Source organism: Mycobacterium sp. (assembly GCF_035274705.1).
Taxonomy (GTDB): Bacteria; Actinomycetota; Actinomycetes; order Mycobacteriales; family Mycobacteriaceae; genus Mycobacterium.
The window spans coordinates 1-56,679 of the sequence record NZ_DATENY010000004.1 but is presented as its reverse complement, the minus strand read 5'-3'; the positions used below and the strand labels follow the sequence as shown (position 1 = coordinate 56,679).

At 65.5% G+C, this 56,679-nt stretch carries 55 protein-coding genes (1 of these 55 only partly in view); 31 read left to right on the top strand and 24 right to left on the bottom strand.

Features of this window, described 5'->3' with window-relative positions; all coding sequences use genetic code 11:
• From VJV41_RS00775 to VJV41_RS00760, 4 genes are all read left to right on the top strand, one after another.
• Window positions 1-200: the 3' end of an acyl-ACP desaturase gene (locus tag VJV41_RS00775; protein WP_325330081.1), read on the top strand. Its footprint begins 622 nt before the window's first position; the window shows 200 of its 822 coding nt (coding positions 623-822); the start codon falls outside the window, past its left edge; it ends in the stop codon at window positions 198-200.
• A gap of 196 nt (window positions 201-396) precedes the next feature.
• Window positions 397-1,710: a PhoH family protein gene (locus VJV41_RS00770; RefSeq protein WP_325330079.1), complete on the top strand. Its 1,314-nt coding sequence runs from the start codon at window positions 397-399 to the stop codon at window positions 1,708-1,710.
• Window positions 1,711-1,784: 74 nt separating this feature from the next.
• A complete protein-coding gene (locus tag VJV41_RS00765; protein ID WP_325330077.1) occupies window positions 1,785-2,666 on the top strand; it encodes a polysaccharide deacetylase family protein in 882 nt (293 codons plus the stop codon).
• Between the two features lie 26 nt (window positions 2,667-2,692).
• Window positions 2,693-3,913 carry a cation:proton antiporter gene (locus tag VJV41_RS00760; protein WP_325330075.1) on the top strand — a complete coding sequence of 407 codons (1,221 nt, stop codon included), beginning with the start codon at window positions 2,693-2,695 and terminating at the stop codon, window positions 3,911-3,913.
• Here the strand turns inward: VJV41_RS00760 and VJV41_RS00755 are convergent.
• The 5 genes from VJV41_RS00755 to glpX form a co-directional block, all read right to left on the bottom strand.
• The gene (locus tag VJV41_RS00755) at window positions 3,910-4,125 is read right to left on the bottom strand and encodes a hypothetical protein (protein WP_325330073.1); all 216 of its coding nucleotides are present in this window, start codon (window positions 4,123-4,125) and stop codon (window positions 3,910-3,912) included. The two genes, VJV41_RS00760 and VJV41_RS00755, sit on opposite strands and share 4 nt — an antisense overlap.
• Before the next feature lie 117 nt (window positions 4,126-4,242).
• Window positions 4,243-6,999 carry a helix-turn-helix transcriptional regulator gene (locus VJV41_RS00750; protein WP_325330071.1) on the bottom strand — a complete coding sequence of 919 codons (2,757 nt, stop codon included), beginning with the start codon at window positions 6,997-6,999 and terminating at the stop codon, window positions 4,243-4,245.
• 99 nt (window positions 7,000-7,098) lie between these two features.
• The gene (locus VJV41_RS00745; protein ID WP_325330069.1) at window positions 7,099-9,855 is read right to left on the bottom strand and encodes an ATP-binding protein; all 2,757 of its coding nucleotides are present in this window, start codon (window positions 9,853-9,855) and stop codon (window positions 7,099-7,101) included.
• A gap of 85 nt (window positions 9,856-9,940) precedes the next feature.
• On the bottom strand, window positions 9,941-11,359 hold the full coding sequence (locus tag VJV41_RS00740) for a class II fumarate hydratase (RefSeq protein ID WP_325330067.1): 1,419 nt from the start codon (window positions 11,357-11,359) through the stop codon (window positions 9,941-9,943).
• Window positions 11,360-11,385: 26 nt separating this feature from the next.
• Window positions 11,386-12,414 carry a class II fructose-bisphosphatase gene (gene glpX / locus VJV41_RS00735; protein WP_325330065.1) on the bottom strand — a complete coding sequence of 343 codons (1,029 nt, stop codon included), beginning with the start codon at window positions 12,412-12,414 and terminating at the stop codon, window positions 11,386-11,388.
• Between the two features lie 53 nt (window positions 12,415-12,467).
• Here glpX and VJV41_RS00730 point away from each other — a divergent pair, with 53 nt between their 5' ends.
• Both VJV41_RS00730 and VJV41_RS00725 read left to right on the top strand, forming a co-directional pair.
• Complete coding sequence (locus tag VJV41_RS00730; RefSeq protein ID WP_325330063.1) at window positions 12,468-13,142, top strand: DUF4245 domain-containing protein; 675 nt, start codon at window positions 12,468-12,470, stop codon at window positions 13,140-13,142.
• 8 nt (window positions 13,143-13,150) lie between these two features.
• Window positions 13,151-13,978: a dienelactone hydrolase family protein gene (locus tag VJV41_RS00725; protein WP_325330061.1), complete on the top strand. Its 828-nt coding sequence runs from the start codon at window positions 13,151-13,153 to the stop codon at window positions 13,976-13,978.
• Between the two features lie 17 nt (window positions 13,979-13,995).
• On the opposite strand, the gene VJV41_RS00720 is transcribed toward VJV41_RS00725, so the two are convergent.
• The 3 genes from VJV41_RS00720 to VJV41_RS00710 are packed head-to-tail and all read right to left on the bottom strand — an operon-like array spanning window position 13,996 to window position 16,819.
• Window positions 13,996-15,147, bottom strand: a complete 1,152-nt coding sequence (locus tag VJV41_RS00720; protein ID WP_325330059.1) for an AI-2E family transporter — start codon at window positions 15,145-15,147, stop codon at window positions 13,996-13,998.
• A 44-nt stretch (window positions 15,148-15,191) separates the two neighbouring features.
• Entirely contained in the window at window positions 15,192-16,022 is an 831-nt protein-coding gene (locus VJV41_RS00715; protein ID WP_325330116.1) for an SDR family NAD(P)-dependent oxidoreductase, read from the bottom strand.
• A 26-nt stretch (window positions 16,023-16,048) separates the two neighbouring features.
• Entirely contained in the window at window positions 16,049-16,819 is a 771-nt protein-coding gene (locus VJV41_RS00710) for an SDR family NAD(P)-dependent oxidoreductase (protein WP_325330057.1), read from the bottom strand.
• A gap of 89 nt (window positions 16,820-16,908) precedes the next feature.
• Here VJV41_RS00710 and VJV41_RS00705 point away from each other — a divergent pair, with 89 nt between their 5' ends.
• Entirely contained in the window at window positions 16,909-17,373 is a 465-nt protein-coding gene (locus tag VJV41_RS00705) for an SRPBCC family protein (RefSeq protein WP_325330055.1), read from the top strand.
• A gap of 77 nt (window positions 17,374-17,450) precedes the next feature.
• Here the strand turns inward: VJV41_RS00705 and VJV41_RS00700 are convergent, their stop codons facing one another.
• The 3 genes from VJV41_RS00700 to VJV41_RS00690 are packed head-to-tail and all read right to left on the bottom strand — an operon-like array spanning window position 17,451 to window position 20,768.
• On the bottom strand, window positions 17,451-18,347 hold the full coding sequence (locus VJV41_RS00700) for a formylglycine-generating enzyme family protein (RefSeq protein WP_414684845.1): 897 nt from the start codon (window positions 18,345-18,347) through the stop codon (window positions 17,451-17,453).
• Window positions 18,319-19,221 carry an HAD family hydrolase gene (locus VJV41_RS00695; protein ID WP_325330053.1) on the bottom strand — a complete coding sequence of 301 codons (903 nt, stop codon included), beginning with the start codon at window positions 19,219-19,221 and terminating at the stop codon, window positions 18,319-18,321. Before VJV41_RS00695 ends, VJV41_RS00700 begins: the two co-directional genes overlap by 29 nt.
• A gap of 2 nt (window positions 19,222-19,223) precedes the next feature.
• Entirely contained in the window at window positions 19,224-20,768 is a 1,545-nt protein-coding gene (locus tag VJV41_RS00690) for an arylsulfatase (protein ID WP_325330051.1), read from the bottom strand.
• Window positions 20,769-20,913: 145 nt separating this feature from the next.
• Here VJV41_RS00690 and VJV41_RS00685 point away from each other — a divergent pair, with 145 nt between their 5' ends.
• Both VJV41_RS00685 and VJV41_RS00680 read left to right on the top strand, forming a co-directional pair.
• Window positions 20,914-21,192 carry a DUF1876 domain-containing protein gene (locus VJV41_RS00685; RefSeq protein WP_325330049.1) on the top strand — a complete coding sequence of 93 codons (279 nt, stop codon included), beginning with the start codon at window positions 20,914-20,916 and terminating at the stop codon, window positions 21,190-21,192.
• A gap of 3 nt (window positions 21,193-21,195) precedes the next feature.
• Window positions 21,196-21,720, top strand: coding sequence for a 2'-5' RNA ligase family protein (locus VJV41_RS00680; protein WP_325330047.1), 525 nt, complete (start codon window positions 21,196-21,198; stop codon window positions 21,718-21,720).
• A 104-nt stretch (window positions 21,721-21,824) separates the two neighbouring features.
• Here the strand turns inward: VJV41_RS00680 and VJV41_RS00675 are convergent, their stop codons facing one another.
• From VJV41_RS00675 to VJV41_RS00660, 4 genes are read right to left on the bottom strand one after another with little or no spacing between them, the layout of a single operon-like run.
• Window positions 21,825-22,949: a 3-beta-hydroxysteroid dehydrogenase gene (locus tag VJV41_RS00675; RefSeq protein ID WP_325330045.1), complete on the bottom strand. Its 1,125-nt coding sequence runs from the start codon at window positions 22,947-22,949 to the stop codon at window positions 21,825-21,827.
• A gap of 51 nt (window positions 22,950-23,000) precedes the next feature.
• A complete protein-coding gene (locus VJV41_RS00670) occupies window positions 23,001-23,213 on the bottom strand; it encodes an exodeoxyribonuclease VII small subunit (RefSeq protein ID WP_325330043.1) in 213 nt (70 codons plus the stop codon).
• Window positions 23,210-24,433 carry an exodeoxyribonuclease VII large subunit gene (xseA, locus tag VJV41_RS00665; RefSeq protein WP_325330041.1) on the bottom strand — a complete coding sequence of 408 codons (1,224 nt, stop codon included), beginning with the start codon at window positions 24,431-24,433 and terminating at the stop codon, window positions 23,210-23,212. The genes VJV41_RS00670 and xseA overlap by 4 nt, the downstream gene beginning before the upstream one ends.
• Window positions 24,430-24,993: a lipid droplet-associated protein gene (locus VJV41_RS00660; RefSeq protein WP_325330039.1), complete on the bottom strand. Its 564-nt coding sequence runs from the start codon at window positions 24,991-24,993 to the stop codon at window positions 24,430-24,432. Before VJV41_RS00660 ends, xseA begins: the two co-directional genes overlap by 4 nt.
• Window positions 24,994-25,047: 54 nt before the next feature.
• Between VJV41_RS00660 and VJV41_RS00655 the strand changes: the two genes are divergently transcribed.
• Window positions 25,048-26,049 (top strand): 4-hydroxy-3-methylbut-2-enyl diphosphate reductase, encoded by a 1,002-nt coding sequence (locus tag VJV41_RS00655; protein WP_325330037.1) that lies wholly within the window; start codon window positions 25,048-25,050, stop codon window positions 26,047-26,049.
• Window positions 26,049-27,809, top strand: coding sequence for a penicillin-binding transpeptidase domain-containing protein (locus VJV41_RS00650; protein ID WP_325330035.1), 1,761 nt, complete (start codon window positions 26,049-26,051; stop codon window positions 27,807-27,809). The genes VJV41_RS00655 and VJV41_RS00650 overlap by 1 nt, the downstream gene beginning before the upstream one ends.
• Here VJV41_RS00650 and VJV41_RS00645 read toward each other — a convergent pair.
• A complete protein-coding gene (locus VJV41_RS00645) occupies window positions 27,806-28,846 on the bottom strand; it encodes a DUF6542 domain-containing protein (RefSeq protein WP_325330033.1) in 1,041 nt (346 codons plus the stop codon). The genes VJV41_RS00650 and VJV41_RS00645 overlap by 4 nt on opposite strands.
• Before the next feature lie 84 nt (window positions 28,847-28,930).
• On the opposite strand from VJV41_RS00645, the gene ychF reads away from it, so the two are divergent.
• The 4 genes from ychF (at window position 28,931) to VJV41_RS00625 (ending at window position 33,218) form a co-directional block, all read left to right on the top strand.
• Window positions 28,931-30,004: a redox-regulated ATPase YchF gene (gene ychF, locus VJV41_RS00640; protein WP_325330031.1), complete on the top strand. Its 1,074-nt coding sequence runs from the start codon at window positions 28,931-28,933 to the stop codon at window positions 30,002-30,004.
• Window positions 30,005-30,076: 72 nt separating this feature from the next.
• On the top strand, window positions 30,077-30,823 hold the full coding sequence (locus tag VJV41_RS00635; protein WP_325330029.1) for a class I SAM-dependent methyltransferase: 747 nt from the start codon (window positions 30,077-30,079) through the stop codon (window positions 30,821-30,823).
• 49 nt (window positions 30,824-30,872) lie between these two features.
• On the top strand, window positions 30,873-32,156 hold the full coding sequence (locus VJV41_RS00630; protein WP_325330112.1) for a serine hydrolase domain-containing protein: 1,284 nt from the start codon (window positions 30,873-30,875) through the stop codon (window positions 32,154-32,156).
• Between the two features lie 69 nt (window positions 32,157-32,225).
• The gene (locus tag VJV41_RS00625; RefSeq protein WP_325330027.1) at window positions 32,226-33,218 is read left to right on the top strand and encodes a DUF2993 domain-containing protein; all 993 of its coding nucleotides are present in this window, start codon (window positions 32,226-32,228) and stop codon (window positions 33,216-33,218) included.
• 14 nt (window positions 33,219-33,232) lie between these two features.
• Here VJV41_RS00625 and VJV41_RS00620 read toward each other — a convergent pair whose 3' ends face one another.
• From VJV41_RS00620 to VJV41_RS00610, 3 genes are all read right to left on the bottom strand, one after another.
• The gene (locus tag VJV41_RS00620) at window positions 33,233-33,433 is read right to left on the bottom strand and encodes a hypothetical protein (protein ID WP_325330025.1); all 201 of its coding nucleotides are present in this window, start codon (window positions 33,431-33,433) and stop codon (window positions 33,233-33,235) included.
• Between the two features lie 231 nt (window positions 33,434-33,664).
• On the bottom strand, window positions 33,665-34,225 hold the full coding sequence (locus tag VJV41_RS00615) for a DUF4232 domain-containing protein (RefSeq protein WP_325330023.1): 561 nt from the start codon (window positions 34,223-34,225) through the stop codon (window positions 33,665-33,667).
• 108 nt (window positions 34,226-34,333) lie between these two features.
• A complete protein-coding gene (locus VJV41_RS00610; RefSeq protein WP_325330110.1) occupies window positions 34,334-35,011 on the bottom strand; it encodes a guanylate cyclase in 678 nt (225 codons plus the stop codon).
• A 41-nt stretch (window positions 35,012-35,052) separates the two neighbouring features.
• Here VJV41_RS00610 and VJV41_RS00605 point away from each other — a divergent pair, with 41 nt between their 5' ends.
• On the top strand, window positions 35,053-35,217 hold the full coding sequence (locus VJV41_RS00605; protein ID WP_325330021.1) for a hypothetical protein: 165 nt from the start codon (window positions 35,053-35,055) through the stop codon (window positions 35,215-35,217).
• Here VJV41_RS00605 and VJV41_RS00600 read toward each other — a convergent pair.
• A complete protein-coding gene (locus VJV41_RS00600; RefSeq protein ID WP_325330108.1) occupies window positions 35,214-35,996 on the bottom strand; it encodes an adenylate/guanylate cyclase domain-containing protein in 783 nt (260 codons plus the stop codon). The two genes, VJV41_RS00605 and VJV41_RS00600, sit on opposite strands and share 4 nt — an antisense overlap.
• A 31-nt stretch (window positions 35,997-36,027) precedes the next feature.
• Here VJV41_RS00600 and VJV41_RS00595 point away from each other — a divergent pair, with 31 nt between their 5' ends.
• Window positions 36,028-36,981 carry a hypothetical protein gene (locus VJV41_RS00595; protein WP_325330106.1) on the top strand — a complete coding sequence of 318 codons (954 nt, stop codon included), beginning with the start codon at window positions 36,028-36,030 and terminating at the stop codon, window positions 36,979-36,981.
• An 84-nt stretch (window positions 36,982-37,065) separates the two neighbouring features.
• Here VJV41_RS00595 and VJV41_RS00590 read toward each other — a convergent pair whose 3' ends face one another.
• Together VJV41_RS00590 and VJV41_RS00585 are read right to left on the bottom strand one after the other, a co-directional pair.
• Window positions 37,066-39,975, bottom strand: a complete 2,910-nt coding sequence (locus VJV41_RS00590) for an aminotransferase (RefSeq protein ID WP_325330020.1) — start codon at window positions 39,973-39,975, stop codon at window positions 37,066-37,068.
• Entirely contained in the window at window positions 39,972-40,865 is an 894-nt protein-coding gene (locus VJV41_RS00585; RefSeq protein WP_325330019.1) for an alpha/beta hydrolase, read from the bottom strand. Before VJV41_RS00585 ends, VJV41_RS00590 begins: the two co-directional genes overlap by 4 nt.
• A gap of 141 nt (window positions 40,866-41,006) precedes the next feature.
• Between VJV41_RS00585 and VJV41_RS00580 the strand changes: the two genes are divergently transcribed.
• Window positions 41,007-41,561, top strand: coding sequence for a TetR/AcrR family transcriptional regulator (locus tag VJV41_RS00580; RefSeq protein WP_325330018.1), 555 nt, complete (start codon window positions 41,007-41,009; stop codon window positions 41,559-41,561).
• Between the two features lie 56 nt (window positions 41,562-41,617).
• A complete protein-coding gene (locus tag VJV41_RS00575) occupies window positions 41,618-42,091 on the top strand; it encodes a VOC family protein (RefSeq protein ID WP_325330017.1) in 474 nt (157 codons plus the stop codon).
• A gap of 3 nt (window positions 42,092-42,094) precedes the next feature.
• On the opposite strand, the gene VJV41_RS00570 is transcribed toward VJV41_RS00575, so the two are convergent.
• The gene (locus VJV41_RS00570) at window positions 42,095-42,730 is read right to left on the bottom strand and encodes a helix-turn-helix domain-containing protein (protein WP_325330016.1); all 636 of its coding nucleotides are present in this window, start codon (window positions 42,728-42,730) and stop codon (window positions 42,095-42,097) included.
• 418 nt (window positions 42,731-43,148) lie between these two features.
• On the opposite strand from VJV41_RS00570, the gene VJV41_RS00565 reads away from it, so the two are divergent.
• From VJV41_RS00565 to VJV41_RS00515, 11 genes are read left to right on the top strand one after another with little or no spacing between them, the layout of a single operon-like run.
• Window positions 43,149-43,916, top strand: coding sequence for an ABC transporter permease (locus VJV41_RS00565; RefSeq protein WP_325330015.1), 768 nt, complete (start codon window positions 43,149-43,151; stop codon window positions 43,914-43,916).
• Window positions 43,913-44,767 (top strand): ABC transporter permease, encoded by an 855-nt coding sequence (locus tag VJV41_RS00560; RefSeq protein ID WP_325330013.1) that lies wholly within the window; start codon window positions 43,913-43,915, stop codon window positions 44,765-44,767. Before VJV41_RS00565 ends, VJV41_RS00560 begins: the two co-directional genes overlap by 4 nt.
• A 3-nt stretch (window positions 44,768-44,770) precedes the next feature.
• A complete protein-coding gene (locus VJV41_RS00555; RefSeq protein WP_325330012.1) occupies window positions 44,771-46,222 on the top strand; it encodes an MCE family protein in 1,452 nt (483 codons plus the stop codon).
• Window positions 46,223-46,259: 37 nt separating this feature from the next.
• Window positions 46,260-47,291 carry a virulence factor Mce family protein gene (locus VJV41_RS00550; RefSeq protein ID WP_325330010.1) on the top strand — a complete coding sequence of 344 codons (1,032 nt, stop codon included), beginning with the start codon at window positions 46,260-46,262 and terminating at the stop codon, window positions 47,289-47,291.
• The gene (locus VJV41_RS00545; protein WP_325330008.1) at window positions 47,288-48,622 is read left to right on the top strand and encodes an MCE family protein; all 1,335 of its coding nucleotides are present in this window, start codon (window positions 47,288-47,290) and stop codon (window positions 48,620-48,622) included. The genes VJV41_RS00550 and VJV41_RS00545 overlap by 4 nt, the downstream gene beginning before the upstream one ends.
• Entirely contained in the window at window positions 48,619-49,938 is a 1,320-nt protein-coding gene (locus VJV41_RS00540) for a virulence factor Mce family protein (protein WP_325330006.1), read from the top strand. Before VJV41_RS00545 ends, VJV41_RS00540 begins: the two co-directional genes overlap by 4 nt.
• Complete coding sequence (locus VJV41_RS00535) at window positions 49,935-51,092, top strand: virulence factor Mce family protein (RefSeq protein ID WP_325330004.1); 1,158 nt, start codon at window positions 49,935-49,937, stop codon at window positions 51,090-51,092. The genes VJV41_RS00540 and VJV41_RS00535 overlap by 4 nt, the downstream gene beginning before the upstream one ends.
• A 1-nt stretch (window position 51,093) precedes the next feature.
• Window positions 51,094-52,596: an MlaD family protein gene (locus tag VJV41_RS00530; protein WP_325330002.1), complete on the top strand. Its 1,503-nt coding sequence runs from the start codon at window positions 51,094-51,096 to the stop codon at window positions 52,594-52,596.
• Window positions 52,560-53,312 (top strand): Mce protein, encoded by a 753-nt coding sequence (locus VJV41_RS00525; protein ID WP_325330000.1) that lies wholly within the window; start codon window positions 52,560-52,562, stop codon window positions 53,310-53,312. The genes VJV41_RS00530 and VJV41_RS00525 overlap by 37 nt, the downstream gene beginning before the upstream one ends.
• Window positions 53,309-54,019, top strand: a complete 711-nt coding sequence (locus tag VJV41_RS00520; RefSeq protein WP_325329998.1) for a hypothetical protein — start codon at window positions 53,309-53,311, stop codon at window positions 54,017-54,019. Before VJV41_RS00525 ends, VJV41_RS00520 begins: the two co-directional genes overlap by 4 nt.
• Before the next feature lies 1 nt (window position 54,020).
• Entirely contained in the window at window positions 54,021-54,926 is a 906-nt protein-coding gene (locus VJV41_RS00515) for an alpha/beta fold hydrolase (protein ID WP_325329996.1), read from the top strand.
• Here VJV41_RS00515 and VJV41_RS00510 read toward each other — a convergent pair.
• A complete protein-coding gene (locus VJV41_RS00510) occupies window positions 54,923-55,726 on the bottom strand; it encodes an SDR family oxidoreductase (RefSeq protein WP_325329994.1) in 804 nt (267 codons plus the stop codon). The genes VJV41_RS00515 and VJV41_RS00510 overlap by 4 nt on opposite strands.
• A gap of 23 nt (window positions 55,727-55,749) precedes the next feature.
• Here VJV41_RS00510 and VJV41_RS00505 point away from each other — a divergent pair.
• The coding region (locus VJV41_RS00505; RefSeq protein WP_325329992.1) for a DUF1298 domain-containing protein at window positions 55,750-56,679 on the top strand (930 nt) is incomplete at its 3' end.

Sequence of the window (56,679 nt, the reverse complement as noted above, 5' to 3'; positions counted from 1 at the left end):
GCGACGAGACCATCGAGGCGATCGCGCGCCGCGCCGGCGATCTACAAGTTGTCGGTGGCGATATCGACGCGTATTCGGACAAGGTGGCCCACATGGCCGAGGCGGGCATCTTCGGCCCAGACCATTTGCGCCGGGTGGTTTCGGATCGCATCAGCGCGTGGGGCCTGGCCGACGAGCCGGCGCTCAGCGCCTACGTGTGACGCGTAGTTAGCCACGGCGCGCCTGCACGGCGCGCAAGCCTGAGCGAGAGTAGCGTCGTTTCTCGATGGCTAGCGACATGCTCTGCTATCCGGGCGGTACCGATCATTTCGATCATGAGAGGACCGGCCCCGGTCCTGGTACCGCAGTGTCCGCCGAGAGGTTCGCGCGGGGCCGCGCGGGTTCGAGGAGCGCTACGTGACTGATTCGCCCGTCCGGACCTATGTGCTCGACACCTCCGTGTTGTTGTCCGATCCCTGGGCCGCCACGAGGTTTGCCGAACATGAAGTGGTGGTCCCGTTGGTGGTCATCAGCGAACTGGAAGCCAAGCGGCATCATCACGAGCTTGGCTGGTTCGCCCGGCAGGCATTGCGGTTGTTCGACGATCTGCGGCTCGAGCACGGACGGCTGGATCAGCCGATTCCCGTTGGGACGCAAGGCGGCACGCTGCATGTCGAGCTCAACCACAGCGATCCCACAGTGCTGCCGGCAGGCTTCCGCACCGAGACGAACGATGCGCGGATCCTGACGTGCGCGGCCAACCTCGCCGCCGAGGGCAAGCGAGTCACGTTGGTCAGCAAGGACATTCCGCTGCGGGTCAAGGCGGGCGCCGTCGGGCTGTCCGCCGACGAGTACCACGCGCAGGACGTCATCACCTCCGGCTGGACGGGGATGGACGAGATCGAGGTCACCGCCGACGAGATCGACGCGATGTTCGCCGAGGGTGAGATCGACCTAGAGTCGGCCCGTAATCTGCCCTGCCACACCGGAATTCGACTGCTCGGCGGCAGTTCTCATGCCCTCGGGCGCGTCAACGCCGAGAAGCGGGTGCAGTTGGTGCGCGGCGATCGCGAGGTGTTCGGGCTGCGCGGCCGCTCCGCAGAGCAGCGGGTGGCGCTGGACCTGCTGCTCGACGAGTCGGTCGGCATCGTGTCGCTCGGCGGCAAGGCGGGCACCGGCAAGTCGGCGCTTGCTCTGTGCGCCGGGCTGGAAGCCGTGCTGGAGCGCCGCACCCAACGGAAGGTCGTCGTGTTCCGGCCGCTGTATGCGGTCGGCGGACAGGACCTCGGCTACCTGCCGGGCAGCGAAAGCGAAAAGATGGGCCCGTGGGCGCAGGCCGTCTTCGACACGCTCGAAGGACTGGCCAGTCCCGCGGTGCTCGAAGAAGTGCTGTCGCGCGGCATGCTCGAGGTGTTGCCGCTCACGCACATCCGTGGACGCTCGCTGCACGACTCGTTCGTGATCGTCGACGAGGCGCAGTCGCTCGAACGCAACGTGCTGCTGACCGTGCTGTCGCGGCTGGGCGCCGGCTCGCGAGTGGTGCTCACCCACGATGTCGCCCAGCGGGACAACCTCCGGGTCGGCCGCCACGACGGCGTGGCCGCGGTGATCGAGAAGCTCAAGGGCCACCCGTTGTTCGCTCACATCACGCTGCTGCGCAGCGAGCGGTCACCGATCGCGGCGCTGGTCACCGAGATGCTCGAGGAGATCAGCCCGGGCGCGCTTCCCTGACGCGATTTGCGGAGCCGTGGCGGCGCTGAGCGGCGGTAGCGTGCCACGAATCGCACACTCGGTAGGCTGCTTGGGTGCCGAAGCGACCCGATAACCAGGCCTGGAGGTACTGGCGCACCGTCTTGGGTGTGCTTGCGGCCGCCACAGTGCTGGTTGTCGGCGGGCTCACCGGCCACGTCCGCAAGGCCGGCGCCGACAACGTCGACTGCTCGCAAGTCAAGTGTGTCGCGCTGACGTTCGACGACGGGCCGAGCCCGTACACCGATCGGCTGCTGAAGATTCTGCACGACAACGACGCCAAGTCGACGTTCTTCCTGATCGGCAACAAGGTCGCGGCCAACCCCGCAGGCGCCAAGCGCATACTCGACGCCGGCATGGAGGTGGCCAACCACACCTGGGAACACCCCAACATGACGAGCATCCCGCCGGAGTTGATTCCCAGCCAGATCTCCAAGGCCAACGACGCCATACAAGCGGCCACCGGTCAGACCCCCAAGCTGCTGCGCACCGCCGGCGGGCTGATCAACGACAAGGTGCTGGCCGCGGCCAAACAACAGGGCATGGCCGACATCAACTGGGACGTCATCCCATTCGACTGGATCAACGACTCCAACACCGCGGCGACCACATACATGCTCAAAACGCAGATCAAGCCGGGCTCAGTGGTGTTGTTCCACGACACCTACTCCAGCACCGTCGACGTGGTCTACCAGTTCATCCCCGTGCTGAAGGCCAACGGCTATCACCTGGTGACGGTCAGCCAACTGCTTGGGCCGCGTGAGCCGGGCAGCACGTATGGGAGTCGTGACAACGGGCCAGCGGTCAATGACATCACCGACATACCGCCGTCGGAGATTCCAACGCTGCCGAACACCCCGTCTCCCAAGCCGATGCCGAACTTCCCGATCACCGACATCGAGGGCGCTAACTCCGGTGGCGTGAACAACGGGGCCTAGGCGAGCCCACAGCGCGGGGGACCAGCATGCGCACCGACACGGCGTTTGTGATCACTCTTCTCGTGCTGTGCTACGCCGTGGTCTCCGGGCTGGTGAAGCGGTGGTACATCGCTCCCGCATTGATCTTCGTCGCGTTCGGAATGGTACTGGGCCCGTTCGGATTCGGCGTGATCGACGCCGGGACTGACACCGCGAGCTTCACGATCGTGGCCCAGCTGGCGCTGACCGTGATCCTGTTCAACCAGGCCGCCATGCTCGACCTGCCGACCGTGGTGCGCCGCGGCCACGTGACATTCCGGTTGTTGGTGATCGGCATACCGCTGTCCATCGTCCTCGGCACGGTCGTGGCGCTGTTGGTGATGCCGGTGATGCCGCTGTGGGAGGCGGTGTGCCTTGCCGCCATCGTGGCACCGACGGAAGTGGCGTTGATCGACGCGCTGCTCGAGGACCGCCGCATCCCTGAGCGCGTCCGGCATGCCCTTTCGGCTGAGAGCGGCTGCTACGACGGGTTCGCGTTGGCGGCGATGCTGGCCGCCGTGGCGCTGGCTTCTGAGCAGAACGACCCTGATCCGGCTCGCTGGGGCTGGTTCGCCGTCCGCACCGAGGTGGTGTCTCTGGTCGTCGGACTCGGCATCGGCGTGATCGGTGGCCTGGTGATCGTGCGGTCCCGCGGGCGTGGGTGGATGAGCGATACCTGGGCCCAACTGGCCAGCGTCGCTTTGGCGTTGGTGTGCTTTGAAGTCGGTGAGCGGTTGCACGGCAGCGGATTCGTGACCGCATTCGCGGGTGGTCTGGCGTACTCGATGATGATGCGACGGGCGGGTGCACAGATGCCGTCGCAGGTCACCGACGCGACAGGTCAGCTGCTGGAGTTGGTGGTGTTCGCGATGTTCGGCAGCTATGCCGTGTTCGTGGGGTGGCGTGATGCGGATTGGCGGGTGGTGCTCTTCGCCGTCGTTGCGCTGATCGTGGTGCGCCTGGTCGCGGTGTCGGCCGCGCTGGTGGGCAGCGATCTACCCGCCCGCAGCAGGCTGTTCATCGGCTGGTTCGGGCCTCGCGGAATCGGCACGCTGGTCCTAGGGCTGTTGATGATCGAGCGCGGCGAGATCCAGCAGTCGGCCATGATCACGCAGGCGGTCGTCGTCACCGTCACGGTCAGCCTCGTGATCCACAGCCTGACCACGCCGCTGGGCATTCGGCTGTGGCCAGCCCCGTCGCCGGAGAAGACGGCGCAAGTAAGCGGCTAGCGGCGACGGCCCCGCACCAGAAACCACCCCGCTGCGGCCGCGCCGCTCAGCGCCACCATCCGATCGGCACGCTCAGCCCTCGGCAGGTCGAGAAGCGAGACCAGGCCCAACACCGCGAAACCGGTGCGAAGCGCGGGTTGGCTTGTTCCCGTCGTGACCAGGGCTGCCTGGCTCTGCGGGGCAAGGGTAGCGGGGTTGTGCTGGATCGGCACCGATCCTCCTTCGTTGGCATGACGAACTCGGCCGGGTCGACGCTAATTCGCTCAAGAGCGTTGAGAAATAGGGTGTTTCCCTATACGTGGACCGTCTAGGTTTTGTACGTCGACGTTCTAGGTTTTGCTCATGCGCCGGCCAAGCTCGGCCCGCGACTTGATGCCTAACTTGCGGTAGATCCGCGCCAGATTCGCCTCGACCGTCTTGGGGCTGATGAACAGCGCGGTTGCGACGTCGCGGTTTTTCATGCCCGCGGCCGCCAGCTCTGCGACCCGTTGCTCGGACGGGGTTAGCTGCCCGGTCCGGCGTGGGCCGACGTTCGCGCGGACAAGTTCGGCGCGGGCGCGGTCGGCCCACAGCGGGACCGCCAGCTTCTCGAAGGTGTCGAACGCCTCCTGCAGGCTCTCCGACGCCGCCTCCTTGCGGCGCTGCCGCCGCTGAAGTTGCCCCAACAGCAACAGCGTTCGGGCCCTCTCGAACGGCATCGGCAGCCCTTCGTGTTCTGTCATCGCGCGCTGCGCGGTGCTACAGGCCGCATCGAGATCGCCGCGGGCGGCCAGCAACATGCTTCGCCCCCGGGCGCCGACGGCCCTCATCCAGGCACGGTCAAGCCGCTGGCCGTTGCGCTCGAGCGCCTCGACAAGGGGCTGCGCCTCGGCGAGCCTGCGCAACTGCACCAGGGCCTCGACCGCGTCGGGCAGAAACGCCGCGTTGGGAAGCTCGGTCGAGCTCCTCGCGGAGTCGAACTTGATGACCAGTGGCTGCAGCGTCACGGCCGCGGCCTGATAGTTGCCCAGCGACACTTCGAGGAATCCCAGCGCGGCAACAATCCGCTCGGCCATTCTGAACGAGCCTGTGCGCCTGCTGATTTCGAGCGCCTCACCCGCTGAGCGTCGCGCGTCGGCTTCGCGTCCGGCGTAGACGGCCAACTTGGCCCGCAGCCCGTGAGCCAGGAACATCGGCGTATCGCCGCCGAGCTGGCGCGCCCGCTCCATCGCATCCTCGGCGACCAGGTCGGCCTCCCCGAAGTCGCCGCGCCAGATGCTGCTGAGCACCACATGCTGCGCGAGGAAGATGAGCTCGCCCTCCTCACCTTTCTCCACACATCGACGCCGGATGGCTTGCAGCTCGCGGTGTCCTTCGTCGACTCGTCCGCTCCACGCCATCAGCAGGGCGCGCTGAACGGACGCGCGAAATACCAACGGCGTGAAGACCTCCGGGTCTTCCAGCCCAACCGCGCGCCGAAGGTTGACGTCATCCAGACCTTGCCCGTTGAGGAACCGAAGGATGGTCTGCATGCCCAAGGCCATGCTCAGCAGGTGGGGCTGGCCGAGCTGCTCGGCTTGCATCACCGCCCTGGTGATCGTCGCGACGCTCGCCTCTGTCTGGTTGGCGTTGAGCATCGAGTACGCCAAGGTGATCAATATCTGCACCCGCAGCGGGCTGTCGGGTTCCGCCTCGCTCAGCGCGCGCTGCAGCAAGCGGGTGCCCTCGAAAAAGCCGTCGCCGTAAAGCCGCACGACGGCAAGTCGGCTCAATGCTTCCGCTCGCAGGTTGCCGGGTGACAACAGCTCGATCGTCTCCTCGAGCACAGCGCGCGCCACTTCCTGGTCACCGGCGTCGAAGTGATGCAGGGCAGACCGAAGCCGGCGGTCGGCTGTATCACCGCCGAGCCCGATCGCGAGGTCTACCAGCTCGGCGGCCGCTTCCGGCGCACCACGCCTGCGCGCCGACTCCGCCGCCTGATCGAGTGCCTTCAGTGTCAGCGGGTCGCCGCTCGTCGCGGCCAGCGCCAGGTGCCTTGCCCGCAACTCCGGCTCATCGATGATCTGCGCTAGCCGCCGATGCATCGTGCGCCGCTGCCCCGGCAGGGCCTCGGTGTACACGCCACGTGCCAGCAGCGGGTGCGCGAACTGGATCCGATGCCCGTCGATCGCGATAATGCCCTTGCTCTCAGCATTTTCCAGGATTTCGACCAGCCGGTCGTCGTCGCTGATCGTCGCACTCGAAACCAGCTCCACGGTGGGGGAGGCGACGCACGACGCGGCGAGCAGGGCGTCGTGTACATCAGGATCAAGATTGCCGATCCGTGCCCGCACAACGTCGGCCAGCGTGCGCGGTAGCGATGTCTCGACCGCCGGCGCGTGTTCGTCGATGGCCCGCGCCAATTCGATGGCATAGAACGGGTTTCCGCCGGAGACTTCATGGATGCGCCCCATCGTCGTGCGCGAAAACGACCGGTGCAGCCGCGCCGAGACTGCGACCTTGAGGTCATGAATACCCATCGGGTGCAACCCAATTCGATTGAAGGCATCGGGCCGCGGCATCTGCAGCCAGTCGGCGCCTCTTCCGCGCCCGGTGTCGGTACGCATCGTGACGAGTACTCCCGCCGGCCCGGTGAGGCGCCGTGCCGCGAATGCCATCACATGCATGCTCGAGGGGTCGATCCACTGAATGTCGTCGATCGCCACCACAACCGGACCGTCGTCGCTGAGCCGTTCAACGACTGACAGGAATGCCGCCGCCACCGCACGCTGGTCCGTCGCAGCGCCGTTGTCCGCGCGCAACATCACCTTGTCGACGGCCAGTTGCTGGGGCTCGGGCAGATCCGACCACGCCCACTCCTCCACGCCGTCCAGCAGATCCGCCAGCACCGTATAGGCGAGCACAGACTCAGCGGCCGCGGCTCGCGCCGACAACACCCGGAATCCGCGCTCTCGTGCCTGCTCCAGCGCAGTTAACCACAGGGTGGTCTTGCCGATGCCGGCCTCACCTTCGATCAGCAACGCCGATGGCTCGCGAGCCGCCGAGGCCAGGAAGGACCGAACCGTCCGAGCCTCAGTCGGACGGGTTGGTGAGCCCAACCCCGGCATAATCAAGAGAATTCCAGCTAACGGCCCAGCAGTCCATAGTTTGGCTGAAATCAAATACTGAACGCTTGCTGGCAACATTCGTGGCGGTATGTTTACCCGCTACGTGCCAGTCTTACCCATTCGACGTCCGAGTTCGGCCCGCGACCGGATGCCCAGCTTGCGATAGATGCGTGCAAGCGTGGCCTCGACGGTCTTGGGGCTGATGAACAACAGGCCCGCCACCCCACGATTGGTCATTCCCGACGCCGCGAGCTCCGCTACTCGCCGTTCGGCGGCGGTGAGAGCGTCGGGCGCATGCGGTCTGCGGTCAGCGCGTGCGAGTTCGGCACGGGCACGATCGGCCCACAACGGAGTGTCAAGCTGCTCGAACACCATGAGGGCCTCGCGCAGCGTGGCTGTCGCCTCTTTGTTCCGTAGTCGATGCTGAAGCTGACCCAGGACCAGCTGGGTCCGTGCACGCTCAAACGGCATCGCCAGCCGATCGTGTTCGGCCATCGCTCGCTGCGCACTCTGCATCGCCGCTTCCACATCGCCGCGCGCCGCCAGCACCAGCGCCCGGCAGCGGGCGCCGACCGCCAGCATCCAGGCGCGATCCAGCCGGCGTCCGTTGCGTTGAAGTGCGTCGGCAAGCGGCTCGGCGTCATCGACCCGGCCCAACTCCACGTAAGCCTCCACCGCGTCGGGGATGAACGACGCCGCAACAATCTCCGTCGACTCCGGCACCGCTTGATGCATCGCCAGCAACGGCTGCAAGGCGCTTAGCGCGGCATCCCAATTGCCGAGCGAGATCTCGAGGAAGCCCAGCCCCGTGATCACCCACTCCGCCAGCCGGCGCGAGCTGCTTCGTTCACTCGCAGCCAGCGCGCCGGCCACCGCTTGACGGGCTTGTGGTTCATGGCCGGCAAATATTTCCAGCCACGTGCGCAGTATCAGCGCAGCGAACAGCGGGACGTCGCCTCCGAGTTGCAATGCTCGTTCCATCGCGTCTTCGGCGACCAGGTTGGCCTCGGCGAAGTCGCCGCGCCACATCGTGTTGAGGCCGATGTAGAAGACGACAAGGATGAGATCGCCTTCTTCGCCCTCCTCGAAGCAGCGGCGCTGGATCGCCCGCATCTCCCAGTAGGCCCGCTCCTGCTGGCCGGTCCAGTCGAGCAGCAGCGCATTGAGCAGAGTTGGCCGGATGGCCATCGGCGTGCGTTTCGCGGGGTCCTCGAGTTCGAGCGCACGCCGCAGGCTCACCTCGTCGACGCCGTCGCCGTGAAGGAAGCCCAACATCACCCGCACGCCGAGCGCTTGGCTGAGCAGGTCCGATTGGCCTAGCCGTTCGGCATCGGCGACGGCCTCCCGCGCCTTGACTCCGCCGGCTTCCGGTTGGCCGATGTTGAACAGGGCGTACGCGGAAAGGCTCAACATCTGAACCCGTTGAGCAAGATCGACGTCCGGCTCGTCGAGCGCCCGCTGTAACAATCCGGCCGCCTCGAGATAGCCGTCGGCATGCAATCGCACCCTGGCGAGCGTGCATAACGCGTCCGCCCTAAGCCGACCGGGTGTCATGCCCGCGATGGTCTCTTCGAGCATCGCGGCTGCCCGGCCAGGGTCGCCGGCGTCGAAATAGCATGTCGCCAAACGTATCCGGCGTTCCGGTGTGTCACCGCCTAGGCTGATCGCCAGATTCAGCAAGTCGGCCGCCGCTACGGGGGCGCCGCGCCGCAGTGCCGATTCCGCGGCCTCATCGAGTGCGCCAAGGGTGGCAGGGTCGTCACTCGTCGACGCCAGCGCCAGGTGGCGGGCCCGCAATTCGGGTTCATCGACGATCGTCGCGAGCCGACGGTGCATCACGCGGCGCCGCGCTTCGGATGAGTCGGTGTAGACCCCCCGCGCAAGAAGCGGATGCGCGAAGCGCACCCGGTTGCCATCGATGGCGACGATGCCCTTTTCCTCAGCGTCCTCAAGCAGGTCGACCAATCGGTCGGGGTTCGTTTCAGTGGCGAGCGATATGACGTCGACCGTCGGTGCGGACAAGCAGGACGCTGCAAGCAGGGCATCGTTGACGTCGGGACGAAGCCCGCCGATCCTTGCCCGGACCAAGGCGGACAGACTGCGGGGCAGCGAGATCTCACCGTCAGGCATTCGCTCGTCAAGCGTCCGCGCTAGTTCGATGGCGTAGAACGGGTTTCCGCCGGAGGTCTCGTGAATGCGCACCAGAGCCGGCCTGGGGATCGACCGGCCAAGGTTCTGTATAACGACGTTGTGCAGTGCGCCAACGGTCAAGGGGTGAAGGTGAATTCGAGCGATCATGTCGGGGCGGGGCATCTGCAGCCAGGCCGCGGTGGCGCCGCCGTCCGTATCGGTGCGCGCGGCGCCGAGGAAGCCGACGGGGCCCGAAAGCCGGCGTGCCGCGAATTCCATGACGTGCACGCTCGACGGGTCGAGCCACTGCATGTCGTCGACCGCCAGCAGCACCGGTCCGTCATCCGTCAGCCGCTCGATGACCGAAAGGAAGGCCGCCGCAACGGCGCGCTGGTCGGTAGCCGAGCCGGCGTGCGCGTCAAGCAAGACCTCGTCGATCGCAACGCGCTGCGGACTCGGTAGATCAGCCCAGGTGATCGGATCGACGTCGGCAAGCAAGTCGGCCAATGATGTGTATGCCAGGACGGACTCTGTGCCCGAGGCACGCGCTGACAACACCCGAAAGCCAAGCTGATGCGCCTGCTGCAGCGCGAATGTCCACAGAGTCGTCTTGCCTATGCCCGGTTCGCCTTCGATCACCATCGCCGACGGCGCGCTCGACGCCGACCTCAAAAACTCGCCGACTGCTCTTTCCTCAACGGGGCGAGCCGCCATGCGATCGGGCATGAAACGAGAATCGCAGCTATCGGCCCACGCTGGGCGAATATGGGGCACGTAGCGGTCAACGAGGCGCAGACAGCACCGGTACGGTCTAGATGTCGCCGTCCTTGACCTTGGCCATGGCCAAGACGTCGAGGCGCTTGTCGAGTTCCTCGAGTGACAACTTGTCGCCGATCAGACCCCGGTCGATGACCGTCTGGCGAATGGTCTTCTTCTCCTTCAGCGCCTGCTTGGCGACCGCGGCGGCCTCCTCGTAGCCAATCGCGGAGTTCAGCGGTGTCACGATCGACGGCGACGACTCGGCGAGCTCGCGCAGCCGCCCTTCGTTGGCGACCAGGCCGTCGATGCACCGCTCGGCGAACAGCCTGGCGACGTTCGTCAGGATCTTGAACGACTCCAGCAGGTTGCGGGCCATCATCGGGATGTACACGTTGAGTTCAAAGGCACCGGACGCGCCACCAAATGCGATCGCGGCGTCGTTACCGATCACCTGCGCGGCCACCTGCGTAACCGCCTCCGGGATAACAGGATTGACCTTGCCCGGCATGATCGAGCTTCCCGGCTGCAAATCTGGCAGCTGAATCTCGCCGAGACCGGTCAGCGGACCCGAGCCCATCCACCGGATGTCGTTGGCGATCTTGGTCAGCGACACCGCGATCGTGCGCAGTGCACCCGACGCCTCGACCAGCCCGTCGCGCGCCGCCTGCGCCTCGAAAGAGTTGACGGCCGTGCGTAATTCGGCCAAGTCGGTCTGCGACACCAGCACGTCGACGACCTTCGGGCCGAAGCCGTCGGGCGCGTTCAGGCCGGTGCCGACGGCCGTGCCGCCGATGGCGAGTTCGCCCAACCGCGGCAGCGTGGCCTTGACCCGTTCGATGCCGGCTTCGACCTGACGGGCATAGCCGGAGAACTCCTGGCCGAGTGTCACCGGCACCGCGTCCATCAGATGCGTACGGCCGGACTTGACCACGGTGTGCCACTGCCGCGCCTTGCCGGCCAGCGACTCGTGCAGCACCTCGAGAGCCGGAATCAGGTGGCGCACAGCGGCTTCGGTGGCCGCGATGTGCGTCGCGGTCGGGAACGTGTCGTTGGACGACTGCGACATGTTGACATCGTCGTTGGGGTGGACATTGACGGGCGGGGTCGCCGTTGCCGCAATACCGGCGATCACCTCGTTGGTGTTCATGTTCGAGCTGGTACCCGACCCGGTCTGGAACACATCGATCGGGAACTGATCGTCGTGCAGGCCGTCGGCGATCTCACCAGCCGCGGCGATGATCGCGTCGGCCTTCTCCGGCGCAAGCAAACCAAGGTCCTTATTCACTTGGGCGCACGCGCCTTTGAGCAGTCCGAGCGCTCGGATCTGCGCGCGCTCCAGCCCCCGGCCGGAGATCGGGAAGTTCTCCACCGCCCGCTGCGTCTGCGCGCGCCACAGCGCGGTGATGGGCACCCGGACCTCGCCCATGGTGTCGTGCTCGATGCGGTATTCGACGTCGTTATCGACGCTCATATGTGTTGTTCCTCGCTAGTTGTCGGTTACGGCAGCGGGTAGACGGCGTTGCTGTCGCCGGTGAAGTCGATCGCGGAGTACTCATTGAGCTTCGACAGCCGGTGGTATGCCTCGATCATCCGAACCGTGCCGGACTTCGACCGCATGACGATCGACTGCGTGGTGCAGCCGCCGCCGTAGAAGTGCACTCCCTTGAGCAGGTCGCCGTCGGTCACACCGGTGGCGCAGAAGAAGATGTTGTCCCCGGACACGAGGTCCTCGGTCATGAGAACTTGGTCGAGGTCATAACCGGCGTCGATGGCCTTCTGGCGTTCCTCGTCGTCCTTCGGCGCGAGCTGACCCTGGATTGCACCACCCATGCAGCGGATCGCGGCCGCGGCAATGATGCCCTCGGGAGTGCCGCCGATACCGACGAGCAGATCGGTGCTCGTGTTCGGGCGGCACGCCGAGATCGCGCCGGCCACGTCGCCGTCGGAAATCAGCCTGCACCGAGCGCCGGCGGCGCGGACGTCGGCGATCAGCTGTTCGTGCCGCTGCCGGTCCAGGATGCAAACCGTCAAATCCGACACGGACACGTTCTTGGCCTTGGCGACCCGGCGGATGTTCTCGCCGATCGGGGCGGTGATGTCGATGGCGTCGACCGCATCAGGTCCGACGGCGATCTTGTTCATGTAGAACACCGCCGACGGGTCGTACATGGTCCCGCGCTCAGACACCGCCAGCACCGAGATCGCGTTGGCCAGCCCTTTGCTCATCAATGTGGTGCCGTCGATCGGGTCGACGGCGAAGTCGCAGTCGGGGCCGTCGCCGTTGCCGACCTCTTCGCCGTTGTAGAGCATCGGCGCGTTGTCCTTCTCGCCCTCGCCGATCACCACGATCCCGCGCATCGACACTGTGTTGACCAGCTCACGCATGGCGTCAACCGCCGCGCCGTCGCCGCCTTCCTTGTCGCCGCGGCCGACCCAGCGGCCGGCAGCCATCGCGCCGGCTTCGGTGACCCGCACGAGCTCCAGGGCGAGGTTGCGATCTGGGGCTTCCCCCCGTGACGGTTTCATGCGCCGATTGTCCCAGAACGGGTTCGCGGATTGAGAGCTGGGATACTGGTGATGTGAGTGGCCAGCCGCAACCCAGCCCGAATGTCGCCGCCCAGGCGGCTCCGGCACCCAAGCCTGCCAAGCCGCGGCTGCTCCAGGACGGCCGCGACATGTTTTGGTCGATCGCGCCGCTGGTGATCGCCTGCATCGTGCTGGCAGGGCTCCTCGGTATGTGCTCGTTTCAGCCGAGCGGGCCCGGCAAGAGTCCTGCACCGTCGTATGACGCTCCGGCCGCGCTGAAGGCCGATGCAGACGCCCTGCACATTCCGATCCGACTACCGCAGCTGCCGGAGAGCTGGCGGTCCAACTCGGGCAGCCGCAAGGGGATCGACGGCGGGCGCACAGACCCGTCGGGCCAGCCGACCCGCGCGGTCAGCTCGACCGTCGGCTACCTGACGCCCAGCGGGATGTATCTGGCCCTGACGCAGAGCAACGCCGACGAGGACAAGCTGGTGGCGTCCATCAGCGCCGATCTGGTGCCGACCGGTGCGCAGGACGTGAACGGCGTCAAGTGGGTGGTCTACGACGGCGACGAGCAGGACGGACGGCCCGCCGAACCGGTGTGGACGACGCGGCTGAACGGTCCAGGCGGCCCAGCGCAGATTGCGATAACAGGCGCCGCGGGTACGGACGAGTACCGTACGCTTGCAGCGGCGACGCAGGGCCAGTCGCCATTGCCTGCCAAATAGGAGTCGTCATGACCGCGCCTGACCCCAATGTCGCCGACCCGGCGGCTCCGGAAGCCGACCTGGCCGGATGGACCGCCTCGCCGTTTTCGGCGGCCGGGTACACCTACGACGTCTATCGCAAGGGCGAGGGCCCAGGCGTAGTGCTGATCCCCGAGATGCCCGGCATTCACCCCGGCGTGCTGGGGTTGGGTAATCATTTGGTGGACAACGGATTCACCGTGGCCTGTCCGTCGCTGTACGGCACGCCGGGCGCGCCGGGTATCCGGCCGGGCGCGGTGCCGGTGATGCTGCGCGGTTGTGTGGCAAAGGAATTCGCGGCGTTCGCAACGAACGCGGACCGTCCGGTAGCTCACTACCTGCGCGCGTTGGCCCGCGACCTCAACGAGAAGACGCCGGGAAAGGGCGTCGGGGTGATCGGCCAGTGTTGGAGTGGCGGTTTCGCGCTCGCGGCCGCGGTCGACGACAGCGTGCTGGCGCCGGTGCTGAGCCAGCCGTCGCTGCCGATCGGGTTGACCGCGAAGCAGCGAAGCGATCCCGGCCTATCCGAAGCGGAGCTGAAGATCGTCGAGCAGCGAGCCGCCAACGAGGGACTGTGCGCGCTGGGCCTGCGGTTCAGTGAAGACCCTCTGTCGCCGGGCGCGCGGTTCAAGACGCTCAAGGACCGGCTCGGCGACGCGTTCGAGATCATCGAGATCAACTCGAAGAAGGGCAATGAGCACGGCTTCGGCAAGATGGCCCACTCGGTGTTGACCTTGGAGGTCCGCGAGGTCGACCTGCACCCCGCCTATGAGGCGCGCAAACGCGTCGTCGAATTCCTCAATGAGCGCCTGAAGTAGGCGACGCCGACCGGCCCTCACGTTTGCCGCGGCTTGAACCGTCGCGCAAACCATTCGAAAAGCCTTCCCCGCTTGGGTTTTTCGTCGTCGTCATCGGGTCGATCCATGGGAACGCCTTTGTACACCGCCAGATAGACGCTGATGGTGGTGACGATGACGATCATCAGGACTGGGCCGACAATGATGCCCCATGCGCCGAACATGGTGATACCCGCGAACACGGCGAGCAACATCAGCGCCGGGTCGAGGCGTGCTTCACGCGGCACCAGGAACGGGCGCAGGACGTTGTCGATGTTCGTCACCACCAACAGATGCCAGACGATGATGAACACGCCGCCAAAGATGTTGCCGAAGAACATCATTCCTATGCCGAACGGAATCGTCACGATGCCTCCGCCGAGCGGGATGATCGACAGCGCGGTCAGCAGGATCGCGAAGATGAAGAATCCCTTGTGAAACCCGGCGATATAGATGGACGCCGCCCCGGCGGCACCCTGACACAAGGCGATGACGAACTGGCCGCGGACGGTGGCACGCACCATCGCGCCCATCTTGCCCAGGTACAGGTCGGTGGCCTCTTCGCCCAGCGGGTTGAGCTGGCTGATCAGCGTGCGCACCTTGTCGCTATTGAGCAACAACGAAATGAACACGTAGAGGAACAAGATCGCCGCGGTGACTGCGCCGAAGACGCTTCCGGCCGCCGCCTGCAAGAAACCCAGCGCCCATTGGCCGACGTGTTGGGCGGCGCTGGCGATCCAGCCTCGCACCGAATCTGCGGTGACGTGAACATTGTTGGCGAAGGGAAGCCGCGCGAGGAACTCGTTGACCACCTGCAGCGCCCTGTCACCGAGCGCGCCGACGTCGGTGCTGCCGATCCAGTCGGAGACGCTTTTCACCATGCGGCTGATCTGGACCACCGCTAGGAGCACCAGCAGGCTGAGGGGGATGATGACCGACGCGATCGCCGCCAGCAGGGTCAGCGCGGCCGACAGCCCCCTGCTGAATCGGTTGTTGAGCCAGTTGAACAGCGGCGTGAACAGGTAGGCCGCGATGGCCGCCACCACGATCAGCATGAAATAGCCGCGCAGGAAGTACGCGCCGAACGCGATGGCTATCACCGTGCAGACGGCGAGCGCGCGCTTCTGCGTCACCGTGAATTCGGTATCCATGCGAAGACGTTAGCCAGGCTGCGGGGCGCGAAAGGCCTATTTGCTCAGTGGATCTGCGAGCGAGAGGCGGCCTGGCTGGCGCGCTGCCGTTCGATGAAGCCGATCGACATCCGTTGCATCAGACCCGGCGACAGCCGGGCGAATAGCCACTGGGCATGCGCGAGACGCGGTTTCACCAATATCGCCTTGTTGCGTTCGATGGCCCGCAACGTGTCCCGGGCCAGCCGGTCGGGGTCGTATGCGGTCTTGACGCCCTGGCCTTGAAGGAAGTAATTCCGGCCGACGAAACCGCCGAGCGCGCCCTTGTCGAGGATCGGCGTCTCGACCGCAGAGGGACAGACCACCAAGACGCCGACTCCTCGGGCGACTGCTTCGGAGCGCAACGCCAGCGAAAGTCCGACGACTGCGTGTTTGGTGGTCACGTAGCTGGTGATCTGTCCGGCCGCGGTCAGCCCCGCCATCGATGCGGTGTTGATGATGTGCCCATGGCCTTGGCGGACCATCAGCGGGTAGGCCGCCGCGACACCGTGGACCACGCCGCGGATGTTGACGTCGATGATCGCGTTCCACTGGTCGAGCGTCAGTAGCTCGGTATCGCCGCCCCAGACGATGCCTGCGTTGTTGAACATCAGGTCCAGGCGGCCGGCTCGGTCGACGACCTCGTCGACGGCGGCCTGCACTGCGGCGGCGTCGGTGACGTCCAGGCGGGCCGGGCGCGCGTTGGCGCCGAGCGCCTCGGCCGTGCTGGCCGCAGCGTCGCCGTCGATGTCGGTGCACACGACATGCGCGCCAGCTGCCGCCAGCGCGCGGCACAGCGCAGCCCCGATGCCCGATCCTGCGCCGGTGACGATCGCCTGCTTGCCATCGAAACTCATGGCCTTCGGCTCTTCGCCCAAGAGGCTCATCCCGCAGCCTCCGCGAGCTTCATGACATGGCTGAGGATGTCGGGGTAGCGCTTCAGGTGTGCGCCGCCGTTGAGGTCGAGCACCTCACCGGTCAGCCATGACGCCGCAGGAGAACACAGATACAGCACCGCGTTGGCGATGTCCTCGGGCGTGCCCGCCCGCCCGAGCGCGGTGTTCTCCAGATACTCCTCGACCACACCGGGGATTGCGGCGGCCGGCTCGGTGAGCGGAGTGTGGACGAAACCGGGCGCGACGGCGTTGACCCGAATTCCCCGCGGCCCCATCTCCAGAGCGGCGACTTCGGTGAGCATCGACAGTCCGGCCTTGGCCGCGCAGTAGGCGCTCATGCCGGCCGCAGGCTGACGCCCGTTGAGTGAGCTGATCGAGACGAGCGCGCCACCGGGACGAAGATTGCGGCCGGCGTGCTTGGCGACGATGAACGCACCGGTGAGACACACGTCGACGACCTCGCGGAACTGGTCGACGGGCATGTCGGTGATCAGCCCGACATTGGAGAACCCCGCGCAGTTGACGACCACATCCAGTGGACCGATCTGCTCGAAAAGCCGTTGCACCGAGTCCTCGGCGGTGACATCGACGTGTGCGGCGGTATGCGGGTCGCCCAGTTCGGCCGCCCTGTTGCGTGCGCCGTCGATGTTGCGATCGGCCACCGTGACGCGGCAGTCGTCGGCGGCCAATGCCCGCGCCGTGGCCCAGCCGATGCCGGATGCTCCACCGATGACCACCGCGATTCGTTGAGTGCTCATCCAGGCCCTTCGACGACGGAACTAGAACGCGTTCCAACCTCACACCCGCGGAAGGAAAGTGCAATAGCCGGATTTGGCAGACTCGAGCCGTGACCGATTTGAAGCTGTCGGATTCGATCTTCGTGTCAGTGACGCCAGACGACCTGTATGCGCTGGTGTCGGACGTGACCAGGATGGGCGAGTGGAGCCCGGTCTGCAAGGCCTGTTGGTGGGACGACGGAGCCGGCCCGCAGGTTGGTGCTTGGTTCACCGGACGCAACGTCACCCCGGAGCGGACGTGGGAGGCGCGCTGCCAGGTGGTGGCCGCCGATCCCCGTCGTGAATTCGCGTGGGAAGTCAACAACGGCTGGGTGTATTGGGGCTATACCTTCGAACCCGAGAACGGCGGCACCCGGCTGACCGAGTCGTGGGAGTTCCTGCCGCCCGGCATCGCCGGGTTCCGCGAACGCTTCGGTACGCAGGCCGATTTCGAGATCGACAAGCGGCGCGAGGGGGCTAAGTCTGGTATCGCCGCGACGTTGGCGGCGATCAAGAAGACGGCAGAAGCCCGCTAGCGCCTGGCGCGCGAACGTTCCTTACCGCTCGAATATTCGGCCAAATTCTCGAGCGGTAAGGAACGTTCGGCCGCAAGTCACCGCCTGATGCAGCGGAAACCGATGTGGCTCATGCCCGTGTCGACGGGCTGGGGCCGACGCGCGGCGGGTCGGTAGCGCAGGCAGTAGTCGTCCGCGCAGAGGAACGAGCCGCCCTTGATGACCCTGCGCGGCACCTGAAATTGCGGTTGCCGCGGGTCGTAGCTTCCGGCCTCGCAGCAGGGGTCGCCGGCGCGGGTGTCGGCATACCAGTCGGTGGTCCACTCCCAGACGTTGCCCGCCGTATCGAACACCCCGTAGGCGTTGGCCGGGAAGCTGCCGACGGCGGTGGTGCGGCCGTATCCGCGCTCGGGGCGCCACGGGAAGTCGCCGTGCCAGTAGTTGGCCAGACGCTGCCCGGGCTGCTCGGGTTCGTCTCCCCAAACGTAGGTGGTGTGCTCGAGCCCGCCGCGGGCCGCGGTCTCCCACTCCGCTTCGGTCGGCAGGGCCAGGCCGGCCCACATCGCGTACGCGTCGGCGTCCTCGTATGCGACGTGCACGACCGGATGATCGGCTCGTTTGTCGATCGACGAGGTCGGGCCGACGGGGTGGCGCCATGACGCGCCCGGCGTCCACGTCCACCACAGATTGAGGTGACGCAGGTCGACCGGACCCGCAGTGCGGGTGAACACCATCGAACCCGGCTGCAGGTTCTGCGCGGGTGCGCCCGGATAGTCTTCAGGATTCAGCGGACGCTCGGCGACCGTGAGATAGCCAGTGGCTGTGACGAATTCGGCGAATTCAGCGTTGGTCACGGGATAGGTATGGATCCAGAACCCGTCGACGCTGACCGAGTGTGCCGGCCCCTCCTCGGCGTAGTGTTGATCGGATCCCAGAACTGCGGTCTGCGCGGGAATCCACACGAGTTCATTGGTCAAAGACGCGTGTCCAGTCATCGCGCATGCTGACCACGGTCCAGCCGTCCTTCGCCGCCTGCGCCAAAGCCTTCTCTGCGCCTGCGGTGTAATCGAATTCGCGATCGGCATCGTCATGCAGAATCAAGAGGCGCATGCCGCTGGTGAACTCCAGCATTTCGATGTCGCCGTTGGAGTTGCCTGCGGCCAGAATCGGCCGGCGACCGATCCTGCTCCACAGCCGCACCGGTTTCATCGGGCCATCGTCGAGGAATTCCGGCTGCGAGGTGGTGAACAGTTGGCCATCCCGGTAATCCAGCCCCACCGAGCTGCCCACCACCCGCTCGGGCGGAATTCCATAGAGCTGACTGGTGATCGGACGCATGAAGTCGCGCCCGCCACCGGAGACGATGTAACACGTGAACCCGTTTTCCTCCAGGTAGCGCAGCAGCTCGACCATCGGCAGATACCCGCACGCCGTGTACGGCCGACCCAGCGTCGGGTGTTTGGCCGCGTCGAAGAATGCGCTCACCCGCTCACGGTGCTCCTCGACGCTGATCTCGTGATGAGCGGTAAGAATCGCTCCCACAAGGGGTTTGACGTCGGAGTCGTCGCCCTGGTAGTGCTTGGTGACGGCCTCGCCGAACCACTTCAGGTCACCCTCGGCCGCCGCTTTGTACGGCTGGCGCTCGAGCAGTGACGGATCGGCATCGGCTTGCTCGGCGAATCGGCGGATCAGGAAGTCGAGTTGGATGTACATCGGCTTCTCGCACCACAGCGTGCCGTCGTTGTCGAAAACCGCTACCCGCTCGTGCGGCGCAACGTAATCCGGGCCTCCTTCGGAAGTGACGCGGTCGACGAAGTCGATTATCGCCGACTTGGTGGGCCCGTTAGCCCAGGTGTCGAGTGCAATCAATCTCAGCCGCCCCGCGACGCGAGGAAATGCTGCAGCTGCTCCACCGCGTGATTGATGGTGAACGACGCGGGTTCCCGCCGCGGCGGAAACTCCTTGAACGTCTCCAGGAACTGGGTCACTATCGCAACACCGTAGAACGCGATGAAATCCTTTCCCAGGAACCAGTCCCAATAAGTGTTCGAGGTAACGTCCGCGTGCTCGAACGGATCGGTCCGCAGGTTGAACAGCTTTGGCGCCCGCAGTGGGGTGAAGGGCTCAAACCATATCTGCAGGGTGCCCCTGCACCGTTGCTCCATGAAGACGATCTTCCAGTTCTCGAACCGAAGCCCGAGTACGTCGCAGTCGTCTGAGAAGTAGATCATGCCGCGGCGTGGGCTCTTGTCGACTTCGCCGGTCAGATAGGGCAGAAGGTTGTAACCGTCGATATGAACTTTGAAGTCCCTGTTACCGGCCTTGTAGCCCTTCTTGAGCTTTTCGACGACGTCCGGCTCGCCCGCTGCTGCCAGGAAGGTCGGCAGCCAGTCGTGGTGCTGGACAATGTCATTCGAAACCACGCCGGCCGCAATCTTGCCCGGCCACCGAATTACCTCCGGGATCCGAAACGCCCCCTCCCAGTTAGTGTTCTTCTCACTGCGGAACGGGGTGGTCGCGCCGTCGGGCCAGCTGTTCGCGTGCGGACCGTTGTCGGTGCTGTAGATGACGATGGTGTCCTCGGCGATGCCGAGCTCGTCGACCAAATCGAGCAACTGCCCGACGTTGCGGTCATGGTCGATCATCGTGTCGTGGTAGGGCGACTGCCAGCGGCCGGCCTGGCCAAGGCTCTCAGGCTTGGTATGGGTCCGGAAATGCATGTGCGTCATGTTCATCCACACGAAGAACGGCGTTTTCGCCTCGTGCTGTCGCTTGATGAAGTCGATGCACGCCTCTGTGGTCTCGTCGTCGACGGTCTCCATCCGCTTCTTGGTCAGCGGACCGGTGTCCTCGACGCGTTGTTTGCCCAGTGGTCCGTACCGCTCGTCGACCTCGCCGGCGTCCTCCTCAGTGGCCCAGGAGTGGATGACACCGCGCGGCAGCAGTGCTGCCCGAAGCACTGGCGCCTCCTCCGCGGTGGGGTAGTCGGGGTCCTCCGGCTCTTCTTCGGCATTGAGGTGATAGAGGTTCCCGAAGAACTCGTCGAAGCCATGCGCCGTCGGCAGGTACTTGTTCAGGTCGCCGAGGTGGTTCTTGCCGAACTGGCCGGTGGCATAGCCGAGAGGTTTGAGCAGCTCGGCGATCGTCGGGTCGTCAGGCGACATACCCACGTCGACACCCGGCATGCCCACCTTGCTCAATCCGGTTCGGTACACGCTTTGACCGCTGATAAAGGACGATCTGCCGGCGGTGCAGCTCTGCTCGCCGTAGGAATCGGTGAACCGCATGCCCTCGTTGGCGATGCGGTCGATGTTCGGGGTGCGATAGCCCATCAAGCCGTCGCTGTAGCAACTCAGGTTGGTGATGCCGATGTCGTCGCCCCAGATGACCAGAATGTTCGGCTTCCCGTTCGGCATGGCTGCTCCTTAACCAATTGACGTCTAGGTCGAAGCCTAGGAGCGTCACGTCGTTGCCATCCGGCATTTGGTCAACGATTCAGCGTCAATACATCTGGTGTGCGGCCGCCTAGCGGAGCACCCTGGTAACTGGAGGGTGATGGCGATGTACGACAAGGATCTGAGCAACAACTGGCACATCGAGATCGACTTCGACGAGGACGAGACCCACACGCATGCGAGGGTGCGCGCCAAGCGCGGCGACGGCGAGGCCGTCACCACGTTGGGAGACGCCTACCGCAACCCGAAAGACAGCAGCCAGCCGATGATCGGTGAGGAAATCGCGGCCGCGCGCGGGCTGATCGCGCTCGGCACCGAGCTGCTGCAGAGCGCGTCGTCACGGATCGAGCAGACCACGCACCACGCGGTGCACCTGTATCACTGAGCCGTGGCTCTGGCCGTCTGCCTGCTCTTCGACCGGCGATCCGAGCGGGCGGTGCGGGCGTTATGGGATCGGGTCGAAGAGCAGGGAGTGCCGAGCCTGCGCTCGCACACCCATGGTCGGCATGTCCCTCATGTGTCGTACGCGGTGCTGCGGCGCTGGGACCAAGCGGCCGTCGACGATGCGCTGGCCGGTCTAGACGGTGGTGAACCGGTTGAGCTGAGCTTCGACGGGGTCGGGCTGTTTCGGCGCGGCCGGACGTGGCTCCTTGCCGGGGTGAGCGCCGACTTCGTTGCGCGCCAACAGCGGGTGGTCGAGGCAGTGACCGCCACGGGAGCAGAACTGCACAAGCACTACCGGCCGGGTGTATGGCTGCCGCATTGCTCGCTGGCGCCGCGCGCCAGTCTGGCTCAGCTTCCGGTCGTGGTGGCCTCGGTGCTGGACGTGCTGCCGCTGAGGGCGCGGCTGGACCGGGCCGCATTGGTCAACAGCGCGACGGGTGAGATCAGCCCGCTGGCGGAGCTGCCCTAGCCGCGCGAACGTTCCTTACCACTCGAAAAAACGCGAAAACGTCGAGCGGTAAGGAACGTTCGGCCAAGCGATGCCAAGCGATGCCAAGCGATGACGAGCGGTGATTAGCCCGCTGCCGGCTCTTCTGTGAGCACGCTGACGGCGTGCGGTTTCACTTGCCCCTTCATCTGGTGGAAGAGATCGACGTAGTAGGGCAGGCACTCGGCCATCGCCTGCTCGGTGGTGAACAACGGCCGATACCCCAGATCGCGTTCGGCCTTGGCGATGGAGAAGTAGTTGTCGAGGTAAAGTCGTTCCACCGCAAGGGGTTCCAGCAGAGGCTTGGGTAGGCCGAACCGGAAGTGGAACCACTGCCACACCGTCATCACCAACCACACCAGCCGGCCCGGCACCCGCAGCTTCGGCCACGGCTGGCCACACGCCTCCACAACCGGCCGGGAGAACTCGAACATGTTGATCGGCTCACCGTCGTTGATGAAGTACGCCTGACCCGGTGCGGTTCCGCCCGGCACCAGGTGCTCGGCGGCCAAAACGAAGCCGTGAATCAGGTTGTGCACGTTCGAGTTATCGAGCTTGACGTTCTTGCTGCCGACCAGCACCTTGACGTGACCGGCGAGCACGCTTTCGAACACCTTGCGGAACATCGTCTGATCGCCGCGGCCCCAGATGCCGCTGGGCCGAATAGAGCACGTCAGCAGGCCGTGAACGCCGTTCTGCGACAACACGAATCGCTCAGCGACGACCTTTGTCTCGGTGTAGAGATCGTTGAATCGTTCGGTGTAGGCAAGAGTTTCGTCGCCGCCCGAGATGCGATTGCCGCCCATCACGACGCTGTTGGACGCGGTGTAGACGAACCGCCCCACGCCGGCCGTCTGTGCGGCATGGACGAGGTTCTTGGTGCCGTCGACGTTGACCGCGAAGCTGCGCTGTCGGTACTCCTCGGTGACCGACGCCCCACCCATCAGGTCGATGATCGCCGCGGTGTGAATGATCGTGTCGATGCCGTCGACGGCCTTGGTGACAGTGTTCGCGTCGCAGATGTCGCCCTCGAGCACCTCGAGGCGCGGATGCGCCGGCAGCGGCGACGGGGCCCGGTCGAAGGAGCGGACGTGATGGCCGCGGTCGAGCAGCTCGGTCACGAGGTTGGCGCCGACGAAGCCGGAGCCTCCGGTGACCAGTACACGGCCGAGTTCGGTGGTCAGCGTTGAATCGCCCATGCCGCCGAGCATAAATGAAACGTGTTACAGTTTCGAGTCTCTAGGCGAGAAATCGTTCCGCAGTCAAGATTCCTCGGCATCCCTGGAGGCGAGTGCGTCCTCCACTCGTTTCCGCGCGCCAGCTAAGTGCTCTTCACAGCGTTTAGCTAGCTCTTCGCCTCTTTCCCAAAGCGTCAGCGACGCATCCAGGTCCAGTCCGCCCTGCTCGAGCTGCTGCACGACGTCGATCAACTCGTCGCGGGCTTCTTCGTACCCTAGTTTACTAATAGGCTTCATTCAGTGCCCTCGCTCACGACTTTGACGGCCCCGTCGGCGACCCGTACGCGCAACCGCGTGCCCGCCGGCGCGTCGGCCGTCGTGCGCAGCACCAACCCAGCGTCCGTCTGCACGACGGCGTAGCCGCGAGCCAGCGTGGCCGCCGGTCCCAGTGTGGACAGGCGGGCCGACAAATGGCCGATCCGCTCGGACTCGGCGCTCAACAGCCGGGTGATGTCGCGTCGAACACAGGCGCGGGCCCGGTGAATCTCGTCGGCGCGTGAGGTCAGCGCCGCCAGCGGCTGGGCCAGCACCGGCCGGCTGCGCAGTTGGCTCACGATGTGCTGCTCGCGGTTCACCCAATTGCGCAGTGCGCGTGCGCTGCGCCGGCGCAGATCCGTGATGAGGGCCTGCTCCGCCGCGGTGTCGGGCACGATCCGCTTGGCGGCGTCGGTGGGCGTGGCGGCGCGCAGATCCGCAACGAGGTCGCACAGCGGGTTGTCTGGTTCGTGGCCGACGGCGCTGACGACCGGCGTCGTGCACGCGGCGATCGCGCGGCACAGCGTCTCGTCGGAGAACGGCAGCAGATCCTCGACGCTGCCGCCGCCGCGGGCGATGACGATCACGTCGACGGCGGTGTCGCGGTCCAACTCGCGCAGCGCCTCCACTATCTGCGGTACGGCGTTGGGCCCCTGAACGACGGTGTTGCGCACCTCGAATCGCACCGCGGGCCAGCGAGCGGCGGCGACCGTCAGCACGTCATGCTCGGCCGCCGATGCGCGGCCCGTGATCAGCCCGATCTTGGACGGAAGGAAGGGGATCGGCCGCTTGAGTCGGGGATCGAACAGCCCCTCGGCGTGCAGCAGCTGGCGCAGCCGTTCGATGCGGGCCAACAGCTCGCCGATGCCGACTGCACGAATCTCGCTGACTCGCAACGCAAATGAGCCGCGACCGGTGTGGAACGTCGGCTTGCCGCAGATCACCACCTGAGTGCCCTCGGTGAGCTTTACCGGAGCGTTGAGCACCAGATCGCGCGGGCACATGATCGACAGCGACATGTCAGCGGCCGGGTCGCGCAGCACCATGAACACGGTCTTGGCGTCGGGCCGCACCTTCATTTGGGTCAGCTGTCCCTCAACCCACACCGTGCCGAGTTTGTCGATCCAGCCGGCCACCCGGATGGCCACAGCGCGAACGGGCCAGGGATTCTCGGGCGAATTGGGCGGGGCGGACGCGGTCACTTGGCGGTCGCGCGGGTGATCCTGTTGGCCAGCAGGGTCTGAAACGGTGCGCGCGCCTTGGTGGCGCCTTCGTAGGCGAGCAGCGCCTCGAGGTCGGCGACCCGCAGCGAGGACATCCGGGCGCGCAGCTGGGCCAAGGTGAGCGACTCGTAATCGAGCTCCGTGACGACGTCGGGCGGATCCGCCTCGGCGAGCTCGGCCTCTTTGACGGCCGGATCCGGGTCCGGGTCGGGTCCACCGCCGGTGAACAACGCGAACCGGCCCTCTGTGAGGCGTTCGCCGTCGGCGGCCGGCTTCGGCGGCAGATCGTCCACGATGTCTTCGTCGAAAGTGGCCCACTCCGGCTGCTCGTCCTTGGGCGGGAACATCGCGTCGAGGGTCTCGTCACCCTTGATGACCAGGTCTGCCACGTCCTGCTGCATCTTCATCACCAGGTGTGCGACCTGGCTCGCGACGGTCATCGGATACATCAGGATGGTCTGCGGAAGCTTTCGGGTTTCCTCGATCGCGGTTACCGCCGCACCTACCAGCAGACGGACCCCGTACGGTGCAGTTGCCATGGCCTCCAGACTACGGCTGGCCCCCCGACCTTTCGGATCAGTACCCTTGGAACCATGCCGCCGACGATAAACATGGGGATTCCGGGTGCTTCCAGCTCGGTTACCGGCGGCGTTACCGGTAAACGAGTGCTGCTGGCCGAGCCGCGCGGGTACTGCGCCGGCGTCGACCGCGCCGTCGAAACCGTGGAACGCGCGCTGGAAAAGCACGGCGCGCCGGTGTACGTGCGCCACGAGATCGTGCACAACAGGCACGTGGTCGACACGTTGGCGAAGGCCGGCGCGGTGTTCGTCGAGGACAACGACGAGGTGCCCGAGGGTTCCATCGTGGTGTTCTCCGCCCACGGGGTGGCGCCGACGGTGCATGAGACGGCCGCCGCACGCGAACTCAGGGTCATCGACGCCACCTGCCCGCTCGTCACCAAGGTGCACAACGAGGCCAAGAGGTTCGCCCGTGACGACTACGACATCCTGCTGATCGGCCACGAGGGCCACGAGGAGGTCGTCGGTACTGCAGGCGAGGCGCCCGACCACGTCCAATTGGTCGACGGGCCGAACGCTGTCGACAGCGTCACTGTGCGCGACGAGGACAAGGTGATCTGGCTGTCACAGACCACGTTGAGCGTCGACGAGACGATGGAGACGGTGCAGCGGCTGCGGGAGCGCTTCCCGAAGCTGCAGGACCCGCCGAGCGACGACATCTGCTATGCCACCCAGAACCGCCAGGTGGCGGTCAAGGCGATGGCGCCGGAGTGCGAGCTGGTGATCGTCGTCGGATCGCGTAACTCGTCGAACTCGGTGCGACTGGTCGAGGTCGCCCTGGGCGCGGGCTCGGACGCCGCGCACCTGGTGGACTACGCCGACGACATCGACCCGGCCTGGCTCGAGGGCGTGACGACGGTTGGCGTCACGTCCGGCGCGTCGGTGCCCGAAGTGCTGGTGCGCGGAGTTCTCGAGCGGCTAGCCGAGTACGGCTACGACCTCGTGCAGCCCGTCACGACAGCCAACGAGACGTTGGTGTTCGCGCTACCCCGGGAGATCCGCCCGGCGCGCACGTAATGCGTTCGCTGTTAGCGCTTTTCGTCACGCTCACACTCTTGGTTGCCGCTTGCGGTGACGATGCCACGGACCGGTTGAACGCCACGGTGCACACCTTCGCCGACGCGCTCACGAAGGGTGACGCATCGGCGGCCGCCGCCGTCACCACCGATCAAGCCGCGGCGTCGGACACGCTGGGCAAGCTCTTCGAAAGCCTCGGCAAGAACGCGCACGTCGACGTCTCCAAGGTCGATCGCCAGGACAACGGCACTACGTTCACGTTGAACACGACATGGAAGTTCGGGCCGGACGGTCGAAACCAGTGGACCTACACCACCACTGGCAATGCCGACGCCAGCGGTGACGACTGGAAGATCCGGTGGACCCCGACGATCGTCGCGCCCGGCCTGGACGTCGGCCCGCTGTCGTACAGCACGCTCGCGCCCGATCCGGCCGCGCGGGTGCTCGATCGCACGGGCGCCGGGCTGCTCACCCAACAAGTCGTCACGCTGGTCAACGTGGGGCCTGATGCTGACCTGAATACCGTTGCAGCACTGTTGAATCCGCTCGACCAGAGCATCACCGCCGAGTCGCTGCAGACGCAGCTGAGCGGGGCGCAGGGCCAGCCGGTCACCGCGATCACGCTGCGTGCGGACGATCTGGCGCCGATCGAGGATCAGCTGAAGGCGCTGCCGGGCGTGACGCTCGCTCCCCAGGCGCGTCTGCTGAGTACCGACAAGTCGCTGACGTCGCCGACACTGTCCGGCCTGACGGACCTCTGGCAGCACGCCACCGACGACGCCGCCGGATGGGCGGTGAGCGCTCAGGGTGCCGACGGTGCCCGGCGCGTCGGCGGCCAAGATCCGAAACCCGTCGCCGACATCTCCAGCACGCTCGACATCGGCATGCTGATCGCCGCCAAGAACGCGCTCGCGCCGATCAGCACTCCGGCGGCGATGATCGTGATCGAGCCCTCGACGGGCAACGTCTTGGCGGTCGCGCAGAACGCCGCGGCCGACGCACAGGGGCCGATAGCGCTGACCGGCCTCTATCCGCCCGGCTCGACGTTCAAGACCGTGACGGTTTCGGCTGCCCTGCAGGCCGGCCAGGTCACCCCCGACAGCGTCGTCGCATGCCCGGCGACCGAGAACATCGAGGGCCGGCAGATCCCCAACGACGACAACTTCGACCTCGGCCAAGTGCCGCTGCACACCGCGTTCGCCCGGTCGTGCAACACCACGATGGGCCGGCTCGCGGTGAATCTGCCGCCCGACGGCCTGACCAAGGCGGCCGCGCAACTCGGTCTCGGTATCGACTACACGGCGCCCGGGATGACGACGGTGACCGGGAAGGTGCCCGCCGCCGACTCCGCCGCGCTACGCGTGGAGGAGGGCATCGGCCAGGGCCAGGTGACCGCATCGCCGTTCGGCATGGCGCTGCTTGCCGCCGCGCTGGCGCACGGCTCGGTGCCTGCCCCGACCATCGTGGCGGGGCAACCGGGGAAGCCGGACCGTGCCCCCGACGCGCTTCCGCCGGCCATCGCCGATCAGGTGAAATCGATGATGCGCGAGACAGTTACGGGCGGCACCGCCACCGAGCTGCAGGACATTCCCGGCATGCTGGGCAAGACGGGAACCGCGGAATACATCGACGACCAACACGCACACGGCTGGTTCGTCGGCATCGATGGCGACTTGGCGCTGTCCGTATTCATCAGCGACGCAGGCAGTTCCGCGCCTGCCGTGGAAGCGGCAGGTCGGTTCCTGCGTGCGCGCAGTTAGATGTCGTATTCCCAGCTGTCGGCTTGCCAATTGCGAGAGGACCGCGGCCGCGACCGGTAGTCCGCGCGGTCGTCGCTCTCGTCGGCGCCGCGATAGCGCACGCGCGAAACCGGATGATGGGTGCCATTTCCGTTGGTGGTGTGGGGCTCCAACGGCTCGTAGTCGTCCAAGCGACGGCGACGCTCGGGTCGCTCGTAGGACGTGCGCCGGTCGGCCGGAGGAACGGGTTTGCGTGGCTCGCGTGTCGACGACGTGCGTGTGCGTCGGCGAGGTTCGGCGGGCTGATCGGTTTTCCGGGGTGTACGCGTACGGCGCGGCCGCTCGGCGACGGGTTCGATGATCTCGGTCTCTGGCGGGCGGGCGTGCCGTGACCGGGACGGTGTCGTGCGCTTCGTGGTCCGGGCGCTGCGTGAACTGGTCTCCGGCCGGGCGGCCCGGGCGGACCGGTCGACAGTGTGCTTGCGGCGCGGCGGTTCGGTGTCTTCGGCGTCGTCCTCGTCGGGCGCGCCGGCCACGCCGGTCAGCAGCGACGCCACCTTGGACGTGAGGGTCGAAGCAGCGCTCGTGGGCTCTTTCGCGGCGGTCCGCGCTGCGCCGCGACGTGAAGACATGCCGTAATACCAGCGGGCCATGCCGATCAGCAACACGGCCGCCGAGGTGAAGAACATCAGCGGAAACCGCTCGATGAGCGGATAGCCGCAGTTGATCGCCAGGTCCTTGATGCCGCCGATCTGGCCGCCGTGAAAAAGGAAATACGAGGTCGGCACGGCGATAAAGAGGATGAGTGGCGGTTGGATGACGGCGGTGAAGATTCCGGACTGCCGCACCGCGAGGACCGCAAAGATACAGCCCACCACATATGCCGCGGCGAAGACGGAGCTCAGCTCTTTGTCGCCCGAGCCGGCGTCGTAGGCGAAGCCGACGGCCGTCAACGTGACCGCTAGCAGCACGGCGCCCCACCACGGAACACCCGGGATGTTGGGGAGCGCAGAGCGGTGGTCGGTCGTCACCGCCGACCGTGCGCGCTGTCCTGACACACGTTGACCGTACCGGCTGTACCCAAAAGTGGTCGCCAGCGCGCTTCTGGCGTGCCGATCACAGTCTCCTAGACTCTGGACCCTGTGAGCTTGAACCTGGGAATCGTCGGACTGCCGAATGTCGGAAAGTCGACGCTGTTCAATGCGTTGACGCGCAATAACGTGCTGGCGGCCAACTATCCATTCGCGACGATCGAGCCGAACGAGGGTGTCGTGCCGCTGCCCGACCCGCGGTTGGCCGAGCTCGCGAAAATGTTTGCTTCAGAAAAGATCGTGCCTGCGCCGGTGACGTTCGTCGATATTGCCGGCATCGTCAAAGGTGCATCTGAGGGCGCAGGGCTGGGCAACAAGTTCCTGGCCAACATTCGCGAAAGCGATGCGATCTGTCAGGTCGTGCGGGTGTTCACCGACGACGACGTCGCGCATGTCGACGGCCGCATAGATCCCAAATCGGACATCGAAGTGATCGAGACCGAGTTGATCCTGGCCGACCTGCAAACGCTCGAGCGCGCGATTCCGCGGCTGGAGAAGGAAGCGCGGACGCACAAGGACCGCAGGCCGGCGTATGAAGCGGCGGTGCAGGCGCAGGAGATCCTCAACGGAGGCACGACGCTGTTCGCGGCGGGCAAGGATGCGTCGTTACTGCGGGAGCTGAACCTGCTGACGACCAAGCCGTTCCTGTACGTGTTCAACGCCGATGAGGCGGTGCTGACCGACGACGCGCGGGTGGCGGCGTTGAGGGAGATGGTCGCGCCTGCGGATGCGGTTTTCCTCGACGCGAAGATCGAGGCGGAGTTGCAGGAACTGGACGACGAGTCGGCGGCCGAGCTGCTGGAGTCGATCGGTCAGACGGAACGTGGGCTGGATGCGTTGGCGCGCGCGGGTTTTCACACGCTGAAGCTGCAGACGTTCCTCACGGCGGGACCAAAAGAATCCCGCGCGTGGACGATTCACCAGGGCGACACCGCGCCCAAGGCCGCCGGGGTGATCCACACCGACTTCGAGAAGGGCTTCATCAAGGCCGAGATCGTGTCGTATGACGACCTGATGGAGGCCGGTTCGATGGCCGCCGCCAAGGCCGCAGGCAAGGTGCGCATGGAGGGCAAGGACTACGTCATGGCCGACGGGGACGTGGTCGAGTTCCGCTTCAACGTCTGACCAGCCGAAGAAGCAGTAATCGTTACCAGGCGAACTGGCCCGATGGCGTGGCTGGCGACGTAGCATTCCCTGGTGAGTTTCGTCGTCTCACCGGAGGCGTATGCACGTTTCATGGGGCGGTATGCCGAGCCTCTTGCGGAGGTTTTCGTAACATTTGCCGGGGTCGGCGTGGGCGATGAGGTGCTCGACGTGGGCTGTGGGCCGGGCGCGCTGACGGCGCACTTGCTGTCGGTCGGAGCCGAGGTCGCGGCGATTGACCCTTCTCCGCCGTTCATCGACGCGATCAGTGCGCGCTTCCCAGACGTTGACGTGCGTCGGGGTGCGGCGGAGGAATTGCCATACGGCACTGCCGCATTCGACGCTGCTCTTGCGCAATTGGTGGTGCATTTCATGACGGACCCAGTGGCCGGCATCAGACAGATGGCGCGCGTGACGCGACGTGGCGGTGTTGTCGCAGCATGCGTCTGGGACGGGCCGACCGGCGCACTGGCGCCGTTCTGGGATGCGGTGCACATGATCGACCCTGAGGCTCAGGATGAAGCACTACTTTCCGGGGCGCACATGGGGCACCTGACTGAGCTATTCGAAGCTGCTGGCCTGAGCGACGTGGAAGAAGATTCCATAGCGGTCGACGTTGTGCATCCGACCTTTGAGGAGTGGTGGGAGCCTTACACATACGGTGTCGGACCCGCTGGTGACTACGTCCAGCATCTCGATGGCGATGACCGTGCGCGTCTCGAATCGGTGGCTCGCGAACGTCTCGGTAATGGGCCGTTCACTGTCACCGCTACCGCGTGGGCCGCTCGTGGGACGGTGTGAGTTCGTCGTGGTCGAGTTCGGGACGATGATCGTTTCCCAGGCGCAACGCATGCGCATCGTTGGGCTCGCGGCGTGCGCGGCCCTAACGCTCTCAAGCTGCTCGTCCAACGAGCCGACGACCGCACTCTCGTCCTCCGCTACGACGACCGCGACGAGCGCCGCGCCACAGGCTTCTGCGCTGAAGCATATCGATCCGAAGGCATTTCAAACGGTTATCGACACTGCCGCGAAGAAGCTCATGGTCCCCGGAGCGATGGTGCTGCTACGCACGCCTCAGGGCGACTTCACCGCATCGTTCGGCACCACCGAACTCGGCGCCCAGACGCCGCCGGCCGCGAACACTCACTTCCGGATCGCCTCGAACACCAAGACCATGACGGCGGCGCTGATTGTGCTGCTCGCCCAGGACGGCAAGCTGAAGTTCAGCGATCCCGTGTCGGCCTACGTACCGAATGTGCCCAACGGCGAGAACATCACCGTCGCAGAGCTTTTGAAGATGCGCAGCGGCTTGTACGGCTACTCGGCCGATCCCGCGCTTTCGGCCTCGATGGATGCCGACCCAGGAAAGGCCTGGACGCCGCAGGAGGTACTGGCTATCGCGTTCCGGCATCCGCCGCAGTTCGCGCCTGACGCCTCCTACGAGTACAGCAACACCAACTACGCGCTTCTGGGTCTGATCGCCGAGAAAGTCGGAGGGAGCCCGTTGGCCAAGCAGTTGGCCGACCGGCTGTTCGGTCCGGTCGGCCTCACGCACACGTCGCTTCCCGCCACCGACGACACGTCCATGCCAGCTCCTCACTCGCACGGCTACATGTACGGCGGCAGCTTCTATGCACTCGCCGACGAGCCGTATCCCGCTGACATGCAGGCCGCCGCACAGGCCGGGACTTTGCGGCCGATCGACTACACCCACCAGAACTCCTCCTACGCCACTGCGGCAGGCGGAGTGATCTCCACGGCGGATGACCTCGCCACCTGGATGAAAGCACTCGTCACGGGCAAGGTCTTCAACGCTGACTTCCACCAACAGTGGTTGACGAGCCTGCAGGCCGAGGATCCGGACGCGCCCGACGGGCAGAAGTATGGATATGGCATCTCGTATCAGCGCTTCGGCCCGAACGCCGCGATGTACTACCACGGCGGGGAACTTCCGGGCTTCAACTCGTTCATGGGCTACGACCCCGATAACGATGTGGCGCTGGTCATTTGGACGAATCTGACTCTCTCGCCGGACGGCAAGACAACGGCGCAGGCCATGTTGCCCACGGTTCTTGACGAGATCTATGCGGGCTTGTCGCTGGCATCACCGCCGACTCCGACGACCACGAGGTAGCCACATCGAAGAATCCTTCTGGGCTGGCGTCACTCGACGTGTCTGTCCGATGAAGGCAGAATCGCGCAGATGACACAGCCGCCGCAGCGCCCCGGGCCGCCGCAATGGCGAGGTAGGGGGGTGCCGCCGCCCGATCAGGCGACGCAACGGCTTCCGCGTCCTGGACGACCGAAGCCGCTGAACGAGCAGCTCCGCGCGCGGTACCGGCCCGGGGATGCGGGGCCGACGAGAAGGATTCCCCGGCCTCAATCGCCTGCGGATGCAGCGCCGACCCAACAGATCTTGCGGCCGCCGCCGCCACCGTTACCGTCACCGTCGCCCGCCGAGAAGCAGCGGAGCTCGGGCTTACGAACGCGGCAGTCGATCATCCTGATTGCAGTCATCATCGTTGCGCTGTTGGTCGGTGGCCTGGCCGGCGGGGAGCTCTATGCGCGGCACCGTGCAGACAGCATCCTCGTGGCTGTTGCCGAGTGCGTCGTCAAGGACAAGGCCAGCATTTCGTTCGGGGTGACCCCCCCCTTCCTGTGGCAGCACATCACGGGCCGTTACACCAACATCTCGGTCGCCACTGCTGGAAACCAAGTCCAGGAAGCCAAGGGAATGACCGCCGACGTGACCCTTGCGGACGTGCGGCTGAAAGATTCCGCGGACTCCAAGGGCACCATCGGATCGCTGAACGCGACGCTTACCTGGAAGTCCGAAGGCATCAAGGACACGGTCGTCGCCAACCTCCCGGTTGTGGGGAGTTTGGTCACCGGTGTGAGCACGGACGCGGCCGCCGGCACCATCGTTCTGGATGCCGGCAGCAACAGCGTCACGGCCAAGCCCGTGGTCACCGACGGTGATCTGAATCTGCAAGTTGTCGACGTCAACGGCCCGCTGCCGAAAGACGCTGTGCAGTCAGCGCTGAACGACCTCACCAAGAAGCTGAACGACAACTATCCGCTCGGTATCCACGCCGACAGCGTCGAAGTGACCGGGACGGGAGTCGTCGGCAAGTTCTCCAGTCAGAACGCGTCGATTCCCAAAGAGGACGCGAACCCCTGTTTCGCGCGCCTCTAAGCGCCGACCGTGTGTCAGAAGGCGGTGTCCACGAAGCCGTTCGTCGTGTTCGCTTCGTCGTGGTTGGACACGTGGTAGCCCAGTGTGGGGACGTGTGGATCGGTACCGTACGGCACGAGCGGATCAGTGTCAGCACTGGCGATCGGCGCGAGAAGGATGGCCCCGCCAATCGTGGCTGCGGTCAATGGCGCTGCGAGGTACTTGATTGCTTTCATGATGGTCTCCTGTTTGCCGATGGTCCTTGCTCGGACACGTCAAAGCATCGCGCTCCGGCAAACCGATGTCGCCACTGCTGACGTCCATCTTGATCTTCCAGCTAGCTGGAATCGGGGTGCTCCGGCGCGGAACCGATGTGCTTCCTGGAGGCGTCAACAAGTGCTGACGCTTCGGAAAAGCATGTCTGCGCCCAGACGGAGAATGATCGCGCCAGACGTGCGCTCGTGCTGTCAGTCCACTGAGCTCACGGTCGCGCCGCAGATGGGTACATCGACGCTCAACGGGTGCGATACGAAGCCGTTGGGTGGGGTGACGACCAACGCGCCCCAGCGCGGGCACGCGTTTCCGGTGGAGGTGTCGACGGCGTAGGCCTCTATGTCTGCGTTCGCCACGTCGCCCGGATTGAGTACGAGTCGATGTGCTGCTGCAGCGGGCTTGCGTGCGACGTTGATCAACACGCCACCGGCGGGAGTCACGAGGTCTGCTCCCGGATATCCGACGAGCGTGCACGGGTGTGACGACGTGTTCTTGAAGGACACGACCACGTGACGCAAGGTGTTGGCCGACTCCAGCGGTCCGTTGGAGACCGTGAGGTCGTCGTCGGAGCACGGGCCGGACGCCTCGGGCGTCGACGGATTTGGCGCTGGTGCCGGGGGAGTCGATGCGGCCGGCGCAGCCGTTGAGCTGGTTGCCGGGCTGGCCGCTGTCGACGGCGATTGTCCCGAAGGGGCGTGTTCGGCAGAACATCCCGCGATCAGAACGACCGCCACCAAGGGCAGGATGCGTTTCATCGACAACTCCTACTAGCACGGCAGATCGAGGTGCGACGGGTCCGGGGTGGGCCGTCACGCAGAGTCTGCGGTGGATGCCTTGGCGAATTCTTGGAAAGGCTTGAGTACCTAGGGCACGACGGCGATTTCATCGCCAAGCCGGTAACTCGCCGCCAGCGGTAAATGGTCTCCGCTCCAGAACGATCCGGGATCAAACCAGTTGTAGTGCTTTTCCGTCGCCAGCAGTCCCATCTCCTCATAGGTGATGGCCACGGTCTCCGCGCAGTAGGCCGTTTCCAGACCGACCTGCAGCTTCTCGACCTTCTTTCGCCGAACCGACTCTCGAATCCTGTTGTGCACGAACGGAATTCCGCGTGTGAAGTCGCCAACGACGGGGACTCGGCCGCGAAACCATCGGCCCGTCAACCGCGCGGTGCTCGGAAACGGCGTGCCGTCCATCCGGGCGATGACCTTCAGCATCCGGTCTTCCTGCTCACGGCCGGCATACGGCGTGAGCTGACGCAGCCAGCACCGCTGTCCGTAGGTGTTGATCCACCGCTCCACAGCCTGCCGCGCATCGTTGAGCTGCACGCCGCGGTGATTGGTGCCCGTCCACATGTCGGTGAGCTTGTCGCCGAGCTCGGCGTGCCAGATCAACGGCGGCAGATCGTCGATCGCCACCGTCATCCCGACATGGTTCACCGGACTGTTGGTCATCGACTGGATCGCCCGGTCGGGCCCGGAACGGCCGCGGAACAGCCAGATGTCCCCGGTCCGCGTCTCGTCGAGCGCCCGGTTCAGCGACACCGTGCTTTGATTCACCCCCGCAGCTTAGGCAGACTCTCCCCATGCGCGGCATATGGAAGTGGGTCGGACTGGCCGGTGTCGCCGGTGTGGTGGCCGGCGGTGTGTTGGTCGCCCGCGACCAACGCCGTCGCAACTCCTACTCCGCGGACGACATCCGCGCGCGCCTGCATCAACGACTCGCCGAGGCCGGCGAACCAGCAGACTAGACCGCGACGGCGTACAGGCGGTGTGCGCCGGAAAACCCCTTGAGCTCGACGTCGCGGCCCTCGTCGAACTCGATGTCATCCTGGTCGCTGACCGCATCGCGGACGACCTCACTGACCAGAATCTCACCGCCCTGGGCCTGCCCGGCCACCCGCGCCGCCATCGCGACGTTGCGGCCGAACAAGTCGTCGCCACGCCGTACCGACTTGCCCATATGGATGCCGATGCGAACCCGAATGCCGTTAGGGCGCTTGCGCAATGACTCCTGGACATCGAGGCTGAACCGCACTGCCGCCTCCGGATCAGCGAAGGCGACCATGAATCCGTCCCCCTGGCTCTTGACGACATAACCGCCGTACCTCTCGACGCGGCGGCGTACCAACTTGTCGTGACTGCCGAGCAGCCTGACCCAGGCTCGATCGCCGATGCGCTCATTGAGCGCAGTCGACTCCTCGATGTCGGAGAACAGGATCACGACCTTGCCGCTCGTCGTCAGGCGAGCCAGGTCCGGGCGCTCCACCTCCGCCCAGTCCGCAAGGTCCTCGATCGACGAGCGGACCGCCGCGCCGAACCCGTCCTTGCGCAGGATGTTGGCGGTCTGCCACATCGTCTTGACCGCCTCACGACCACCGGTGAGCAGCATGTTCCTGGTGTCGACGCGGCGACGCAGCTCGTCGAGTTCGCGTCGTTGCCGCGTGTAGTACACCCACAGCACGATCAGCCCCGCCGCCTCCAGCGCCGCGATGCCCGCCAGCACGTAGGCCGCGATCTGCGCTCCCATCACCGCTCAAGTATTGGATGCTGAAGCCGTGATGTCCGCCAAGGCGCCCTATTACGAGAGTCGCTACATCCGCGCCAACCACCCCGAGCTGCCGCAAGCGCTGTGGCTACGGGAGACCTTGCTGCTGCCGACCGTGGGCGATCCCGTCGCCGATGTCTGGGTGATGTTGTTCGACCCCGAAGGCGAGGGCAACCGGGCTCTCAAGCAGCCGTACCCGATCGCCGCCGCGGCCTACGGCTACGGCGATTGGACCGCGCGGATCGGCGCGACGACCCTCGACGACCGATCGGCGCAGGGCGTGGTGACCGGCGGAAATCGATCGGCACGCTGGGATCTGCGGATCAGCCCCGGGTCCGAAGGCACGGTCAAGCTCCTGACCGAGCGCGCGTACAAGGCGCGCTTCCCGACAGCCAAGACGACGGTGCGCCACCCGCTGGCCGAGTTCGACGGTCAGCTCGAGCTCGACGACGCCCGGCTTGTGCTCGACGGCTGGACCGGCAGTGTGAACCACAATTGGGGAACGCGACACACACCGGCTTACGCGTTCGGCCAGGTTTGCGGATTCGACGACGCACCCGATTCGACGCTGGAGATCGTGACGGCCCGTGCCGCAATCGGATCCGTCTTGCTGCCGGGCGTCACACTGTTCGTGTTCCGTCACGCCGGCCAGGAGTTCGCTGTCCGATCGATACGCGGCAGTATGCAGACCCACGGCAGGTATCGGCCGTTCTCGTGGGCGTTCGGTGCGCGGGTGGGGGAGAAGATGATCGAGGGCGAGATCACGACCGAGCCGGCCGACGTCATCGGCTTGACGTATACCGACACCGACGGCGGCTCCAAGTTCTGCTACAACTCCGCCATCGCAACATGTCGAATTCAAGTGGCGGGTAAAGCCTTTGAACGCACCGAGCTTGTCGCGTCGCGTCGCGCGATGTTCGAGATCCTCACCGACGTTCGCCACGACGACGTACCGCTGCTGGCCTAGTTCCTGGCCGAGCAGACGCAGAAGTACCCGACACGCCGAGGGTTTGGAGCCTTTTGCGTCTGCTCGCGAGGCGGATGGGGGGACCTACCAGCCCTCCGTCAAGACCCGGTCCAAGGTATCGACGTAGAAGTCAGCCGAGTCGATGTCAATGCACAACGGCGGCTTGGTTTTCAGGATGTTCATGTGATCGCCGGTCGGCTGGATGATCACTCCGAGCTCCAGCATGCGCTCACAGATCGCCGACGTCTCTTCAGCAGCCGGTTCCAGCGTGTCGGGGTCGCGAATCATCTCGACACCGAGGTAGAGCCCGATGCCGTGCACGGTGCCGATGATCGGATGCTTGTCCTGAAGCGCTTGCAGTCTCGCCTTCAAATGAGTACCGACGCGCTTCGCGTTCTGTTGTAGCCCCTCGTCACGCAGCACGTCGAGGACAGTGATCCCGATCGCGCATGACAGCGGGCTGCCGCCGGTAGAGGAGAAGAAGTAGCCCTGCGACCGGAATCCGTCGGCCACCGCGCGACTGGTGATCACCGCCCCCAGTGGATACCCATTGCCCGCCGACTTTGCGATCGACACGATGTCGGGCACCGCGTCCTGCTGCTGGAAACCCCAAAACCATTCGCCGAGACGGCCATAACCCACCTGGACCTCATCGGAGATCGCGAGGCCGCCGGCCGCCCGCACCGCCTCGTACACCTGCCGCAAGTATCCGTCCGGCAACGCCATGCCCCCGGCATTGCCGTACACACTCTCGCAGATGAACGCTGCGGGCGCGCGCCCCTCGGCAGCCAGCTGAGAGATCTGCTGTACCGCGTCGCCGGCATACCGCACGGCTTCGGCCCCGCGGTATTTGCCACGGAAGCTATTGGGCGACTCCACGGTATGAACCCAATCAGGCCTCGTCGCAAGCGCATTCGGGTTGTCGGCGGTCGACGTGGACACCGCATCCGTGCCGTACGTCCATCCGTGATAGGCCTCACGCACTGCCACGATGTCCCGCCGGCCCGTGACCGCCGTCGCGAGCCGGATCGCCAGATCGCTTGCCTCCGAACCCGAATTGACCAGGAAGACCGTGTCCAGCGAATCGGGCAGCGTGGCGGCGAGGCGCTCGCTGAACTCGACCACCGCCTCGTAGTTGAACCGCGAATTGGTGTTCAGCTTGCGCAGCTGCCGCGCGGCGGTGTCCGCGATCCGCGGGTGGGCGTGGCCCAGCACTGTGACGTTGTTGACCATGTCGACATACGTCCGGCCGGCCGTCGACATGAGGTAATGCCGCCGCCCGCGTTCAATCTGCGGCGGCCTGCGATAGTAAAACTCTTGTACCGGAGCAAAACTCGCGTCGCGCCGCGATAGCAGATCACCGGTCTTCGCGGCGTCCACCGCATCCAGGCCCAGCAGCGGCCGGGGGTCACGCGTCAGCGCCAGCCACCCCGGCGCAAGCTCTGAGCGGGTGAACAACGGCGCCGCGGGTGCACCGACGGGTCGCACACCGATCTCCACCCAGGACCCGGCGGATGCATCGGCCAGCGCTTCACCCGCACGCACACTGCCCGACGCAACAGCATCCGCCCCGGTCAGCGTCAACTCGTATTCAGCTCCGCGTAGCGTCGCCCCTTCGATCTCGCCGTCCCATGGCGAGACGAGCCTCGCCGGCGACGCCGCCCACAGGCTGATCCCGGTCGCGACGACATCGGGGCTTTCGTGCGTCAGCGTGCGGGTCCGGCTCAGCCTCGCCTGTCCCCAGGGAGTAACCACCAGCTGCGCGCCGTTTCGCACTGCCGCCCTGGCTAATTCGTCCTCGACATCCGCCTTGAGGGAACCGTCATCGTCGAATGCGAAGTCGTAGACGTCGGACGTCGTGGCCAGATCGAGCGTCATCACCGACGATGGATCCACATCAATGAGGGTCCCGGTAACAGGATCCGGCTGCGCGGCCAACCCGAGGTCGTCCCTGATCACCCCGGCCATCACGTCGATCGGGACTGACGTGGCCTGTTCGAACATCCGCCACTCAGCGTCGGACTGCTCGGTGATGTAAGGATTGTCGGGATCCAACTCGGCCTGCTGCGCGCCGCTGACAATCAGCACCGCGGTCCGCAACACCAGCAGCGGCCACAGCGCATCCACCTCCGCTGGGGTCAGCGGCCGGATGGCGTGAAATGCCCGTACCGCAGGGAGGATCGAAGTCGGACCGGTGCCCGGGTGACCCAGTACCGACGACACCGCGATCGCCAGTTCGGACACGGCCCACGTGTCGGACAAGTCGCCGAAGTCGATGATCCCGTCGGCTCGAGCAGAACCATCGCCACCGCGCGACACCACCACGTTGGCGTCGGTGAGGTCGAGATGCACCGCCTGCCGGGGCAGATCGTCGGCGAGCGGTGCGATCCTGGCCCATGCGTCACGGGCCGCGGCCTCGATCCGCGCCCGGTGTGACGGATCGTCGATATGCGAAATGAGCTCGGTCACAACGTCGGCGGCGTAGCGCAGGTCCCATTGCAGGACCCGGTCCAGGCCAGGATGGCTGAAGCCCTCGAGTGCCCGGCTCACTCGACCGGCGACATCGCCCAGCGCTGCTGCCGCGGTCGGCGCCAGATAGCCCGATTCCACTAGTGTGCCGCCCGGCAGGTAGCGCAGCAGCCGAACATACGCTGTGCCGTCCACCAATCCCGTAATGGCCGTGCACTTTTCGCCGGAAATGTTCGGCAGGGGTACGGCGATACGCAAAGTTGGCTCGGCGTCGGCGATCCGTTCCGCAGCCAGGTCCTGTGCCTCGATCTCGCTCGCATTGAACGCCGGGTTGGCGATCTTCAGCACGCCGACGATGGCGCCGTCTGAGCCCGTGACGACGAAGTTCTTGTCCTGTTGGCTACCCAGCGACGTCGCTCGGGCATACAGCCCGTAATGCGTTGCAAGGATTTCGCAGGCCTGTTCCTCGCTCACTTGAGGCGCCGGAAGCTCCCGTGCCTCAAGGAAATTGAAACCGATGGTCACCGGCTGACGAATTGCACGACGGCTTCGGAGAACGCGTCGTTGTCATCACCGGCCGCGGTGTGCCCGGCGTCGGACAGTTCGACGAACTCGGCGTGCGGCACCTTGTTCAGGAAGTCCTTCACACCCTCGGGACTGACGACGTCGGACAGCTTGCCCCGGATCAGCAGGATCGGGATGGTCAGGTCGATCGCGGCCTGTTCGAGCCTCTCCTCCCGCACAAACGCGTTGTCTGCAGGCGCGGTCAGGAACTTCGGATCCCAGTGCCAGTACCACCGGCCGTCGCGGCGGCGCAGGTTCTTCTTCAGGCCCTCGGGGCTGCGCGGCTTGGTCCGGTGCGGCAGGTACGCGGCGACCGCGTCAGCGGCTTCGTCCAGAGACTCGAAGCCGAGCACATGGCTGAACATGAAGTCGCGAATCCGGGCGCTGCCGTCCTTCTCGTACCGCGGCACCACGTCGACGAGCACCAGCTTCGTCACCTTTTCCGGGCCGGCAGCGTCGGCGACGAGGATGCCGGTCATTCCGCCCATGCTGGCCCCGATCAGCATCACCGGCCGCCCGATCTGGTCCAGTACCCGCAGGACATCCGCGCATAACGCATCCACGGTGTAGGTCGCGTCCGGTGAGCGGTCGGAATCGCCATGGCCACGGCTGTCGAGGGCGACGACATGGAAACCTTCGTCGGCCAGGATCTGGCCGGTGTTCTTCCACGAGAAGCGGTTCTGCCCGCCGCCGTGGAGCATCAAAACCGTCGGCCACACAGCCGCAGACTGCGCCCCGTTGTCCGATGTCGCCGCCGTTGCGGCTCCCCGGTTCCATTCGTCGGCGACCAGCACGAGGCCGTCGACACCGTGAAACGTCACCGTTTGCGATTCGCTGCGTGTGCTGCTCACGGACGTCCTCTCGGCTGGCCCCGGAGCCTGACGTTACCGAAGGGACAATTTGCGCCGATCTTCGGCCCAGCGGCCCGTCGGCGTCCCTAGAATTTGCGCGTGCAGCCCGATATCCCTGATGACGACGACAGAGGATGCATCATGGACGCTGCATACAACTGCCTGTCGGAACCGCACAGCGGTCCGATCCCTGTTGCCGCGATTCTGCAGCGTGCCAGGGTGTCTTCCCGCGCCTTCTATCGCCACTTCGAATCCAAGGACGAACTGTTCCTGGCGATGCTGCGAGAGGAAAGCGAAGCGCTGGCCGGCCGGTTGGATCGCATCGCCGACGAGGCACCCGGCGGGCCGATCGACCAGCTCAAGGCGTGGATCGCCGAGATGTTCGGTCTGGTGTACGACGCGAGGATGCGTATGCACCTCACCGTGATCGACTCCGACGAGGTGCGCGCCGCGAAGGGATATCGCGAAACCCGCGAGCGTGCCCACGCAGATCGCGAACGCTCACTCGTCGAGATCCTGCGACGTGGCCGCGACGACGGCTCCTTTCCGTTGGCCGAACCCGAGCGCGACGCGATCGCCATCAGCGCCGTCGTCAGTCGTGGGATGAGTCAGCCTCCAGAGGGCGGCGGAGGAATGGAGTGCGCGCAGGCCCGCGTGCTGGACTTCGCCCTGCGTGCGCTCGGCGCCTATCGATGAGTTCTGGGTGGCGTGTCGGTCTATCCCGATAAGCCGCCTGGACGAAAGGAACTCCTATGCCGTCGATCACGCCGTCACTCTGGTTCGCCAACAAGCTCGAGGAAGCCGCGCAGTTCTACACCTCGATCTTTCCCAACTCTTCGATCGAGCACTTCGACCGTTACACGGATGCCGGACCCGGCACGCCCGGCGAGGTCGTCTCGGGCACATTCGTGCTCGACGGTAACCGGTTCGTTGGCATCAACGGCGGACCGCACGACGCGTTTAACGACGCGGTCTCGTTCATGGTCAACTGCAAGGACCAGGCGGAAGTCGACTACTACTGGGACCGGCTGGTCGACGGCGGCGAAGAGTCGCAATGCGGTTGGCTACGGGACCGCTACGGGCTGCGTTGGCAGATCGTGCCTGACCGGCTGTTCGAGCTGCTCGGCGATCCCGATCCGGCCCGCGCCGCTGCCGCGACGAAGGCCATGCTGGGCATGCGCAAGATCGTCGTCGCCGAACTCGAGGACGCGGTCCGCGACGCCTGACCGTCAGCTCGTGAGGCGGTCGATCCACTCGATCGTGGCGTCCGTGATCGGGGCCACCTCGGCGGCGTCCTCACACATGATCACCATCCCCGACGCCTCGGCCATCACCGCGACGAGGATGCGAGTCAGTAGCTGCCCTCGGTGTGAGGTATCCAGTTCGAGCGCCGACATCCAGCGCCGAAACCCCTTCAGCATGCTGCCGCGGCGAACCAAGTCGAAACCGGCGGGGGTGTCGCCCGACGCGAGCACCATCGCCGCGCGCCGATTTACCCACATCGCCTCCAGATACGCTCTCGCGTTCGTTTCGAACGCGAGCGGGCCGTTGAGTTCGCCCGCATGGTCCGTGGCTGCGTCGATATGGCGGTCGATGTCGGCGGCCAGCCGCTCGAAGATCGCCAGGAACAACTCCTTCTTGCCGCCGAAGTGGTGGTAGATGCTGCCGATGCTGGCTCCTGAGCGCTCGACGATGTCGGCCATCGTGGCGGCGGTGAATCCCCTCGAGGCAAAGACGTCGGTCGACGCGTCCAGGATGCGCTGCTTGGTCGCGTCGGTCTTCGCCCAGCGGCGCATCGGAGTGTCGGAAAGGCCTGGTACCCGGGCGTGGTCCACCGAATCGTCGGAGGGCGCCGAGGTCGTCATGCGATGAAAGCTAGCGCACCGCGTGCGGTTTTCGAACGCAGTTCTAGAAGGTCGCCGCTTATGCATTTGCGGAGTTTGCTGCGCGGCCTGTTCACGCATAGCGCCTCTTGCTGGGCGTGCACGAACCGTTATCGAACTGTATGTTGCCCGATATATCGAATTCCTGCCGCGTACGGGGCTTTTCATCGCTGGGTAGTGTTGGCGCAGAAGCCATTCCGGCTTGCCTCATCTTGTACCAGGTGGGAGTGGTGGTGATGGTCACGCTGCCTCGTTATATGTTGCTCGCCGCGAAAACGTTGGTGTACCGTTCTTCGATCAGCTCCTGTGTCGCGAATCACAGCGAATTGGGGCCGGCTAAGCACGTCGGAGGGAATCAGCGGGCTATGCGAACGAGGAGCCGCCGGGGAAGGGCCCGCTGATGGCCGCGTCCAACGTCGTTGCCAAACCGGTACGCGCCTTCGGCGGCTTCTATGCGATGGCACTCGACGTGTTCGTGGTGATGTTCAAGCCTCCGTTCGCATGGCGTGAATTTCTCTCGCAGGCTTGGTTTGTCGCACGGGTGTCGATCGTGCCGACGCTGATGTTGACGATTCCCTACACCGTGTTACTGACGTTCACCTTCAACATCCTGCTGACAGAGTTTGGCGCAGCCGACTTTTCGGGCACGGGTGCGGCACTGGGCACGGTGCGGCAGATCGGCCCGATCGTGACCGTGTTGGTGGTCGCCGGCGCCGGTGCCACTGCCATGTGCGCCGACCTGGGGGCGCGCACCATTCGCGAGGAACTCGACGCCTTGCGGGTGATGGGCGTCAATCCGATTCAGGCGCTCGTCGTTCCGCGGGTATTGGCCGCGACGTTGGTATCGCTGGCGCTGGCGGCGACCGTCATTCTTGTCGGGCTCGCAGGGGCCTACTTCTTCTGCGTGTACATCCAGCACGTGTCACCGGGTGCCTTCGCCGCAGGCCTGACGCTGATCATCGGCGCCGTCGACGTCACGATCGCGCTGGCGAAGGCGGCGTTGTTCGGTCTTTCCGCCGGCATGATCGCCTGCTACAAGGGGATTTCCGTGGGCGGCGGCCCGGCTGGCGTCGGTAACGCGGTCAACGAAACCGTCGTCTTCACCTTCATGGCGTTGTTCGCGATCAACGTCGTCGCGACCGCCGTCGCCGTGAAGGTGACCGCATGACGGTATCGAGGCCCCATTCCCAGTTCCCGTGGCTGAAAAGCCGTTTCCGCAGCGTGGCCGAGCCGTGGAACCGGATCGGCAGGCAGACCAAGTTCTACGGACGAACACTGCGCTCGATTCACTACGCGTTCACCTATTACCGGGTCGAGTTGATCCGGCTGATTGCCCAGATGGGTCTCGGCGCCGGCGCTCTCATCATCATCGGCGGAACGGTCGCGATCGTCGGGTTCCTGACCGTCACCACGGGCGCGCTTGTGGCCGTTCAGGGCTATACCGACTTCTCGGAAATCGGCGTAGAGGCGTTGACCGGATTCGCGTCGGCGTTCTTCAACGTCCGTCTGATCGCACCTGCGACCACCGCGGTCGCGCTGTCGGCGACCATCGGTGCCGGTGCGACCGCGCAGCTCGGTGCCATGCGCATCAACGAGGAGATCGACGCGCTCGAGGTGATGGGCATCCGGTCGGTGGCCTACCTTGCTTCCACGCGCGTGGTGGCCGGTCTGCTCGTCGTCATCCCGCTCTATTGCGTTGGTGTGATTGCGGCCTTCTGGGCGGCGAAGTTCGGCACCACCGTCCTCTACGGCCAGTCGTCGGGTGTGTACGACCACTACTTCCGAACCTTCCTCAATCCGGTCGATCTGATGTGGTCCTTCCTTCAATGCGTGGTGCTGGCCGTGGTGATCATGCTCGTGCACACCTATTACGGATTCACCGCAAGGGGCGGACCAGCCGGTGTGGGTGAGGCGGTCGGGCGTGCGGTGCGGACCTCGCTCATTCTCGCCGCGTTCGTTCTCGTGATGATGTCGCTGGCCGTGTACGGCCAGTCCGGAAACTTCAACCTGGCCGGGTAGCGCATGGACAGTGACGAGGGCGGTCTGCATCCGGCGTGGCACACGCTGATTCTGGTGGTGGTGTTCGGCGTTTTGATATGGCTGTCGTACGCGCTGTTCGCAGGCACGTTGCGGTCGTACGTGCCGGTGACACTGACCTCGGACCGGGCCGGCCTGGTGATGGAGACCAACGCCAAGGTCAAGTTGCGCGGTGTGCAGGTGGGGCGGGTTGCCCAGATCACCGGCGGGACCGAACCCGTTGTCCTGAAGCTGGAGATCGACCCGGACCAGGTCAAATACATCCCGGCGAACATCGAAGCGCAGATCCGGGCTACCACCGTATTCGGCGCCAAGTTCGTCGATCTCGTCTATCCAGACGATCCCAGCTCGCAGCGTCTGGCGGCGGGACAGGTGCTGAAGTCGCGCAACGTCAGCACCGAGGTCAACACGGTCTTCGAGAACGTGGTCGTGGTGCTCAAGCAGATCGACACGGCCAAGCTCAACAGCACCCTTTCCGCGCTTGCCGAGGGCGTTCGCGGTCAAGGCGAGCGGATCGGTCAGGCCACTACCGACGCCAATCAGGTTCTGCTGCAGCTCAACCCGCGCAGTGAGACGATCCGCGCCGACTGGCAGGCACTGAAGGGCTTCAACGACGCGTATAGCGGTGCGGCCCAAGACATTCTGACCGTTCTGAACGCAGCCAGCACGACGAGTGCGACCATCACCAGCCACACCAAGCAACTGGATGCGTTGCTGCTGGCCACGATTGGGCTCTCCAACAGCGGAATCAGCCTCCTGGCACCGAATCAGGCCAACCTGATCAAGGCCATCAATGTGCTAGAGCCGACCACCAACCTGTTGTACAAGTACAACCCCGAGTACACCTGTCTGCTCGTTGGCGCGAAAACCCTGCTGGATACCGGAGGTTACGAAGCGCCCGGCGGCAACGGCCGAACACTCGTGCTCGACACCGCCCTCTCGCTCGGGGACGACCCGTACCATTATCCGGCCAACCTGCCGGTCATCGGCGCCAAGGGCGGACCGGGCGGCAAACCAGGGTGCGGCTCTCTGCCGGATGTCGCGAAGAACTGGCCGGTGCGGAATCTCGTCACCAACACCGGATTCGGCACAGGCGTGGATTGGCGACCGAACCCCGGCATCGGCTTCCCGGCCTGGGCCAACTACCTGCCCGTCACCCGTGCGGTGCCAGAGCCGCCGAGCATTCGTAACCTGTTCGGTGGGCCTGCGCCGGGACCGATTCCGTATCCAGGCGCCCCTGCGTATGGAGCGGACCTCTACGCGCCGGACGGCACGCCATTGTGGCCGGGCCTGCCACCGGCGCCTCCGCCGATGGCGCCACGGGATCCAGGTCCGACACCGGGCTCGGAGCCGTTCGTGGTCCCGGCGCCCGCGCAAATGCAGCCGACCCCGCTACCTCCTGTTCCACTGCCGCGGGAGGCCGCCCCATCGCCCTGACCGTCCGTTATTGCCTCAGCCGGAAAGGTAACCAGTCATGAGAGAAAGCCTGCGAAGCGTCGCCTTGCGACTCGCTGTCTTTCTGGCTGTGTGCCTGCTCGGTGTTTTCGCGCTGTACGCGGTCTTCGGGCAGCTGCGCTTCGGGGAGAAGACGCACTCCTACAGGGCAGCGTTCACCAACGTAACCGGGCTGGAGAACAACGACTTCGTCCGCATCGCCGGTGTCGAGGTCGGGCAGGTGAAAAAGGTTGCCATTCAACCCGACACGACGGCGCTGGTCGAGTTCACCGCGGACGAATCGGTGGTGCTGACCGAGGGCAGCCGAGCCGTCATTCGTTACGACGACCTGATCGGCGGGCGGTATCTGGCGTTGGAGGAAGGCGCCGGTGGCACCAAGAAGCTCAACCCCGGCGGCACGATTCCGCTGGCCCGTACGTCCCCGGCGCTGGACTTGGATGCGTTGATCGGCGGGTTCCGGCCGCTGTTTCGGGCGCTGGATCCGGATCAGGTAAACGCGTTGTCCGGCCAGTTGATTGCCGCCCTGCAGGGCCAGGGCGGGACGATCAACTCGTTCCTGTCCCAGACTGCGGCGCTGACGAGCACACTGGCCGATCGTGATCAGCTGATCGGGCAGGTCATCCTCAACCTCAACACCGTGCTGGGATCGCTCGGAGACCAAAGCAACCAGTTCGCAAAGGCCGTCGACGCGATCGCCGACCTGGTGAAGGGCCTCGCGTCGCGCAAACAGGACATCGCCAACGGGCTGGCCTACACCAACGCCGCCGCAGCAAGCATCACGGACCTGTTGGCGCAGGCCCGTCCACCATTTGCGAAGACGATCCACGAGACCGATCGAGCGGCGGGAATCGTGGTGGCCGATCACGATTACTTCGACAACCTGCTCAACACCCTGCCGGATGCATACCAAGCGCTTGCGCGCCAAGGCATTTACGGTGACTTCTTCAGCTTCTACCTGTGCGACATCGTGCTGAAACTCAACGGCAAGGGGGGCCAGCCGGTGTACGTCAAGGTCGCGGGCCAGAGCACCGGGAGGTGCGCGCCGAGGTGAAACCTTTCTCTGAACGCAATCTGTTTGTCATCGGTGCCATCGGGCTCACCATCACCGTCGCCATCATCTTGGGTGCGATCAACTACGACAAACTGCCGTTCCTCAACCAGGGCAAGCAGTATTCGGCTTACTTCGCCGAGGCGGGCGGGCTGATGGACGCTGCCGCCGTGCAAGTTTCGGGCTTCCAAGTGGGCAGGGTCGAGTCCATCGAGCTCGACGGGCCACGGGTGCTGATCAAGTTCACCGTCGACAAGAACATCCGGCTCGGGGATCGCACCGAGGCGGCAATCAAGACCAAGGGTCTGCTCGGCACGAAGATCCTCGAGGTCACCTCGCGAGGCGACGGTCGGCAGGACGGGACGATTCCACTGGAGCGCACCACGTCGCCGTATCAGCTGCCCGATGCGCTGGGCGAATTGGCGACCACGATCAGCGGTCTGAACACCAACCAGTTGTCGGACTCGTTGCGGGTGCTGTCCGAGACATTCGCCGACACCCCACCGGAACTCAAGATCGCGGTCGAGGGCGTGGCCCGGTTCTCGCAAACGCTCAACGAGCGCGATGCGCAGCTGCGCGGTCTGTTGACCAACGCGGACAAGGCGACGACGGTTCTGGCCGAGCGCAGCAACCAGGTGGTCAGTTTGATCGGCAACACCAACGCACTGCTGGCCGAGCTCGAAAGCCAAAGCGCCGCATTGGATCAGATCTCCGGAAACGTCTCGGCGCTCAGTCAGCAGTTGCAGGGTTTCATCGCCGAGAACCGCGGGACGATGAGACCCGCGCTGGACAAGCTCAACGGGGTGCTCACGATCCTCGACAACCGCAAGGAACGTCTGCAGAAGTCGCTCAAGCTGCTCACCCAGTACTCGATGTCGCTTGGCGAATCAGTGGCATCCGGGCCCTTCTTCAAGACCTATGTCGCGAATCTGCTGCCGGGACAGTTCGTTCAGCCGTTCATCGACGCCGCGTTCTCCGACCTCGGTCTGGACCCCAACACGCTGCTGCCTTCGCAACGTACCGACCCACAGATCGGCCAGCCGGGGACACCGGCATTGCCCGTGCCCTACCCCCGGACGGGGCAGGGCGGCGAACCGCGCCTAACCCTGCCCGACGCGATCACTGGCAATCCGGGTGATCAGGGCTGCGGTCCGCCCGGCTTGCCGTTGCCAGGGCCGACAGGCTGCTACCCGTACCGCGAGCCGCTGCCGGCGCCCGCGCCGGGTGGCCCGCCTCCGGGACCGCCCGCGCTGCCGCCACCCGGGCTGGAGTCCACTCCGCAACCGACGCCGAGCCCCGTCATGGTGCCCGCACCCGGGGAGGCTGGACGATGAACCGTATTCGCAAGAGCTGGGTCGCGGTCGCCCTTGCCGTGCTGCTGGTCGCCGGAGTGGCCGTGCTGTTGCGCACCAGCGACACCATCAATCGGACGAATGTCGTTGCGTACTTCGAGAACAGCAACGGCATTTACGTCGGCGACGACGTTCGCATCCTCGGTGTGAACGTCGGCAAGATCACAGCAATCGAGCCTCAACCCGAGCGGGTGAAGATCTCGTTCTGGTACAACAGCAAGTACAAGGTACCGGCCGACGCGAAGGCCGCGATCCTGTCGCCGACCCTGGTGACCGCGCGGGCCGTTCAGCTCACTCCCGTCTACACCACCGGGCCGGTGATGCGGGACAACACAGTGATTCCGCGCGAGCGCACCGCCGTCCCGGTCGAATGGGACCAAGTCCGTGCGCAATTGGAGAAGCTGGCACATACGCTGCAGCCGAGCGAACCCGGCGGAGTGGCTCCACTGGGATCGCTGATCAACACCACCGCTGACAACCTGCGGGGCCAGGGCGCCAACATCCGCGACACCGTGATCAAGCTGTCGCAAGCCTTTTCAGCTCTCGGTGATCACAGCACGGACATCTTCTCGACCATCAAGAATTTGGCGATTCTGGTGTCGGCGCTTCAGGACAGCACCGACTTGATGCGCCACCTCAACCAGAACCTGGCGTCGGTGACCGGGCTGTTCGCAAACGATCCCGACGAAGTGGCCAACGCGGTCAGCGATCTCAACAATGTCGTCGGAGAGGTCCAGACGTTCGTGGCCGAGAACCGTGAAGCGCTGGGCACCACGTCGGACAAGTTGGCAGGGGTTACCCAGGCGTTGACCGACAGCCTCGACGACGTCAAGCAATTCCTGCACATTACGCCCAACACGTTGCAGAACTACGTCAACATCTGGCAACCCGCCCAGGGTGCGGTAAGCAGCGTGCCGATGCTCAACAACTTCGCCAATCCGATTTCCTTCCTGTGCGGCGCTATTCAGGCGGCATCACGGCTGGGCGCCGAGGAGTCGGCGAAGCTGTGCGTCCAATACCTGGCGCCGATCATGAAGAATCGCCAATACAACTTCCTGCCCCTCGCGCAGAACGTCTTCGTCGGTGCCACGACGCGGCCGAATGAGCTCACCTACAGCGAGGACTGGATGCGGCCGGATTACATTCCGCCGCAAACTGTTCCATCCCAGCCGCCGCCGGCGGAGGTACCGCCACCAGCGCCGCCCCCGGGTCCCCCGTTGGCGGCAGAGGCGCCGATAACACCGAACCCGGCTGACGGCCTGTCCGGGCTGATGGTGCCGCCTGGGGTGGGACCATGATGCGGGCCAAGGCGTTTCGCACCACATCCGTCGCGGTCGTGCTGGCAGCTGCGCTATCGGGCTGCGCCGCCTGGCAAGGGCTGAACTCGCTTCCGCTGCCGGGTGTGCAGGGTACCGGTCCGGGCGGGTTCACCATCCAAGCGGAGATGCCCGACGTGGACAACATCGAGCCGAACTCCCGCGTCCGAGTGGGTGACGTGAACATCGGCACCGTTACCAAGATCGAGCGCCAGGGCTGGCATGCGCTGGTGACGATGAAACTCAACGGTGATGTCCAACTTCCTGCCAATGCGACCGCGAAGCTCGGTCAGACCAGCCTGCTTGGTTCGCTGCACATCGAGTTGACGCCGCCGACCGACGTCGCGCCGGAGGGAAGGCTGCACGACGGCTCGCTGATCCCGCTGGCGTCGTCGGGGGCTTATCCGAGCACCGAGCAGACGCTGGCCGCGATTGCGCTGCTGCTCAACGGTGGTGGCATCGGCAACATTCAAGACATCACCGACGCGTTGAGCATCGCCTTCGCTGGGCGCGAGAACGACTTACGCAGCCTGATCGAGCAGCTCGACAAGGCCATCGGCTACCTGAACGACCAAAAAGACGACATCATCGCGGCCTCAGAGAGCCTGAACAACCTGATCAGTCAGTTCGCCGCGCAGAAGCCCGTGGTGGACAAGGCATTAAAGACCATTCCTGATGCGCTGGTGGTGCTGAAGGATCAGCGCAACAACCTCTCCGAGGCTTTGGCGCAGCTCGGCAAGTTCAGTGCCCTGGCCGCCGATTCGGTCAACCAAACCAAGGACGCACTCGTCCAAGAGCTCAAAAACCTTGGGCCGGTGCTGCAATCACTGGCCGACGCCGGCCCGGCGCTGACCCGCGCGCTGAGCTTCCTGCCCACATTCCCGTTCCCCAAGGAGACGCTGACCAACTGGATGCGTGGCGACTACGCCAACCTGACGTTGATCCTCGACTTGACGTTGAGCCGGATCGACTCCGGATTCTTCACTGGATCGCGGTGGGAGTGCGATCTGACCTGGCTGGAGATTCAGTGGGGCCGCACCATAGGCCAGTTCCCCAGCCCGTGCACGGGGAGCGCCCCGCCGAACGGCGCCGGCAATCCGTTGATCGCTCCGTATCACTGGGATCAGGGGCCCTGACATGATTTTGACGAGACGGATCCTCATCCAGATAGCCATCTTCGCCCTGGTTGCGACAACCGCCCTTGCCGTCATGCTGTTCGGCTACATGCGGGTGCAAGACATGGTTGGCATCGGGGAGTACCGCGTGACCGTCGAGCTGGCCGAGACCGGTGGACTGTATCCGCGGGGCAACGTCACCTACCGCGGCGCGCAGGTCGGTACGGTGGATAGTGTCCACTTAACCAATTCCGGTGCGGCGGCAGTCCTTTCACTCGATTCGAATGTCAAGATCCCCGCCGATGTCGAGGCCGAAGTGCACAGTGTGTCCTCCGTTGGCGAGCAGTACGTCCAGCTGCTGCCCCGAAGCGGTAGCGGGCCGATGCTGAAGGACGGCGACGTGATCCCGGCGGACCGCACGACGGTCCCGACGGACATCAACAAGGTCTTGACGGACACGACCCGCGGCCTGGAGGCCATTCCACGCGAGAACCTCAAGACCGTCATCGACGAGGCGTACGTCGCGGTGGGCGGTCTCGGCCCGGAGCTTCGCCGACTGGTCAACGGCAGCACGACACTTGCCATCGATGCCCGTAAGAACCTCGACCCCCTGACGACACTGATCGACCAGTCCAAGCCCGTACTGGATACGCAGACGGAGACTGCGGGGTCGATCCAGGCGTGGGCGTCGAACCTGGCAAGCGTCACCAGTCAGCTGCAGAACCAGGACGCCGCAGTGGCCGGAATCCTGGACAAGGGGCCGGGTGCGGCCGATGAGGTACGGGCGTTGTTCGACCGAGTGCGGCCGACGCTGCCGATCGTGCTTGCCAACCTCGTCAGCATCGGGGAAGTGGCAGTCACTTACCAGCCGAGCCTCGAGCAGCTGCTGGTGCTGCTGCCGCAGGGCACCGCCGTCACTCAGGCGGTCGGCGTGCACAAGCGGAACACCAAACAGGACTACGAAGGCGATGCCTTGGTCTTCAACCTGAACCTGATGATTCCTGTCCTGCCGGCGCCGATCCCTCTGCCGCCGCAGCAGCTGCCGCCGCCGTGCACCACCGGCTTCCTGCCCGCCCAGCAGCAGCGGGTGCCCACATTCGAGGACTACCCCGACCGACCCGCGGGAGACGTTTACTGCCGTGTGCCCCAGGACGCGCCGTTCAACGTGCGCGGCGCCCGCAACCTGCCCTGCGAGACCGTGCCGGGCAAACGTGCCCCGACGGTGAAGATGTGTGAGAGCACCGAGTACTACGTGCCGCTCAACGACGGCTACAACTGGAAGGGCGATCCGAACGCGACGCTGTCGGGCCAGGCCGTCCCGCAGCTCCCACCTGGGTCGCCACCTGCACAAGCCGCTCCGCCACCGGGCCCGGCGCCGCCGCCAGTAGCGGCCGCTGAATACGACCCGGCGACAGGCACGTACGTTGGACCGGACGGGCGTGTGTATACACAGTCCAACCTGGCCCACCGTGCCACAGAGGAGCAAACATGGCAGACGATGCTGCTGCCCCCGAGGGGGAACTGAGCAAGTCGACTTCGGCAGAGGCCGAGTCGTCGGCGATCGAGGAGACGTCGAGCGCGGCCGAGCCGGATTCGGGTGGAAGCGAAACCACCGAGGCCGCTGACGCCGCCAAGACCGAGGCGACCGCCGAGGACGACGCCGACGCGGAGAACGCCGACGCGGGGGACGCCGACGTCGAGGACGCCGACGCGGAGGACGTCGAGGACTACGACGAAGCCAAGCCTGCCAAGCCGCCGATGTCGCATGTGCGGTTGGCGACGATCATCGGGCTGGTGCTCGTCGTGGCGCTTGGTGGCCTGACCGGCTGGCTGGGGTTCCGCACCTACGAGTCGCACAAGGCCGATGAACAACGCAAGCTGTTCCTTCAGGTCGGTCGGCAGGGCGCGCTGAACCTCACCACGATCGACTGGGAACACGCCGACGCCGATGTGCAGCGCATCCTCGACTCGGCAACCGGAACGTTCTATGACGACTTCCAGAAGCGCTCGCAGCCGTTCGTCGCTGTGGTCAAGCAGGCGCAGTCGAAGTCGGTCGGCACCATCGCCGAAGCCGGGCTGGAGTCCGAATCTGGTGACGGAGCCCAGGTGCTTGTCGCAGTGTCTGTCAAGACCTCGAATGCCGGTGCGCCGGAACAAGCGCCGCGCGCCTGGCGGATGCGCATCTCTGTGCAGAAGGTGGGCGACGAAGCCAAGGTGGCGAACGTGGAGTTCGTACCGTGAGCAAGCACATCCAAGACGAGACCGCGAAGGAAGAAGCCACTGTGCCTGCCGACACCGACACCGACATCGAGCAGGCCGACGAAGAAACGGCCGCCGAGGACTCGACCGGAAAGGCCGAGGAGTCAACCGATTCCGCCGAGGAGTCGACGGAAGCCGCCGACGAGTCGTCGGAAGCCGCAGACGAGTCGTCGGACAGCGATGAGCCGGAGAAGCCCAGGCGGCGCATCAAATGGGGCCGAGTGTTCGGCTTCGGGTTGCTGCCTGCATTGGCGCTGATGCTGGCGATTGGCGCGGGCTACCTCAAGTGGATGGACAACTCGGTGCGCGACAGTGAAGCCGCCGGCATCGAGTCGGTGCAGGCCGCGAAGGACAGCACCATCGCGATCCTTTCGTATAAGCCCGACACCGTCGAGCAGCAGCTCCATGGCGCGCGCGATCTGCTGACCGGCGAATTCCGCGATTCCTACACCTCACTGACCAACGACGTCGTGATTCCAGGCGCGAAGCAGAAGCAGATCTCCGCTGTGGCAACGGTTCCGGCCGCGGCGTCGGTGTCGGCCAAGCCTAACCACGCCGTGGTTCTGGTGTTCGTCAATCAGACCGTGGTCGTCGGCCAGGACGCACCGTCGGATTCGGCGTCCAGCGTGCGCGTAACGCTGGACAAGATCAACGGCCGTTGGCTCATCTCCAAGTTCGACCCGGTATAGCGTGACCCAACCACGCTGGCTCGATATCTCGGCGCCAGCTGTGCAACTGCGCGCATTGACATGGGGTTCGGCCGACGCGCCAATTGCGGTGTGTCTGCATGGTTTCCCGGACACGGCGTACGGGTGGCGCAAGGTCGCGCCCGCGTTGGCGGACGCGGGATGGCGCGTCGTCGCGCCGTTCATGCGCGGTTACGTGCCGTCGTCGCTACCGACCGATGGCAGTTATCACGTCGGCGCATTGATGGACGACGCGCTGCGGGTGCTCGAGGCGGCGGGCCCGACGGGACGCGACGTGATCATCGGACACGACTGGGGCGCCATTGCAGGCACGGGTCTGGCCGCGATGCCCGACAGCCCGTTCAGCAAGGCCGTGATCATGTCGGTTCCGCCGCCGGCCGCGTTCCGTCCGCTGGGCAAGGTTGCGCATCCGGGCCGGCTCGCCGCGCTGCTGCCGCACCAGCTGATGCGCAGTTGGTACATCGCGTATTTCCAATTGCCTTGGCTTCCTGAGCGTTCGGCGTCATGGGTGGTGCCCCGGCTGTGGCGGCAATGGTCGCCCGGATATCGCGCCGACGAGGACCTGCGCCACTTCGACGCCGCGATCGGCGCGCCGGATCGGTGGCGCGCCGCGCTCGGGTACTACCGCGCGACGGTACGGAACACCCGCCCGCCTGCGCGATACGCTGAACTGCACAAGTATTGGCTCGAGGCGCCGAAGCTGCCGACGTTATATCTGCACGGCACCGACGATGGTTGTGCCACACCGGATTACGCCCATTGGGTGGAGAAGGTCCTGCCGGACGGCAGTGAATTGGCCACCGTGGAAAACGCTGGCCACTTCCAGCATCTTGAGCAGCCCGATCTCATCGCACGGCACATCGTCGACTTCATCGGGCAAGCCGCCTAGGACCCCTTCAAGCCGGGATGGTTGCGGGCGATCAGCGGCAGCAACAGCCGCCGCGGCCCGTGCTGGTAGATCACCGCCGCGATCCGGTTGGGTGCGCCGGGAACGATCACGGCCTTGCCGGCTGCCAGCCCGTCCACAGCGGCCCTGGCCACCGCGTCGGCCTCCTTCCACAGGAACTTCGGCAGCGACTTCTCCGCTTCTTCGTCGGGAATGCCAGCGGCTTCGCCGAACCCAGTCCGCACCGGACCAGGGCACAGCGTGGCGGCGGTGACGCCCGTGCCGCGCAGCTCTTCTCGCATCGCCTGGGTGTAGGACAGGACGAATGCCTTGGCCGCGCCGTACGTCGCCTGTCCGGGGACAGGGCCGAATGCGCCGACCGTGGCGACGTTGAGCACCGCCCCCCGACCGCGGGCGACCATGCCGGGTACGAACCGGCTGCACAGATCGACCACCGCGCTGACGTCGACCTCGATCAGATGAAGTTCGGCCTGCGGATCCGATTTGGCGACCGGGCCAAGGTTGGACAGACCGGCGTTGTTGACAAGGATGTCCGCGGTGATGCCGAGCGCCGCCACTTGGTCCGGGAGAGCGGCGCGGTCATCGGGTTTCGAAAGATCTGCCGGCAGCACGTGCGCGACACCGTCCAGTTCCTCGGCCAGCGCTCGCAGCCGGTCCGCGCGGCGGGCCACCAGCACCAATGCGTATCCGCGGCTCGCGAATTCGCGGGCGATCTGCTCACCGATTCCCGACGACGCCCCGGTGACGACGACGGCGCCGTCGTTACTCGGAGGCGGCAGCATGGGCCAGAGCCTAGCCTGATGGCATGACGGTGCGTCGGCTCTCGGCGGTCGATGCACAGACATATTGGATGTCGGCGAAGATCCCGAACGACCAGTTCCTCCTCTACGGTTTCGCAGGCGTGCCGTCGCGCCTGGATCGTGCGCTGGACGTAGTCCGTCAACGTGCGTCGGGCTGTCTCGAGCTCACGCTGCGGGTGCAGGACCGCAGCGTTCTGACGTATCCCGCGTGGGTGACCGGCGATGTGCGGCCTGACCAGTTCGTCGTGCACGACCTCGCTGACACCAGCTGGGCGGGCTGTTTGGCGGCGGTCGCGCGGTTGGGCGAGCACCAGCTGGACGCGCGCGTCATGACGTGGCGGCTGCATGTGTTCAGCCCAGTCGAAGGGTTGCCCGGCTCGGCCCATGGCACGGTGGCGGTGCTGCAGGCTTCCCATGCGCTCGCCGACGGGATCCGGTGTTCGGCCCTGGCCGCGTTGCTGTTCGGGCGCGCTGGGACGGTGCCACCCGTGCCTGCGCCACCGCCGTTTCGGGGCGCGGCGCTGCCGTGGCGCAGCTTTCGGGCCGCCCGAACGCATGGGCAGCTGGTCTGTGATACCGAGGCTGGAATTGTTCCGCCGCAAGCTGATTCGCGGCCGGTGCTGCACACAAACGCGCCACCGTCAGGAATGCGCACGGTCCGCACCGTCGTTCGTCATCGCAGTCAGATCCGTGGCCCGACGCTGACGGTCGGTGTACTGGCGTCGATCTCGACAGCGCTGGCTGGTCATCTGCGTGACTTGGGCGATGACCCGGCCACGTTGGGCGCGGAGGTGCCGATGGCGAAAGCCGGTGTGCGTCAAGCGCATAACCACTTCGGAAATGTCGGCATCGGCTTGTATCCGGAGCTGGAGTTCGGTGAACGGACGACGCGAATCGCCGAGGATTTCGCGCTGCGCCGCCGCCGGGCGGCGCAT

Excerpts from the sequence above, each read along its gene's own strand:
- VJV41_RS00760 (WP_325330075.1), top strand. The coding sequence starts at position 2,693 with ATGCGCACCGACACGGCGTTTGTGATCACTCTTCTCGTGCTGTGCTAC.
- VJV41_RS00750 (WP_325330071.1), bottom strand. The coding sequence starts at position 6,999 with ATGCCGGGGTTGGGCTCACCAACCCGTCCGACTGAGGCTCGGACGGTT.
- VJV41_RS00745 (WP_325330069.1), bottom strand. The coding sequence starts at position 9,855 with ATGCCCGATCGCATGGCGGCTCGCCCCGTTGAGGAAAGAGCAGTCGGC.
- VJV41_RS00740 (WP_325330067.1), bottom strand. The coding sequence starts at position 11,359 with ATGAGCGTCGATAACGACGTCGAATACCGCATCGAGCACGACACCATG.
- glpX (WP_325330065.1), bottom strand. The coding sequence starts at position 12,414 with ATGAAACCGTCACGGGGGGAAGCCCCAGATCGCAACCTCGCCCTGGAG.
- VJV41_RS00725 (WP_325330061.1), top strand. The coding sequence starts at position 13,151 with ATGACCGCGCCTGACCCCAATGTCGCCGACCCGGCGGCTCCGGAAGCC.
- VJV41_RS00720 (WP_325330059.1), bottom strand. The coding sequence starts at position 15,147 with ATGGATACCGAATTCACGGTGACGCAGAAGCGCGCGCTCGCCGTCTGC.
- VJV41_RS00715 (WP_325330116.1), bottom strand. The coding sequence starts at position 16,022 with ATGAGTTTCGATGGCAAGCAGGCGATCGTCACCGGCGCAGGATCGGGC.
- VJV41_RS00710 (WP_325330057.1), bottom strand. The coding sequence starts at position 16,819 with ATGAGCACTCAACGAATCGCGGTGGTCATCGGTGGAGCATCCGGCATC.
- VJV41_RS00700 (WP_414684845.1), bottom strand. The coding sequence starts at position 18,347 with ATGACTGGACACGCGTCTTTGACCAATGAACTCGTGTGGATTCCCGCG.
- VJV41_RS00690 (WP_325330051.1), bottom strand. The coding sequence starts at position 20,768 with ATGCCGAACGGGAAGCCGAACATTCTGGTCATCTGGGGCGACGACATC.
- VJV41_RS00685 (WP_325330049.1), top strand. The coding sequence starts at position 20,914 with ATGTACGACAAGGATCTGAGCAACAACTGGCACATCGAGATCGACTTC.
- VJV41_RS00675 (WP_325330045.1), bottom strand. The coding sequence starts at position 22,949 with ATGCTCGGCGGCATGGGCGATTCAACGCTGACCACCGAACTCGGCCGT.
- VJV41_RS00670 (WP_325330043.1), bottom strand. The coding sequence starts at position 23,213 with ATGAAGCCTATTAGTAAACTAGGGTACGAAGAAGCCCGCGACGAGTTG.
- VJV41_RS00660 (WP_325330039.1), bottom strand. The coding sequence starts at position 24,993 with ATGGCAACTGCACCGTACGGGGTCCGTCTGCTGGTAGGTGCGGCGGTA.
- VJV41_RS00655 (WP_325330037.1), top strand. The coding sequence starts at position 25,048 with ATGCCGCCGACGATAAACATGGGGATTCCGGGTGCTTCCAGCTCGGTT.
- VJV41_RS00650 (WP_325330035.1), top strand. The coding sequence starts at position 26,049 with ATGCGTTCGCTGTTAGCGCTTTTCGTCACGCTCACACTCTTGGTTGCC.
- VJV41_RS00630 (WP_325330112.1), top strand. The coding sequence starts at position 30,873 with ATGCGCATCGTTGGGCTCGCGGCGTGCGCGGCCCTAACGCTCTCAAGC.
- VJV41_RS00625 (WP_325330027.1), top strand. The coding sequence starts at position 32,226 with ATGACACAGCCGCCGCAGCGCCCCGGGCCGCCGCAATGGCGAGGTAGG.
- VJV41_RS00620 (WP_325330025.1), bottom strand. The coding sequence starts at position 33,433 with ATGAAAGCAATCAAGTACCTCGCAGCGCCATTGACCGCAGCCACGATT.
- VJV41_RS00615 (WP_325330023.1), bottom strand. The coding sequence starts at position 34,225 with ATGAAACGCATCCTGCCCTTGGTGGCGGTCGTTCTGATCGCGGGATGT.
- VJV41_RS00605 (WP_325330021.1), top strand. The coding sequence starts at position 35,053 with ATGCGCGGCATATGGAAGTGGGTCGGACTGGCCGGTGTCGCCGGTGTG.
- VJV41_RS00600 (WP_325330108.1), bottom strand. The coding sequence starts at position 35,996 with ATGGGAGCGCAGATCGCGGCCTACGTGCTGGCGGGCATCGCGGCGCTG.
- VJV41_RS00595 (WP_325330106.1), top strand. The coding sequence starts at position 36,028 with ATGTCCGCCAAGGCGCCCTATTACGAGAGTCGCTACATCCGCGCCAAC.
- VJV41_RS00580 (WP_325330018.1), top strand. The coding sequence starts at position 41,007 with ATGGACGCTGCATACAACTGCCTGTCGGAACCGCACAGCGGTCCGATC.
- VJV41_RS00575 (WP_325330017.1), top strand. The coding sequence starts at position 41,618 with ATGCCGTCGATCACGCCGTCACTCTGGTTCGCCAACAAGCTCGAGGAA.
- VJV41_RS00570 (WP_325330016.1), bottom strand. The coding sequence starts at position 42,730 with ATGACGACCTCGGCGCCCTCCGACGATTCGGTGGACCACGCCCGGGTA.
- VJV41_RS00565 (WP_325330015.1), top strand. The coding sequence starts at position 43,149 with ATGGCCGCGTCCAACGTCGTTGCCAAACCGGTACGCGCCTTCGGCGGC.
- VJV41_RS00560 (WP_325330013.1), top strand. The coding sequence starts at position 43,913 with ATGACGGTATCGAGGCCCCATTCCCAGTTCCCGTGGCTGAAAAGCCGT.
- VJV41_RS00555 (WP_325330012.1), top strand. The coding sequence starts at position 44,771 with ATGGACAGTGACGAGGGCGGTCTGCATCCGGCGTGGCACACGCTGATT.
- VJV41_RS00550 (WP_325330010.1), top strand. The coding sequence starts at position 46,260 with ATGAGAGAAAGCCTGCGAAGCGTCGCCTTGCGACTCGCTGTCTTTCTG.
- VJV41_RS00540 (WP_325330006.1), top strand. The coding sequence starts at position 48,619 with ATGAACCGTATTCGCAAGAGCTGGGTCGCGGTCGCCCTTGCCGTGCTG.
- VJV41_RS00535 (WP_325330004.1), top strand. The coding sequence starts at position 49,935 with ATGATGCGGGCCAAGGCGTTTCGCACCACATCCGTCGCGGTCGTGCTG.
- VJV41_RS00530 (WP_325330002.1), top strand. The coding sequence starts at position 51,094 with ATGATTTTGACGAGACGGATCCTCATCCAGATAGCCATCTTCGCCCTG.
- VJV41_RS00525 (WP_325330000.1), top strand. The coding sequence starts at position 52,560 with ATGGCAGACGATGCTGCTGCCCCCGAGGGGGAACTGAGCAAGTCGACT.
- VJV41_RS00510 (WP_325329994.1), bottom strand. The coding sequence starts at position 55,726 with ATGCTGCCGCCTCCGAGTAACGACGGCGCCGTCGTCGTCACCGGGGCG.